Origin of the sequence: Bartonella sp. CL434QHHD (assembly GCF_042195145.1) — a bacterium.
Lineage (GTDB): Bacteria > Pseudomonadota > Alphaproteobacteria > Rhizobiales > Rhizobiaceae > Bartonella.
Map to the genome: position 1 here is coordinate 1 of NZ_JBHINT010000036.1, position 57,671 is coordinate 57,671.

Here is a 57,671-nt window from a genome sequence, read left to right on the forward strand (position 1 = left end):
TTTTTTTAAATAAAATAACCCAAACATTTCCAATAAAATATTGTAACAAAAAATCCTATTTCAAGACATTATTGGAAAAATCTGCCTTCATAAAAATAAAACATGAAAACAAAAGGAGTTCAAAGAGAGCATGGCGCCTTTAAAGTAAAATATAGCACCCCATTGCAATGCATGAAAATAGGAAGTTGCCTAAGAATGAGTTAATCTCAATAACGCTTGTTTTATGCTACTTTAATAAGGAAATTTTTCTGCACAGGTACGATTTATAAAGACATTGCTGTATAAAGAGAATCGCATGATCTGTAATTTGTAAAAAGAATCAAATTCCTGTAGAAGCATGCTAAGCTATCTATCTAGCTTTCTTTATTTAATATTGAAAAGTACTCTTATAAATCTATGTGGGATAACGAACAACAAAAAAACGATCCTGGACAGGACCCTGCTCTTGTCGTCAAACGCTTGCGGCCTGCGCGCCGACAGGTCTCTGCTCGTTGGCTTACGGGAACCATTCTGACAGGAATCACTTCCTGCATTCTTATGGGTATTGCACTTTTTACAGCTCTTGATGAACAACAGCGATTGGTAACACCGCCACAATGGTTTACGCAGGAAAACCTATCAGAATCACAAGACCCTGAGGCCAATGGGTATAAAGGTGATCGTATTTCCCCCACCCATGCACGGCAAAGCTTTGACAGAAAACGTCAATTTGAACTATCGATTCTACAAAAAAAAGGCGATGAAAAAGTCATTCAAACACAACATTTTGAATGGATTCGTATGGCTTTAGCCGAAAATCGCCCCCAGAAATATAGCTATCCAAAATTTGATTCTTTAAGCATTCTTGCCAGTGATTCGCAAAGTCAAAATATTGCACCACAAGAAGATTCTGGGCAGATTTACGGTGCAAAAATCGAAACAAAACTCACCTTACGCAGCTATGATTTTAAGGTAAATCAATTCGATTTTGATGACAGCGACACATTGACAGATGAAGAGGCACAACAAGAAGTGCAAAAAGCTGGATTTACTTTAGAAAAGAGCACCGAACTTCTTTCAGTTCTCACATTGATTGATCCTTTAAAGTTAGAAGATGCATCCTCCCCTTCCCAAGGCACAGAATCCCCTGAAGTTCGAATCGTTCAAGAAAATGTAACCGTTTCTCCTCAAAGCCACCGTATCGATCTGACGAAAAACTATGTTGAAGATATTATTCCTATTCGTAAAAAACAAACGATAGCCGATGCTTTCAAAAAAACCAGTTATACAAAAAAGCAAATTGACCAGGTTGTAAAAACGCTAGAAAAAATAAGCCTTTCCGATACTCTTAAAGAGGGAAGCCTTTTACGCATTGGTATCGTGACACAAGCTGGTGAAAAAGACCATCTCGTACGCGCAAGTATCTATCAAGGGATGCATCATGTTCTCACCATTGCCCTGAATGATAAAGGCCAATTCATTGAAAGCACAGAGCCTAAAATGTCTAAAGCGCTTAAAACGGCTTTTCAAAATGGTATTCCGCATTCTTACATCAATAGCGCGCAATTACCAACGGCTTATGATGCACTCTATAGTGCTTTGCTAAGCCATAATATATCACAATCTCTCTCTCATCGTCTTATTCGTCTGCTGGCCACCAATATTGACATGAAAAGTCCGATAACACCCAATGATCAGATCGAAATATTTTATGCCGTACCACAAAGCGATAAAGAAAACAAAAACGGCAAAAAGAACTTGAAAGCAAAGGAAGCATCCAAAAACACTGATCCAGAAATTCGTTATATTAGCGCAACTTTTGGAAATACAACTTATAAATATTACCGTTATCAATTAAAAGATGGAAGCGTTGATTATTATGATTCTGAAGGGAAGAGTTCAAAGCCTTTCTTGCTGCGCAAACCCACACCAAATGGGATTTTTGGCTCCCCCTTTGGTCCACGCAAACATCCTATTTTAGGCTATATTCGCATGCATACGGGTGTTGACTGGGTTGCTCCTAAAGGATCGCCCATTATTGCTGTAGGAGATGGTATTGTCACAAAAGTAGGCGTAACAGGCGGCTATGGAAATCACACGGAAATTCAACATGCCAATGGATATGTCAGCAGTTATTCACACCAAAGTCGTTATGCACCAGACATCAAACCAGGCGTGAAAGTACGACAAGGGCAAATTATTGGATATGTTGGATCAACAGGAATGGCAACCGGTCCCCATTGTCATTTTGAAATCATTGTCAATGGCGTCAAAGTTGATCCCATGCGCATTCGTATACCGGATAGCAAAGCCTTAACCAATCAAGACCTACAAACATTCCTACAAGAAAAAAACAATATTGATTCTTTGATCAACAGCCCGATAGCACCCTCCGAAGAGACTTAAAGCATGAAAGCATCGGCATTTTCACGACTCAAAACATCTAAAAATATGCTTTAGCGCTTACTTTTCTCAAAGAGATTTCCGCACTTTAAATATCTATTAAAGGATACGTCGAAATATGCCACCACCCAAGGTCGCATCACAATGATTAAAAATAAAACGCCCTCCCCTTTTCAGGTTTACGCACAATAGAAAAGTGAAAAATATGAACCCCAAAAAGGCTAACTCTTCTTGTTTATTTTATCAAAACGATAAAAATCCCTTTGTTTTCCATGCAATAAAGTCTTAAATCAAAGGTGAGTTTTTCTAAAGAACGAAGATTCTAAAATCCATATCATTCTATAAACAACCCGACTTCTTGTTGAATAGATTCCACTTGTTGAATGTATGCTGTTCATAGCCCTAAAGGACGGTGTTTCATGAACTTTATGAGCAAGTTTTACCTAAGAGAATATTCCTTACACACTTTTACAAAAACACCCCATATTTAAAGTTTTAACAGCCCTTACAAAAAATAACAAAACTTAAAAAAAACAATCTCTTCGCAAAGAAATAGAGCTTACGAATATAAGTATTATTATTGGCTTAAAGGAGCACTTATTCAAAATAAATTTAAAGGCTCACTTAAGCACTTCAAAGCTCTAAGACAAGGAGAACTTTGAAAGCCGATCATCGGAGTCAATAAAGCAAAAAAACAACGAGACCAAAAGATGAAGAAGCAAGGTTGCTTCTCTTAAAAGCAATTGACAATCTGATATGAATGGTGCTGTGTTCGCGCTACTGAAGCCGTATTTTTCCTTCTTCTTGTGAAAAGATGCCCTCCCCATACATTCACGATGAATGAAAGGCAGCTTACCACGAGCAAAGAGTTTAACCCTTTAAAAAAATCAGTCAGAGCTTTTTTTTGAACTATTCATGCTAAGTTTTGGCAAAGGAATAACAATCTTTGTGCCTCCTAAAGCAGAAGTTTCAAACAGAGGTTTTTCACCAAATTGCATACAGAGCTGTTCCACAACCACACGACCAAGTCCTGTTTTTTGTTTTAAAGTTTGGCTTTTCATTCCCACGCCATCATCTTCTACAATGAGCATCAATTGTCCATCTTTCTGGGGACCAAAGGAGATATAAATATGACCCGACCGTTGATCAGGAAAGGCATGTTTTAAGGAATTTGTCAGCAGTTCACCAAGGATAATTCCAAGTGTTGTCGCATCTCTTGAAGACAGGCGACAATCTTTAAAGTTGGTGTGAATGGTGATGTTTTCACGCAATTCAAAAGGAACTGCCAATTCGACATCATGCACAACAGAACTAAGAAACTCTGCCAATAAAGTCGTTTCCATATCATCACTTAAGCGCAAACGACGATGTGCTGTAGAAATTGTCTGAATACGATCACGTGCAGCACCTAGAACAGAACGTACCTCTTCATTTTTGCTCCGGTTTAACTGGAGCCCCAGCAAAGAAGACACCGTTCCAAGAGAATTGCCAATGCGATGGCTTGCATCCTGCAACAATATTTCAACCCGTTGGCGTTCTTTTTCAGCGTGATTACGTGCTCTTTCTAATTCTTGTGTTCGTTCTTTCACGCGGGCTTCCAGAGCGATATTTTCGCTATGAAGCAGCAATTGATACAATTTTAAAGAGCGCATATCACGATGAAAACGATTAATAACAAAATAGGCAGAAATAAAGGTACTTACAACGGAAACAATAGCCGCCAAAGTCAAAGCAGCCCGCATCAATGCGATACCCTCACGCTGTTTTTGTCGCACTACATCATCCCCATTAATAAAGCTTGTCATCAATTGAGCTAAACGTGCCACAGGAATCTTTGATACTTCCAAAGAGTCCGCATGAGAAGGTTGAGAAGGTTGTTCAGGAATCGCATCAAGAGCATGCATATGGGCATTCATAAAGGCTTTTCGTGCTTCAACCTCTTCTTTAAAAGCCGTAAACCATTTATACCACTGCGGATGCGCATAAACAATAAGTGCGATATAGTCGAGAATATTCCCCAACTCCCGCTCTGAATTTTCAAAACGTATTTTATCTTCCGCCTTGCGCGTTTTTGCATAGCTGCGATCAGCAACAGCCATATCAATCAAGCTAATAAGGACCAAATCAGCCTGTTCGCGCAATTCTGAACTTGTATTCAACTGTGCGATTTCTCGATCAACGGCATTTGAAAGCAACATAATAAAAACCGATGCCAAAAGAGCCATAACAAGAGAAACAACAATCGCACCCCACCGCCAGCGTGATATCGTTGCATCAGAAGAAGGCATTTGAGGCATCAAATTTGTTTTTGTTGTCATAGAATGTCCATTGGCGAACTTGAAAGTCGTCATTTTTCAGCACAAAGGAAGGCAACCTTATGGAACATAAAACCTAAAGCCCGTGAGAAAGTTTTATACAGGCTTTTCTTGTGTTCCTAAGGATACACGCCAAACTTCTGAATTTCCTCAGATACTGACTTTACTGTAATAGCTATAACGGGAATAAAAAAAACAAGGCTATCGATCATAATTATTATGCTTTTTTAGCCGTTAAATGAACACAATGTACTTCCAGCTGAGTAAGAATCAGGACCATAATCAGACTCACCATCCACCTTAAGAAGTTCTTGTAATCGATTACGCGCCCTGCTCACACGGCTTTTAATGGTTCCAACAGCACAACCACAAATAGTCGCAGCATCTTCATAAGAAAACCCCGATGCGCCAATGAGAATAATGGCTTCTCTTTGATCGGCAGAAAGCAAATTTAAGGCTTTTTTGAAATCTTGCAAATCAAGCGATCCATATTGAGCAGGATGAACAGCGACATTTTGAGTAAACACGCCATCGGTATCTTGAACTTCTCTTCCCTTTTTACGCATTTGACTATAAAATTCATTGCGCAAAATGGTAAAAAGCCAAGCTTTAAGATTAGTCCCCATCTCAAAACTATCTTGCTTAGCCCATGCCTTCATAACAGTATCTTGAACCAAATCTTCAGCTTTATCGTGCTTGCCACTTAAAGAAACAGCAAAAGCTCGTAAAGCCGGCAACACAGAAAGGAGTTCTTGTTTAAAGTTTTTCGCGCGCTTTGACATAAAGGATTCAAACCTTTTCCACATTGTTTAAGCCAAATTGCTCTGCGCGCTCCAACTTCTCTAAAAGCTCAAGCAAACACCGTGGCAGTGCCTCTTCTTGAATTTCCATGTAAAATTGACGTAACTTCCGTGCTATTTCGCTATTGACCCCGAGAAGATCATCTCCAACTGTAAATTGTGTGGTGAGATTTTTTTCATCACGGTCGTTCATTTTTCATCCCCCTAATCCATATAATATTGGTAGCACCGCGAAGAATTTTTTCGCCTTATAGTTGTAAATATAGCTGTCGGTAAAAAGTTCCATACAAATCAAGGAACTTTTTTATCGGTTGAGAATTTCAACCAACAAAGTGCTTGAAAGGTCAAAGGAGTTATAAATTATGTCATTATCAACGCGTATTGCCCCGCATCTTCCCTATCTTCGGCGTTTTGCCCGCTCTGTCACCGGTAGCCAATCCTCTGGCGATGCTTATGTGTCAGCGATGTTGGAAGCACTCATTGCCGACATCTCCATTTTTCCCAAAGCCTCCACTGACCGAATTGGTACCTATTGGCTTTTTTGCCATCTTTTTGACCAAACCACACCGAACATCCCAGAACCCCTGCCTCAATTTGGTCTTGAACAAAAAACCAGTGCCAAATTATCCTATCTCACGCCCCGTGCACGCCAAGCATTTTTGCTCATTGCCGTTGAAGGATTTCATGAACAAGAAGCCAGCGAAATCATGAATCTGGATACGAAAGAATTCCGCAAGCTTCTCAACCAAGCATCTATTGATATTTCTCAACAAATTGCCACTGAAGTCATGATTATTGAAGATGAACCTCTTATTGCACTTGATATTGAGCAAATGGTAGAAAGCCTAGGTCATCATGTTGTAGGAATAGCGCGCACGCGTGATGAAGCTGTCATTATGTATCATAAGAAAAAACCACGGTTGATTTTGGCTGATATTCAATTAGCCGATAACAGTTCAGGTATTGATGCGGTCAACGAGATTTTGAAAAATGACCGTATACCAGTGATTTTCATCACGGCTTTTCCCGAAAGGCTTCTCACTGGCGAGCGTCCAGAACCAACTTTTTTAGTGACCAAACCTTTTAACCCAGATATGGTGAAAGCGCTTATTTCCCAAGCTTTATTTTTTCAAGAGAATGCTTCTAAAGCGGCTTAGAACAGGGTAACATCTTAAAATTATGATTGTTACGCCTCTTTCAAAGCCTCCCATGGATAAATCTCATATGAGTGCGCTCATGCAAGCGATTCGTGGTGCGGATATTTGCGTTCTCTATCAGGCAACAAATCTGGTTTATTTATGGGCTGAAAACTTGCCCCACCATTTGCACAATAAATGGCGGGTTGGGTGTCGTGACAGCGACTTTTTTTCGCTTGACCTTGCAGACAATATGGAAACCATCAAACTGCAAGTTTTAGCCAGTGGCAAAATGCAAACTGTTGAAGCACGTTTTGAAGATACAAACAAACAAGAGATTTGGTACAAATTTTCTATTGATTGCCACCGCAATGATAACGAAGACATTATTGGTATTATCACCACCGGTGTCAATATTTCCGGCTTACGCCGCCGTGAACAAGTGCTTAAAATCCTTCTTCGCGAAGTCAGTCACCGTTCTAAAAATCTTCTAGCGATCATTCAAAGTATTGCCAGTCAAACCGCCCGCTATACTGAATCTCTTCAAGTTTTTTTACGAAAATTTCAAGGTCGTCTTCATTCTCTTTCTCATTCTCAAGATCTGATCACGGATTCCGATTGGCGTGGTGCTCAATTTCGCGAATTGGTCCAAACGCAGGCTTTAGGCTATTTAATGAAAGAAACAGAACGTTTTTCACTTGAAGGCGTCGATCCTTATCTTTTTCCCAATGCCGCTTTGCATATTGGTTTGGCTTTTCATGAACTGATTGTCAATTCTCTTTCTTTTGGAGCCCTTTCCCAAGAAAAGGGGAGCATCTGTGTACGCTGTGAAATCGAAACAAAACTGAATGGCAAAACGCAACTTATCATCACTTGGCATGAAAATTTTGAATCCGGCATCCCTCCCACAAACAATAAAAAAGCCTGTTTTGGTAGTGCCGTTCTCGAAAAAATCGTTCCCATTTCCGTGAATGGTTCAGCCTCCCTCAAATTGACACAAGAAGGAATTGTCTATTGCCTCTCTGTTCCTGATACTTATTTTGATATTTTTTCTTAAAAGAGCATTTTAAACAATGAACAAGAGAAGTTTCCCCTTTTTTAGTAAAATGTCTCATCTGTTTATTAAGCACAAAGATATTTTCCAACCTCTTTAAACCAACCTCTATAGTCCCCCAATAGTTCCCCAAAACCTTAACGAAAAACCTTAACGATGAGAACTGAAAGCTACATAAAATCCATTCCCGCTGTTAATCAACTTCCATCCCTCATATAACCGGCATATTTTAAAACAGAAACCAAAACGATAAAGAGCAAACCGTTTCAACTTTTACTATGCCAAATAAAAGCGAGCCTATTACCCATCTCTTTTTGTGTAATTTTCGCAATGCGCATACAATTTTATTTTGGCATAATATGCAATTTCAAGGAGTAAAGCTAACATCCATCATCATTCTTCAGCTTTACGGGCTTAAAGCCTCCACGAAAACGACAATTAATTGATGAAAATTGCATATTTTACGCTTTTATATATCGCATTCTATAATGGAGATATTCTCTTCAGGTACAATAGGACATTCTAAAACAGAATACACTTATGTCTTTCATTCACGCACTTTTTTAATATTTCCCAGCGCATCCACGCTCATTTCAAAACAGTATCTGTAAATAAGATATAATAGCCCCCGTAAAGTGAACCATCAAACCCGCCCCTTGTTACGCCATATCCTTCTTTACCTTCATGCCCCTTTTCACTTCATAAAAGTAGTAGCTGAGCATCATCATACCATTTGTCTTTCATGTTACAACAGCCATTGACCTTTGAGAGCGTCCATAAGAGGCATTTTAGGCTTTTTTTCAAATACTTCTCATTGATACAAAGCCCCCCTACACACCCCTTTATGACGTGCAAACCAATGACTTTGATTAATTTACTATAAAGGGGAAAACCCATCTCAAAGGGGAACTAAAAAACTTTGAAAGCGTTTAACAGTGAAGAAGCCCCTAGGCTGACAAATTGCAGTCCGCTCTGTCAACCTCTCATTTGGAAAATAATTGATGAATCCCCTTGTTTTTATCCTCTTATTAGTTTCATGTACAGATGATTTTAATAGTTGCTATTCGAACAATACAATGGTTAAAATCTATCCAACGGCTCAAGCTTGTGAACAAGCCATGGTACCGTCCACAAAAAAGTTTGCACTTTATGGACAACAAATTTTTGCCCAATGTATAAACGTACATGCAAATTTGCATCAACAAGAAGTAAACTTGATCTGGTCTGTAACAAACCATGGAAATTTTCTTCTTAAAAGCCAAAACGTAAAGGACAAGGTGTCTACAGTCCACAAAGAAGATATTTTACCAACATCGCTTCCTCTTTTGCATTCTTCTTCCACAAACCTCTTGCACAAAAAACTTTAAAAGCATAAACCCATCAGATCTCAAAAAAATAATCAATGAAAGACATGATGGATAATAAGCGAATGCAACCTTCAAAAGACCATCACACAGAGCAAAATTCTCTGCCTCAAGATCTCCCTTTAGACCCTGCCGTAGAACGAGTGAGAAAAAAACTTATGGGTTTAATGATTATTTCCGTTTTAATAACGCTTTTCCTTATTCTAACCGTACTGTTTTTAATTGTTTATAAAGTGATAACAACCGGATCAGCGCCAAAACAAACCGAGTTATCTTCCTCTCCCAGCAAAAACCCACACGTTATCCATCATACGCTCTCTCTACCGGAAAAAACACAGATTTTGTCGCAAAGCCTCTCAGAACACAATATTGTACTGAAAGTTTTAACCCCTGATGGACAAACAAAATTTATGATTTACAATTATCATACCGGTGCTCTAATCGCCGTTCTTTCTGTTGAAACAACAAAAGAGAGTTCGAAGATAATGCCTCATTAAGAAAACTAACATCAATAAGCGCTTAACATAGCATCCTTGAAGATTTAACATTTTCTGCAAGCCGACACTATCACACGCTTTGCCAACTCGTGGGTGTTGCCAACAGCCCTTGGCGCTAGAGAGAGTTCATAAGAGCCATTTTTATTCCTTTCTTATACAAATTTATCCACACGGGCTCTCCCCGTTTGCAACGTGCAAGCGAATGTTTTTTGTTGATTCAACATGGAACAAATTTGGACATGAGAGAATTCTAGGGGCTTAGGGGCTCTCACCTAATATTCAAAACAATGAATTATTATTATAAATCAATGTGATAAGTCTTAAATATACACCACACGGGCGACGGCGCGTTTTTTACTGTATCCCCTCACTTAAATCTTGGAAAAGAAGAAACCTTTCTGTCAACGCATTCCCATTTTTAAGAAAACTGACATCACTTGGGAAAAGCTAATAAACGTGCAAGAAATACCTCTTCTTGAGTGCAAAAATTCAACATATTAATTTATAGTGATGATTTATTTTGCATGTCAAACGAGAATCTCAAATACTATAAGATTCTCCCTTTCAAATCTGTTCGTAAGAAACTGAATCAAAATCATTTCTTTACATATCCCAGCAAGGAAATGGATGAATAAAAATACCTCTTATGAATGATCCGGTATCAAAAGAAGAACTGTTGCAACATTGAAAATTAAAGCAATAACGCCCAGCTTACATCTTTTATTAAGCAAAGATAGCCGATGAATTTCACATAATAGAATTCATGAACACCAACGCGAAATGGGCATAAATACATTGAACAATATTAAATATAAGTGTGAATTAAATAAAACAACGACATTGCGTTCTTCATAAAAGAACTGCCTCTTAAAATACACGGATGCGGTTTTCTCTGTATTCCCTTACTTAAATCCCAGCAAAGAGGCAATCTTTTCTGTCAACACCCTTTGTTAAGTCTCAATACTGCCCGTGAAAATCTAAAGAAAGCGCAAGAGGCTTCTTGAGTATATACAATTTACTATCATGATACCAATAACATCACCACAAGCGCTTATACAGCACCTTTCAGGTTTAAACATTTTCCTCTGCCTCAAGATTGACCACTCGAGCGACGACGTATCTTTCCCTGTATTCCCTTACTTAAATCCCAGCAAAGAGGCAATCTTTTCTGTCAACACCCTTTGTTAAGTCCCAATACTGCCCGTGAAAATCTAAAGAAAGCGCAAAAGGCTTCTTGAGTATATACAATTTACTATCATAATACCAATAACATCACCACAAGCGCTTATACAGCACCTTTCAGGTTTAAACATTTTCCTCTGCCTCAAGATTGACCACTCGGCGACGGCGTGGTTTTCTCTGTATCCCCTCACCTAATCCAGGCAAGGAAGAATCCTCTTTTGTTGCTGTTGATGCATCTCCATTGCTAGAGCTTTCTGCTGTTGTAAGTGAAAGCTCAAGAGATGATTCATCTTGAGTCCGTACAGTACGTCGACGGGGAGAACGACGTGTTTTTTTGACGGGTTCAACATTTTTCTCAGAAAGACTGTGCTCTTGATCTGTTTTTCCATCCGATAGAGCCTCTAAAGCGTTTTCACGCGCATCCCCATTTTGCGCTTTATCATATTGGCCATTGCCATTTTTTTGCGACGACATTTGTAATACATCTGTATCACCCTCAACAGTATCCTTTTTTTCACCATCAAGATTTATTTCACCGCATTCTTGCCCATTGTTTTCATCACGATTTTCGTTTTCATCACCACGATTTTCATCACGCCGAACCGATTGAGACATTTGCCCAGCTGCTGCTAAAATAATACGCAAATAGTGCTCGGCATGTTGTAAATAATTTTCCGACATAACACGATCGCCTGCACCTTGTGCATCACGCGCAAGGCTTATGTATTTATCAGCAATTTGCTGAGCATTCCCGCGAATTTTAACATCCGGACCGCTACTTTCATAATTGCGAGACAACGGATTAGGACCGCGACGATTATTATTGTTATTACCATTATTGTTATTATTGCGACCGCGTACCCGTCTATTTTGTTGTGGCCTCATCTTTATCCCTTTTTGGAGTGTTTGTCTTATTGTGTGTCTTAATTGACGCTTCCTCATTACATTATCTTTTGATAATGCTGATCATTTTTAACATACGATTATCAAGCTATCCGCGTTTATTTCACTCAAACGAACCCTACTGATATTGATAAAAGCATATATTTTCTTGAAAATCACAAAACAGCAGGGAAATCGTAAATCAAAAATTCCCTTTTTCTCTGTCAAACAGCAGAAATCTAATGATGTTCACGTAAAATGCCAAGTGTTTTTTTTAAAATAAACCATATTTCACTAAAAAAATAATTATCTTGTGGAAAACAAAAAGGAAAACACACACACAACATACCTGACAAAGAAAAAATTCCTGCCAGAGAATATTAGAAGCTTCCTTTTTTGCTCTAAAACCACAGCTCTTAAAAACGCCGATATTCTCTACCCCTCGTGCATTTAAACCACAAGCACTTCCATCCCAACGAGTCACTGCGCGAACCTCTTTATTTTATAAATATAGCCTCTCTTCATCGCTAAAGCAACCCCTTGCGAGCGATAATCCACGATCGCTTCACAAAACCTCTTGATTTTTATAGATAGATTAACACGAAGTATTATTCAAGCCCTATAATCACCAAGAGATCAATCTTCTTTTCCAAATAAGCTAACGATACTATCAATTTCTATTTTAACCCATAGAGTTTTTAAGTTAATCACAGTTTTTATTTATAACAAATTGAGCTTAAAAATAAAATATTTAAATACAAAAAAATATTAAATTATGAAAAACCCGACCAATATATCAAACTTTTTTTAAAAAATCAGTTTCTTCTCAACAAAATACCCTCCTCAAAGCCTATCAATAAGAATGGCCTAACGCATTTCCTCACTTATCTTTTCTGATAAAGTATTTTCTGATAAAGAAAACTAGAATTATAAAACAAGCACATTTGTAAACCCAGCACAGCGTTTTACGCATGAAGAAGCCTTGAATGTTTATAAAAGGAAGTTTTTTTACTCATTTTAGTCATGTCTATTGACTTACCCCCTCAAAGAACGAAGATTCTCGAGTCACACTGGTCTGTCAACAATGAAAATTCTTATAAAATTCGTACAGTGAATTGGTTTATAATGATAATTCATATTTGTTGTGTTGAGTAAGAAAACTTAATACCGTAGGATTTTTCATTTTCTATCTGTTTGCTGTTGAATCAATCTCTTTTTCTTGCATGTTACACGTGGGAAAACCTGCGTGGAGTAAAAACAATAAAAAAGACTTAAAGTACCTCTTATGAACCGTCTCTAAGGCTAAAGGGCTGTCGAGAGGCACCATTGGGAGCAAGCAAAGTGTGAGATAGTACCGGCTTACTCTTTTTCAAACCATAAAGATGAACATACTCTATAAATTTTATATATTTCATGAGGATTATACCATTCACTAAAACCATTATGAAATGGATTTCCCACACTCGTTATTTCCCTTTAAAAAGCGCAACAAATCCTTCTGAAACTCCACCACGCCCCCTTAAACATTTTAAGGCGGCATCCATACCTTATGTCGCCACACCTTAAATAAGAAGTGCGATATAACAAGATAAATAAATCAGGTGGCTATTGATCTTGAGGCAGATAGTCATTTAAGAGGCTTTTATTTTTTTATAAAAATTCGCTTCCTTTTAACTTTCCGTATAAAAACTTAAAAGTAATTGCGCCTTTTGCCTGTTTTATTTTCTTTTTCATTGAGAAAACAGTCTCGTAAGAGAAAATAATTTCCATCCCCAGGACGGACCATCGTCAAACATTGTTTTTTAGCACTATCAGAAAGCTTATCCCACATTTCACGAATAGCAAAATAGGCCTCACTTTCCAAATTAAGACAATGCTGATAAACTTCTCTTTTCATATCGGGCATAACGGAAGCAGAAATTTCCTTGCAATATACGCGCAGATCAAAAACAGGAATAACCAATTCAACGGGTGCTTGTTGTGTTACTTTTTTATGAGAAGAAAAATAACTAACCACCTTAGCAACAACAAAACACAAAAACACTATACAAAAAAGTATTATGCAAACAAAAGCAATCTTGCGATATAATCTTTTGAAATAAGCCTTTTGTCTTGCTCGGATTCTTTTTTCCATAAAGATTGTACCCTTTAACATCCCAAGAGAAGCTTTTACAGCAAAAAATGATAGAAGTATTTGTGTACACAATACAGGTTATAGCAACAAACGATCAAGACTCTTATGTCAAAAGCCCCTCTTTTTTTATCGTATAATTTTTATCGTATAAAATTCTTGTAAAATACTTTTCTCATGCCCTTTATGAAAAAATAGGGCTGATGATTTTCTTTCACCACCTTAAAAGACGAAGATTCTTCATCCATGCGGCTTTATAAACAATTCGTCTTCTTTAAGATACATCACATTGATTTATAAAGAGTATTTATTGTTTTGCATGTTGAATGAGAGACCCGAACACCATAGGATTCTTTCATTTCAAACCTGTTTATGTTAAATCAACCAAAACCATGTCGCTTACAAGTTACAAGCGGAGCTAGCATGTGGATTAAAAACTGTATAAGAAAGGCATATGCCTCTTATGAAGCGTCTCACGAACCAAGGCTGTCGTAATATTGGGAGCGAGCAAATACAATGATGGTGCGGGCTTGCCTCTGCATAAGCGTAAAGATGGGAGTGCTCAATGGATTTACCGTTATTCACCACACAAACACTTCATATATAAAATCTTACACGCCTTCTATTACCGCCCCCTCAAAAAGCAGTCGCTAAAACAAGATAAGAGATTATTAATGTAAAACTCCAAACAAAGAAAAGAATGGACTTGATAATCGAGATCAACAAATACTGTTAAATCAACGCTTCCATTTTTGATGATGTCACACCTATGCTTTATAGCACCCCTATCACACTTCATAATACCGAAAAATTTTCTCTGCCCTACGCACTATGCGCATCAGAACCAATCAAATAAAACAGAAATGCGCTATCTCCCTACTTTTTTGTTTTTGATTAAATAGCAAGATATAGCTGTAATTCTTTAAAGAGCTTCATACCATAGATTCATTTTATACATAATATCATCAACAGAATGTTTGTATGTGCTGCAGGAAGAATCCCCAGAACGCTCCATATGACCACTGGATGAAGAGCTGTTACAGGATTCTACAAGAAATGCCAGTGACATTGGAGATAACGCATCCTCGCTATCAGAATAATAAGCTGATAAAAAAGTGTAATCTTGTGAAGGAAGTGTCCCCGAATTTACTTGTGATGGAGCGGCAACAAAAAGAGAATTAAAGGTTCTAGGACCAATGACAATATCACCATTCGCTTGCTGCATAATACTTCTTGCAGAGTATATATGATTTGTATTGATTGCCCCCAGCGAAGCCCATTCATCCTGCCATAAATATGCATAATAAAGATCCATAACTTGTTCATGTTGAACAACGTTGTCAGCAGACATGGCTGTATCAAAGAGTGAGTTAGGAACATAATAAAAATTTATATCTGGAATAATTTCATATAGCCAGTACGTTTCATCAGGATTATTAGCAATCTGTTGCCGCGCCATTCTGTAAACTGCATCCATATTTGCAGTTGTAGACACAAATGCTGAAGTCTGTTGAGCAATAGAGTGCCCAGTTACATGATGTATGATATCCTGATCATCCCCCCAAGGGGCAAAACCTCCTCCAAAGAATATAACAGATGGAGAGCGATCATCTATACGGAAAACCATATGGGGAGGATCAATAGCATATGACAGATTTACATCTGAAAAGAAAAAAAATAAAACTGTCACTAAAAATACTGAGAATGCTCTTTGAAACATTTTTATACCTTTGATATACACTCCATATTTTATACCTGTAACCTCTTGAAGCGTTACAGATATAAAAAGGGAGAAAAACCCCTATTGATCTTATTTTAAAGTGATGGCTAAAACCCTTTTTGCTGGCACATGACCCGCTTCAAAAATAACCATTACTTTTCTGTTCAAAATGACTGCGGTTTTTGCCAAATCCAAAATACTTTTTCCAACAATGTTATCACAGCCCCAAATACCTTTTTGAATGTCTGAAGTAGGGCTGATACCGTATCTGAGCTCTAGGCGACATTGTGCTCCTGCGCTAACGACTTGAACCGAATTGAGATAACCGTTTTGTTCATAAACTCCAGCATGAGAAACACCTGTTGTTAATGCTATCATCACCAAAACAATGGATATTTTTTTCAAAAAACTTTTCATAATTTACCTCTTTTAAATTTATTGCAACGGACATGAAATGCATCCCCATGCAATCTAATGGATATTTTTAGCCTCCTCGCCTCCTTAAAGACGAGAATTTTGACCAGCTTTAGCCCGTGATAAGGCTGCCTCATCTCAGTCTATTCTGACCCCTACCCCGCTGTTGCACGATTTATTTTACAGGCTCTACAGCAAAGCCTTCCCTTATTGGTGCCGCGTGAATGATGACTTATTCACACAACAAAACATCGCATGCACAAGCTCTATCATTGGCAATACTACCACTGAAAATGTCTGCCATTGTTAATGTACGTGCATTCTACGGATTCAAAATGTGTCTATGATTTATTGCCTATCGCAAGCGGCATACTGTCAACAAAGACAATTAAGACAAGTATTTACAGCCTCACTACGCTTAAAATCTTTCTAACACCAAACGCTAGAATGAAATTGCCATCTAAGCTCAAACGACGATTGATGCAAAATTACTCAGTTTAAAATAGAAAAAACTGTAGTTGAATATCTTAAGATAGATCCTCAATACCGATCACTCATGAATTCTGTAAAACATGAACGATTATACTCTGAGTAAAAACTGTAAATCAGAAAACTGCTAGGGTTAAAATAACCTTAGTGTAGAAGATTGACCATTTTCCAAGCATCACTTATTTAAGTCACAACGAATACAGATAATACGCTTAATTATCACGCACTCTCAGCCCTCGAATAACATTGATTGGATAGTTACTTCTGTAACAAATATCAACGAATTGCGATGTACTGTAAGCTCTATAGGCCAGCTCAACAATCTCAGGACTTTGAATATGAAATGTTCTTCCTGTAATTTGTGACATTTCTGGCTCTTCTGTAGGCCTCGTTTCCAAAACAGAGAGAATATTTACCCCTTGCAAATTTTTATATGGAATGACAGAAATATTATTGATGATTTGTGATCGAACCATTGTTCCGCCGATATCTGAACAATCATCTGAAATAGTCCTCAAACGTGCAGAAGCTGGTCCAGTAAGACACAAAGCTAAAAATATTAAAATCAATTTTTTCATTATAGAATACCTCTTTTTCATTTTTGGTTGATCAAAAAAATAAATGCTCTATGGACAGGCAAATAACTATCCTGTTCACAACTATCTATCTCACTGCTTTAAAGGAGCTAAATCCCATAGAGACACAAATCGAGATGGTTAATCACCCATCGTTTTACTTTTATCCGCTTCTTCAGCGTCTTGTTTGTGTTTCACATCTTCAAGATCTTTGATAATCGTTTTCAATTGTTGTTCTAAAATATCCAAACGCTGTGTAAGTTGGAGAATATTTTGAGTCTGTATTTTATCAAAACATTGGAGATCTTGACGTGTTTGCTTCAACAGAGCATTCAAAGGAGCATGTCCCATTCTTCCGCTAGCATAAAGAACCACACGAATACATTCCGGATCATCAATATCAGCAATAGAAAATGGAAAAAGTGCCATTATATCCCCCTTTTTGATAAGCTAAACGCGTATTAAGCATTTGAATATCTTTTTCCGTTGTACGGCTCTTGCATTCTTCAAGACAATCTCAGACAATCTCAGACAATCTCAGACAATCTCAGAAAACCTCAGAAAACCTCAGAAAACCTCAGAAAACCTCAGAAAACCTCAGAAAACCTCAGAAAACCTCAGAAAACCTCAGAAAACCTCAGAAAACCTCAGAAAACCTCAGAAAACCTCAGAAAACCTCAGAAAACCTCAGAAAACCTCAGAAAACCTCAGAAAACCTCAGAAAACCTCAGAAAACCTCAGAAAACCTCAGAAAACCTCAGAAAACCTCAGAAAACCTCAGAAAACCTCAGAAAACCTCAGAAAACCTCAGAAAACCTCAGAAAACCTCAGAAAACCTCAGAAAACCTCAGAAAACCTCAGAAAACCTCAGAAAACCTCAGAAAACCTCAGAAAACCTCAGAAAACCTCAGAAAACCTCAGAAAACCTCAGAAAACCTCAGAAAACCTCAGAAAACCTCAGAAAACCTCAGAAAACCTCAGAAAACCTCAGAAAACCTCAGAAAACCTCAGAAAACCTCAGAAAACCTCAGAAAACCTCAGAAAACCTCAGAAAACCTCAGAAAACCTCAGAAAACCTCAGAAAACCTCAGAAAACCTCAGAAAACCTCAGAAAACCTCAGAAAACCTCAGAAAACCTCAGAAAACCTCAGAAAACCTCAGAAAACCTCAGAAAACCTCAGAAAACCTCAGAAAACCTCAGAAAACCTCAGAAAACCTCAGAAAACCTCAGAAAACCTCAGAAAACCTCAGAAAACCTCAGAAAACCTCAGAAAACCTCAGAAAACCTCAGAAAACCTCAGAAAACCTCAGAAAACCTCAGAAAACCTCAGAAAACCTCAGAAAACCTCAGAAAACCTCAGAAAACCTCAGAAAACCTCAGAAAACCTCAGAAAACCTCAGAAAACCTCAGAAAACCTCAGAAAACCTCAGAAAACCTCAGAAAACCTCAGAAAACCTCAGAAAACCTCAGAAAACCTCAGAAAACCATATGAAAAGCTTTTGAAAAAAATTTCCTCATCAAAAATTTTTACAAGGTATTTTTTTAGATTATATTCTGTTTTCCACCTAAAATGTTGATTTTATCACCTGAAACCAAAGAGAAATGCATGTCACCTTGCACGCTGTGTCAGCTTTCCCCAAAAGGACAAAGCCCACACCGGTCTTTAAATAATGGCAATCAATAAACAATGGTTTGTAAACAATCTGGCTTCTTATCTAACAGATTTGACTTGGCTTCCCCCTGCAAATGCATCCTTGTAATGTATCCCCTGTCCAGAGTTATTCTACAAAAAAAGCTGTTTTAAGAATACGCACAGACGAAAGGCATCCCATGCATAAAATTTTAACCGCATCTCAAACAATATTATTTTACAACACAACGGGATAAACTATTGTCTTATAGATTTTCTCGTATCACTCTCATCCCGTTTCAAGAAGTTGCCTGATAAGCACAAAATGCCATCTCAGAGGGTTCAATGCCTCACCATGTACTACAACGCATCGCCAACCTGCTGCTCTTGCCAACAGTGCACCCATTTTGAAAACAAAGAGCCCTTTTTTCCTACACGCTTTGCCAAAAAAGAAAGCGCTCCATTTTGCCTTTTCTCGCTTTAAATAAACATATCCGTTGACCTCTTTCCACCACCTAAAAGGACGAAGATTTTAGCCCACATCGGTTTGTAAACAATCCAACTCTTCTGAAAGGATTCCGTCTGCTGCTCACTTATATGATTCACTTGCATAATACTTAACCAAGCAAATCCTTCTCTAAACAATTGCTAATGTATTAAATACTTTAAGCTATCTTACTGATATAACCACCTTCAATAATAGTGTTTTAATGACGGTGTTTTACGGTATAATAGGATAAATTTTACCCATGGTTTTTTTGTCATCGCACAGCAGCGCTTTAAACCCAGCACTTGAAATAATGGATCACGACACCACAAGAGAGAGGCATTTGGGATAAAATCTTTATTCCTCAGTAAAAAACGCCATGAATAAAGAAGGTTTTTTTGTTCTCCCTCTACCTTCAATAATCACTGTCTTGATCCTCTAAAGAACAATAGGCAAACTGACCGTTACACATCCAACAAAGGCAGCACAAAAAATAAAATAATAAAGAGAATTGAGTTTTTTTCTAAAGCGCCTCAAAACTTTCTACACAATATATTCAATAAGACTTTTTTTCATAACAAACATTTTAGCATTTTTATCTTTCTCTCACACAGCTTTCATTCTCAGGCTTTGACGGCATAAACCACCGCCATATTGACGGGGCGTGTTTCATCCCCCCCTGTTTTTTGCAACAAGACCTTATGTTCATGCTCTCCCGCAGCCTTCGTTAACCGATCTTTATTGTAAACTTGAGCCAGATTTTTATAATATTCACCGTGATTCATATCCCAAACTAGCTTGTCAAACATTGGATAACTATGCTGGTGGTTACCTGTTGAATCTGTTTTTCCCTCATGGGTATGGGATTGAAAAGACTCTTCTTGTCGGCTTCCCAAGCGACGTCCTCTATCAATTTCTTTTCCACTATCGAGCCCCCGTAAAAACATTCCACGCAAATCGGGAACATTGAATGTTGTTCTCCCGTCTCCTTTTCCCCATGTTTCTCCCAGAACAGCAAAGAGATTGGCATAGTTCCTTCGCGAATATTCTTTACCATCACACAGTAACCATCCAGAGGGTATTTTTTCTGTAGCAAAAGTCCCGATAAATCCAGAAGAAAACGTTTCCGGTAAAGGAGGAAAGGGCGGAATTTCAGGAAGTTTTATAGTAGGATTGGTTAAAAACCAGCCATCAGCATTTTTTCCGGCAATATCACGCGTATAGACGACTTCATAAAGCCCCCCTTTTTGAATTTCCCCGCCCTTTAAAGGCATAATACCCTCTGGCGTTGCCATATAAGTTGGTCTTGGCGGCAATTGATTTAAAGAAATATTTGTTATTCCTCTGTTGACGCCTTGTGCTTTAAAGCGCACAACAATGCCATCCATATAAGTCTCAAAAAAAGACTTTGTTGCCAAACGAAGTGATGTCCTCTCGTTCTTCACATCGACAGTAAACTGTGTTTCAATCACGCCCCCATTATCCAACAAATATTCTTTGATGCGTTGCATCATAGCGCGAGCACTATCATTGACTGTGCTTGGCGGTTGCCCTTCTGCCCAGTTTATATTCTCGTCGACATAAGCATTTTCTGATGCAACAATTGACCAATCATAAATCGAACTCATAGAAGATACTCTTTATTCAAAAAGGGAAAACGAGCAAAAAATGAAGAAAAGAAAGCCGCAATTTTATTTTTAGATGCCGGCATTTTCTCCATTTTCATTTTTTCCATTTTCAGGCCTATTTTGTCATAATCAACATGCAATAATTTTGTTTTCGCATTGACATAAACAGCTTCAGGGTTCACACGCAACACGTCTTGCGCCATAACGCCCTGATAACGTTGTGGATTTCCCTTATAATTAAAGGTATAAAGTGGATATCCCTTTTTCTGCCCCACAGGGATAATATTTTCTTTTGCTCTCACATCACAAAGCCCTAAAATTCCTCCGACCAATCCAAGCACTTGCTGCGCATCACGCAATGGATCTTTTGTCACAGAAGGCATTGTCGTGGATTTTCCTGAAGTCGTTCCGTAATTTCCAGCAGCCTGTGTCCCTACCTGTAACAAGCTTTGCAATCGGTTCCAATCTTGATTATCTTTTTCTGACCATTTTTGGCGTTCAGCATCTAAGACATTTTGGCGGTTTATATCTTGAATCATGCCCCCTTTCAAAGCATTGCTTTGCACGTTACTCTGTCCTTGATAATAGCTATTTGCCGCATTAACTTGATCATTCTGAGAGCGATCAATCATCTGGTTTGCATTCATCATATTGTTAATATCTTGATTATATTGCTGTGCTGCAGCATTTGTTGCCAAGGCGCCTAACTCATCGGCCAGCACACCAGTATGAGCCCCAGAGCCATAACGTCCTGCCCCAGACATCGATTGATTAATTGCATCGGACGTTTTATTCAGAGCATTTTGCAATGCAGTATTAAATTTACTATTGCTTCCAATCCAGCTTCCCTTAGCCATACCGGAAAGATTTGTAGCGCTGTTGGTTGGTGCATTCAACCATTGCGTTACCGTTGGATTGTTATAGAGCCCTGCTGCTTGTTGTAAACCGGTCAGCGCATTTTTTGTCATATTGCTAAGACCAGCGACTCTGTCTCCCTGATAAACGTTTCCGCCAATTCCTTTATTATAAAGTCCAAGTGCATCAGCACTGGCTTGTTTAAGAATATCAGCCGCCCAAGCAGGTGGAGCATTTGTTTGTGTTGTTGTCTGCACTTGAGGTGTGGTTTTTCTACTCATGGGTTCAGAACCTTTCTATATTGAATAAGATTACGAGAATATCCGTGATGAGCGAGCTTTTTCGCCCATCCAGTTCTTCCAAACATGTGCATTTCTTCAGCATTAATTGTTCGCGCCCATTTTTCGACTTCATCAATCAATTTGACCAATTTCAGCCCTCCCTCTCCAGCAAGATCAGAGAGAACGACGCATTTTTTTCCCGTATGGGTTATTTCAACTTTGGTAATTGCAAAAGCACTAAATTGGATTTTATTTTTTAAGACCAGCCACAATTGTGCTTGTCCTGTAGCGATTTCTTCAGCAATTTTTTCCAGACAAACATCATCCGGAAAGCGCTGAACATATTTTTTCAATGCAGCATTGAGAGCCTCTTGATAGGGAGCTATTTTTTCCCATGGCCACTGCTCTGTCAGATGAGCAGAATATAAATCTTGACTCTCTTGTATCATAATTTTAGCTCTTTTAGCTTTGTCACTCATCTCCCCTCAAATAACATTCCGTCTACGCATTTCACGCATTCCATGCCCCCCCGCACAATAAAAGAAAAAAAGCCCCATTATCCCTTTGTCACAACAAAGAGGGAACTTTTTTCTTTATAAAAATAAACCATGGTGCAGCCTATTTTCCTTTATCGCAGAAAAGCATGAAACATAACGCACCACCTTGTTCTTCATATTATAAAGACACAGCTTATCGCATTGTGCCTTTGTTTATAAAGGTTTGGGAAGCCTATGGGGCATTTGTTCTTTAATAATAGAGGCTTGAGCCTATCGCATGATATTACAAAAGGGCATGCCTATCGCATGCCGGCCCGCGTCAATTCCACATCAAATCCAGTGACATGAGTCCAATTCACCCCTTCAGGAATACGCAATTTAAAACGATAAAACCGTGCCCTTGCACGACAGTGAATTTGTCCAGTATTATAAGAGGGCTGTTTTTCTGGCAACCAAACAGTTTCCTCTTCAAGAGATTGTCGAAAGCGCATTCCCACAGACAAATAAAACTTTCCACTATTGACTTGAGGCATAATATTTTTCACCCGTGTTATCATGCCATTTGTCTGCCCCATTTCTTGTGATGTCACGACACAAGCCATAGGACCCCCAGAAAACGAACCCAGTCTCCCCTGTTGATCAAATGCCCCCAGAATAGGCGATTCATTTTTCCAAGCTTTACTATCGAGAGAAAAGGACAAATCGTCAATATTCTTAGTCACAAAATCAAGACCTTCTAGGGTTGTTCCTGCTAAGAAAATAGGCAATATCATTTTGATATCGACGAGAGCTTTTGTCCATTTTTGCAATCCCCAATCATAAATGAGCAAGATACGTTTATGAAGGTTCTCATCAGAATCAACCATCCAATAAACACGATTATACACCCCATCGATAGCAGCAGACAGAGTGTACAGATTATCCTGCCTTGATTTTGCGGTCATCGTTCGATCGACTTTTTCGAACCCAATGGGTATAATCTGTCCCTCATTTGTTATTTGATAAAACCCGCCCTCATCGGCAAAGAATGCTAAATCGCCTCTACAAACAATTGATTCAGCATTTTTTGCGCCTCGTTTATCGTGGATTTTTTGGAAACTAAAAATAATCTTAGAGCCAGGGATAAAAGAACCAGCATAGATTGCAGAACGCATAAAGATAATTGGATTTGTTGTCTCCGTTGCCCCTTGGACGAATCCGCCATCAGGAAAATCTTGATAATCACAACTTTTTTTTCCCACGGTCCAAAATTCAGCATCATTTAATCCAGACCAATGAACCCGTCTTGGATACTCAGTTAATTTCATCAAACAAACGAAATCTCCCCAGATTCGAACAATCCCTGCCTGTGGTGGATTTCCTCCTAAATTTCTAAATGTTTTATCATGATTAATATCAATCACTTGTGGTTTATCATTGGCATTCACAGCAATGATAAAATCACCAAACAAAGCAAAAGACCACGGAGCATCAACATTAGCCAGATAAGATTTTCCTTTTTGGCTAATATCTTTCCAGTTCATTGTTGTATTATCAAGTAAGTAGATTTTATCTCTTGTCCCGACAATAATAGAAACCCCATTTTTTGTTTTAACCGCAAGAGTGCCTAAGATTGGCTCCGGACAAGGCTCTGATAAAGGTTCAAAACTTGGCATAGGGATATAGGAGCCATCCGCCGGGAGCACATTAACAAGTTCATCGGTAAAAATTCCATTGATATCCGCCACATCGGGTCGATAATCAGCGATTGGGAAAAAAGCCATCAAGACCCCCATAAAATCTTTGAAGAGCCCAGTGCCATTCAAAACACCAAGGCTTATTGATAAAAAACCACAAAAGCCCTTAAAACTCTAAAGGCATAAAATTCAACAAAATAAACAACCTTAGATTGTTTACAGCACCAAAAAAAACGATACCATAAATAATGGCCACCCCAACGCCATCCACCAGCGCCAAACCAAAATCAACTGCCCGCAAATCACCCCCCCCCCACAATGACGGGGGAAAGAGCCATCAAAAGCCCCCCCATAAAATCTTTGAAGAGCCCAGTGCCATTCAAAATACCAAGGCTTATGGATAAAAAACCACAAAAGCCCTTAAAACTCTAAAGGCATAAAATTCAACAAAATAAACAACCTTAGATTGTTTAACGCACCAAAAAAAACGATACCATAAATAATGGCCACCCCAACGCCATCCACCAGCGCCAAACCAAAATCAACTGCCCGCAATCACCCCCCCCCCACAATGACGGGGGAAAGAGCCATCAAGACCCCCATAAAATCTTTGAAGAGCCCAGTGCCATTCAAAACACCAAGGCTTATTGATATAAAACCACAAAAGCCCTTAAAACTCTAAAGGCATAAAATTGAACAAAATAAACAACCTTAGATTGTTTAACGCACCAAAAAACACGATACCATAAATAATGGCCACCCCAACGCCATCCACCAGCGCCAAACCAAAATCAACTGCCCGCAATCACATCAACCCCCACAATGACGGGGGAAAGAGCCATCAAGAGCCCCCCCATAAAATCTTTGAAAAGCTCAGTGCCATTCAAAATACCAAGGCTTATGGATAAAAAACCACAAAAGCCCTAAAAACTCTAAAGGCATAAAATTCAACAAAATAAACAACCTCAAGTTGTTTAACGCACCAAAAAAAAACGATACCATAAATAATGGCCACCCCAACGCCATCCACCAGCCCTTCACCATCAACACCCAACGCGCAAATCCAGCCATAAGTGACAAACCAGCCATCAGTGCCAAACCAACCTTCAACGCCAGCCATAAACGATTTGAAATGAACTTTTTAAAAACGCATTGGGCGAATCTTTGAAGAACCTTTTCGGCGCGATGTTTCAATGCGCAAAGCTTGAAGCTGTTCTTGAAAATCTCTGAAAGAAACGGCGGCATATTCAGGATCTTTAAGGATATTTTTATAAAGTTCATATTTTGCCCGTGCTTTAATAAGATCAAAAGCATAAATCAACCAAGGGTTATCATCCTCTTTCAGCTGTTCATCAGCAAAATGAACAGGAGCATAAGAAAGCTGTACAGTTTCCACATGTTCTGGTGTTGGAAAGAGTCCTATTTTTTGATCAAGGTACGTATAAAAGAATGGCGTTCCTAGCGCAGGATGCATACCATATTGTTGATGCAACACTTCCAAGGGCTTAAAGAACAACTTTGTTGGTGTTGCATTCTTTGTTACTAAAAAGACGCCCTCCAAACTCTTTTCTGCTTCAATAAAAACCCCCTCTTCTTGCCCATACCATGTTTTACCACTCTGTGTTTTAAACGTCCTTTCTCTTTTTTCATTAAAGAAAAAGGGTTCGCGTTCACACAAACGCAAAGCCGTAAAAATTGAATCTTGAATTTGCAGGGAATATTCCGCTGTTGTATCATCAATTTCATCTTGAATAAGCGCGACCATATAAGCAAAAGTTTTAGAATGGTCTGAATGTGTAAGGTTTAGATTTTGGGGATCAGTGGATAAAGTGGTCATAAGCCTGTCCTTGTTTCTGGAAGCATTTTAAATTTTTCCCCCAACAGATCCCTCTTGTTGGGGGAAGAGAGCAAACATTCGCTTTAAGCGGGTGCTCCATAAGTTGGGATGACAATAGTGCCAAAATCCTGAGCCCCTTGCGTACTTCCTGGCAAGGTAAAGCAAGTTTTTTTCATACCAATAATGGTTTTTGCCGCAACCCCGAATTCTCTTTCATAGTCGAAGAGTTCTTCCACCAATTTATAGCGTGTCGCCCCTCGATCTTTACCAAAAGCAATCACAGCACTCTGCGCACCAAGCAGAACAGCCCGCCGCACATTTGGCACAGCTTTATTAGCGGTTCCAGCTTCGACCCCTTCAGTAATATGTTCAGCTTCGCGCAAAACCACACCATTATACATGCCCAAAGACCCATCATAGAGCGGATTTTTGATACGACTTCCACTATAGATTGCCTTAGTAATATCGAGCCATTGCCCCGCATCAGTATTGGTTCGCAATTGTGTCACTTGGGTTGGATGAAGATAAAGCACATAAACATTTTCCCCATCGATCCGCACGGGTCTAATTTTAGGATTTGCCAATTTAGCCCGTTCAACCGCTTTATCAATCAAGCTGAGATCAAAAACATCGTCTTCTTTTAAGTCTTCATCTTTTGCTTTATCGTTAGGACGTACCACGCGTTTATTGGTTGGTGCCGTTGGCGCATTAAACCCATAATGAACAGGTTTAAGGGTAATCGTGCGTCCTTCAAAGTTAATTGTTTTTGCGGTATAACCACACACTTGAATGAAGAACATCATACTCAGACGATCTGCATACCAATCAACCAAACCATTTTTTGCCTCGGTGCGCAAATCATGGAGAATTCGTTGTTGATCAATCGTTCCCTCATTTTTGACACGCACGGCATGAACGAGTTCATTAATTGCCAAGCGATCATTGAGAAACTGTAAAGCTTCTTCATTGCCTTCCAATGTCTGCCCTTCGCTCACCCCATCGCCTAGCAACTGCACACGCAAATTAAAGCTAATAGCATCCCCACTTGCTTTTGTGGTTTCATCTTTTAATTGTACGATACTGTTTGAATCATTTCCAATCAACGGTGCAATTGGAAGTGCTTTTGAGACTTCTTGGTTTAGTAATTTAGACCATGTGCGCACTGCCATTGGGTCATTAAGTCCGATATAAGTTACAGTCATTTTGTCCTCTAAAAGTTTTATTGACATAAAAAACCCGGCAAAGCGCCGGTTGTTAAAACACCACATTTCATTTCAAATGGTGAATAGGTTGTTTGTGAGTTTTATCTAATTTCTGTTAGCGTCTGCCTCCCCCTTATAAGAGCTCTCCTCACCACATCCGTGCTGTGAGAAATCCCCCCGCATTCTCCTGCGCCAAAAGCCTCTTAACGTTCCCGCAAAAAACACTCCCCCGCATTCTCCTGCGCCAAAAGCCTCTTAACATTCCCGCAAAAAACACTCCCCCGCATTCTCCTGCGCCAAAAGCCTCTTAACGTTCCCGCAAAAAACACTCCCCCGCATTCTCCTGCGCTAAAAGCCTCTTAACATTCCCGCAAAAAACACTCCCCCGCATTCTTCTGCGCCAAAAGCCTCTTAACGTTCCCGCAAAAAACACTCCCCCGCATTCTTCTGCGCTAAAAGCCTCTTAACATTCCCGCAAAAAACACTCCCCCGCATTCTTCTGCGCCAAAAGCCTCTTAACGTTCCCGCAAAAAACACTCCCCCGCATTCTTCTGCGCCAAAAGCCTCTTAACGTTCCCGAAAAAAACACCTGCCACATTCTTGTTTTTAAAATTCTCTTCCCCCCATTAAACGATTAAAAGCGGCTTTATTTTTAGGATCAGAAACCCAAGCGCTAAACTCTGCTTCTGACATTTTATCAAGCATATCCAAAGAAATCGGCCCATTTGGCGTCAAGCCGTTATAAGCAGCAAGAGTACGTGCAGAATTGTGTCTTTCCTGTAAATTTTCACCCATGTTATTGGGAACATTTGTGTAGCCAATTTTTTGTGCAATAGAGTAAATCACTTCAGCCGGATTTTGATTTTTTTGCGCACAATCGCGCAAGATCTGCTTCAATTCATCACCAATCAACGCATCAATATTTTTGGGATCTGCCATCTCAGGATAGAGCAAAGCACAAGCTGCCAATTGTTTAGCCCGTGTTTCATAAATAAAATCAGCTGCTTGATCAAAATCATGATGCTTTTGTTTAACACTTGCAACAGACTGCTGAAAAAACGCATGCAACTGTTCTGCTTCGCGAGCCAGAGAAGGCTGTTGTTTTTCATGTACAAGCCCTTGTTTTTGGAGTGTTTTTCCCAACCATTGCATATAGCCCATAAAGTCTTTTTGCGGATCTGGCGCAGCATCTTCGCCCCCTTGAACCTCTTTTCCAGCCTCTTGCGAAGAGTCCTGTTGTTGAAGCATTTGCCCTTGAAAATTATCTTCAAGAGTTTTTTCTTCTCTTCCAATTTCACCATTTTCTCCCTCTTGTGTTGAGACCAGAAAATCTTGTTTCAATTGGTTTTGTTCTGCCGGCGTTAAGTGTTCTTGATCCATGACATTAGCCTTCTCTTTTTTTTAACAATAAAATAAAATTTTTCAGATAAAACAGCCCCATAAGCACTTATCCCCTCAATGCTCTCTCATCATTTAGCATCACCATTCCCCACCATGTTCACCCCACATGACGGGCAAGACTCCCTCTCTACCTTGCGTTCCCCCAACAACACTGCCCTATAAAACAGGTCTTTTAAGAAAAGGGAGCCCATGCACTACGAAAATCGATAAGCAATTTATGATATATGGCGTTTATCAGAAGTCACGCATGACAAAGTGTCCTATTGTTGAGCCTTTGCTGTCTGCAACATCTGCATTATCTGCTCTGTCCCCACATTATCCCCCATCTGCGCTGAGGCATTTTGCTCTTCTTGAAAAGAGTTTTGCGCCTTTATCGCAATTTTATGAATAAGTGAAGCCGGTAAAGGCGAATAGCGTAAGAGATCGAGCATAATCTCAGGCGTTGTAAAATTTTGCATCAAAGGCAGCAATTGCATGATCAGTGCAAAAGTACGCTCTTTTTCATTAAGACTTGTTGGTGCATCATCCACGACAATATCATATTCCAAGCTTGTCACCATTTCGCGTGTCAGCGGCACATACTGGGCATTTTCATCACCAGCAATACGCACCAACCGCCCATCGGACAGATAATTTTGAATAAGATAGAGAATAATTTTTCCCTGTCGTTGCCGATATCGACGCAACCCATCAAAAAAGGAAGCCAAAAGATTAAGTGACGATTGTCGCCGTTGTTGTTCAAGAATGCCAGGCTGATTGACAGCTCGCGTCCCAATAAATTCAGAAGACAACCCCGTCACCTGTTCGAGAGCGCTCTTTGCTTCATTAAACAATTGGAAAAACCCTTGCGGAAATTGTGCCATGGGTTTAGGCTGGATTCTTCCCCCAGACACCGCCCCACTTTTCAACCAAGTAATACTATCGGCTCTAGCCCAACTCTCGAGGGCTTGTCGATCATCATCAAAAGCATCGCGCTCTGCCATAATTCCGCCTTTTGATTGGCTATTGAGCAAATGCATCACTTGACTAAAATATTTGTTTGCCCACCGTTGCGGATCTTTTGTAGGGCGCACAATTCCATAAAATTGCCGGCTTAACTTATCAAAAGTACCGGTAATACACTCCCATCCCAATTGATTGGGTGGAACCAAAGGCTTATCAGGCGCTTCAAGCAGCTTTCTACCTAAAAATGCCCGTTTGACAATTTTTCTGTTCAACCTTGTTGCTTGAACATGAGGAAAGGTTTTGCTTAAATTTTGGAAATCCTGCTCTGAATAATCGACAAACTTTCCACTTAGAGGCTCGAGAACTTTATAAACCACCTCGCGTTCAAACCAGCGACATTCTACCAATGTCACCATTTTAGGACGTTGATAACCACTCCCCTCTTCTCCTTGATACCCCCTCTCGGACTGATAACTTTGTGTCATCCCATCGCTGGTTGAATGTAAAAAACTCTGATGTTTAACCCAATCAGCATTAAGGTCACTCCAATGAACATGGGGAAACATTTCCTGCGCCACAGCAAGGGGTTTTTCATCAATATACCATAAGCGTTGTGCATCAATGAGATTAGGCTTGACAGCACTAGCATCCCACACCATTTTCATCGGGTCTAAACGTGCAATGATTGGTTTTCCTTGCGGATCTTGTTCATAATCAAGGCGTGTATCTGTCCAGCCCATTCCGCAAATAATTGCATCTTGGAAGGCATCGGAATCTTCGTATTCCCCATCAGCTTCATCACGAAACCACTCAGCCGCCCCTGTTAAAATCTGGTTTGCAAAGGCAGCTCCTTCTTGTCGTGGAATAAATTGCACTTGCCTTTTATTATTGCGCTCAGCCCCAATCACGGCATTAATTAAAGGCGCAATACGGTTAAAAGTCATAACCGGTCTGTTTTGTTCGTGTAAGACAGCCAAGTCTTGCTCATTCCATTGCCGTCCATTATAAAAATCGTAATCTTCTTGGGCATTTTTTCGCCATTTTTCGACATGATCAATATCATCCTGATACCAACCCACGAGTTTTTTAAAGAGAGCTTGATTTTCAAGCGTTTCGATTTGATTAAAAGAAGAATCTGTAGAACTATTCATTAAAAAGCCATCCATGAAGTTTGAGAATGGTGAAACGAGCGATAAGGTTTTTTTCGCGCTCTAGCATTTGGCTGTTCATAAGCCACACACATCAGTCCAAAGGCATCGGCCCCATGGCTTGCCCAATCATGTTCAGCGCCTAGTCCGATATTGCGCTGTTCGTCGCGCTTTTCATGATACCAAGCAAGCGCTTTTCTGCCCGCACATGTCGTTTCACGATTAAACCATAGTGCAGGAAACAACCGCCTTACGGCTTCGATACGCATTTTCACAGCGCCTGTTCCTTGGTTAGGAATTATTTTGGTTTGAAAACCGGCTTGTTGAAGGGCACTTTCAAAACTCACATTATAGACACGATCTTTTGTTGCGCCATCATGAGGCAAAACCATAAGAGCCTTTTCATATCCCCTTTGAAAGACCCACCCCACATGTTCTGAGAGAGGTTGACCTTGGGCTTCATAATAATCGAGCACTCGGATTTCCCGTCCAACAAACTGCGCGACCCACAATGCGGTAGCATCAGCCTTTGCGCCTGTTCCCCCGATATCCCAAAAGATTCTCACCTGCATCAAAGGATCACGTGGAACAGTGGTAATCCGCCCTTCCATTTCGGCTTCGAGAAGACATTTCTGATAATAAGCCCCTTGGACAGCTTGGAGATATTCGCCTTCCCAAATATGGTTGTACTGCTCTGGTCTTTGCTGCAAATCGTCCATTCGATCACGATTGAGTTTTTCAGGAAATTGCGGATTATCACGCCAATTGATTTCCACCCCTTTGATATGAGGATTATCGACATTTCGGAAACGTTTTTCCACGGCTGCATTTTCATGGCACGGGTTCCATGTGACCCATAATTCTGCATTCCAATCTTTTCCTTCTTCGCGCAAAGTTGGAATAAGTGTTTGCCAAGCAGTCTCAGTCACGGGCTCTGCTTCATCGACCCAACAAAGGAAAACGCGCCCCATTGATTTAATACTTGCGATATTGCGATCAAGCCCAGCAAACACATAGACAATCCGTCCATCTTTTGACTTAATATATTTATCACCGATTTCATAATAGTCTTGTAAAAAAGGATAAGCTTCGATAGCGCGTTTAATTTCTTCCAAAGAACTTTCATTAAGAGAATTTTGAAATTGCCGTGCACAAAGAATAATCCCGCGTTCTCCAGCCATTCCATGGCGATATCCCACAACAGCCGACATCAAAGCAAAAGAACGTGTTTTTCCAGAGCCCCGTCCTCCCCAAGCGGCTCGCACATCGGCATTTCCAGTAAAGACAGGAATAAGCTTTGGAATAAGAGCCACTTGAGCCGTATTCTGCTCAATTTTTTGAGAAATTTTCTGAACAGTTGTCATTATAAATTTTCATATTTTAGCAATAATTGCGCTTCACTCTTTTGCTTATCCCAAGTTTAATTATCCCAGAGCAATTGAAGGAAAAGAGTAATTGAGCGAAAAGAGCAATTGAACGAAAAACGCCCTTCTCAAAAGCAGCGCTTTACCTTCCTTCATCCTAATATTCAATAAATTTCACTTTTTTTGCATGAGATCCCCTTGACCACACCTATGCGCCCCAAAGTCCCTATCCCCCCAAAGATCATTATCTCCAAGGGGTCCCTATTTCCCCCCATCACCGCCCCTCAAACACCGCGCCTGTCATCCCCCAACCACAAGCACGGTATCCCCCACCCAAATCATAGCCTCAGCACATAGCTCTCGGGCATATCCAAAGCCCAATATCCTCCAATATCATGCCCTCTCAAGCATCACCAATCCTCACACTTGTCTATCCCCCAAGATACCCCCACCAAAACACATGTATCCCGCAAGCATAACACTTCTCTCAAGTTTCATGCCCTCACCTATCAAAACACTGTTCCATATCCACCACACAAATACCCTGCACCAAATCCCCTCCAGCACACGGGCCCTTACGGCATCATTCACCAAAGCCCCTTCCCAGTATCACGAGCGCCCACAAGCACGATAGCCTCCGCTTCAATTCCCTCAAGATAGGCAATCACCAAAGCAGCCCCCTTCCAAGACATCACCCCACATCACCCACCTCAGCCTAACATTTTTCAATATCACAAGCCTCAGTTATCGAAGTATCACACTTCTCCGGTTCGCTATTTTTTGCATTCACTGGTACAATCTCAATACGCGAAACTGTTTTTGATATCTCCACACCTTCAATAACGAGAAAAGACCAAACCTTCACAAAAATCCAAAACAGTAGATAACAACCACGCCCCCTAAGCATTGTACCTCTCGAGTATCACCTCTTCAGCACACGCCCCTCTGTCATCGCCCATAAAATCCGGCGTCTCCACGTAGGAAGCCCAAATATCTCCCACCAAAATATTCTGCTCTCCAGTAAATGCCCAAACATCACAGCGCCTTCTTCAAGCCTCAGTTATCGAAGTATCACACTTCTCCGGTTCGCTATTTTTTGCATTCACTGGTACAATCTCAATACGCGAAACTGTTTTTGATATCTCCACACCTTCAATAACGAGAAAAGACCAAACCTTCACAAAAATCCAAAACAGTAGATAACAACCACGCCCCCTAAGCATTGTACCTCTCGAGTATCACCTCTTCAGCACACGCCCCTCTGTCATCGCCCATAAAATCCGGCGTCTCCACGTAGGAAGCCCAAATATCTCCCACCAAAATATTCTGCTCTCCAGTAAATGCCCAAACATCACAGCGCCTTCTTCAAGCCTCAGTTATCGAAGTATCACACTTCTCCGGTTCGCTATTTTTTGCATTCACTGGTACAATCTCAATACGCGAAACTGTTTTAGATATCTCCACACCTTCAATAACGAGAAAAGACCAAACCTTCACAAAAATCCAAAACAGTAGATAACAACCACGCCCCCTAAGCATTGTACCTCTCGAGTATCACCTCTTCAGCACACGCCCCTCTGTCATCGCCCATAAAATCCGGCGTCTCCACGTAGGAAGCCCAAATATCTCCCACCAAAATATTCTGCTCTCCAGTAAATGCCCAAACATCACAGCGCCTTCTTCAAGCCTCAGTTATCGAAGTATCACACTTCTCCGGTTCGCTATTTTTTGCATTCACTGGTACAATCTCAATACGCGAAACTGTTTTAACCTGCCCTTCTCCAGCCCCCTGAAGAGGCAACACTTTTGCCAGCAGCGAAAAAAACGGTACGGGATTATTGAGAGCATGATACTGAAGATAAGACACCAGCCCATCTTCACCATAGTGATATCCAGCCTGCTCCGCCGCTGTCAAAAGAGCTTCATTAAATCGCTTTGTTGTTTTATTTAAAGCCCCTTTTTTCCGCCCTCTTCGACGTAAGGGAAGACAATGTTCATCTACCATCATCATGTTCCTTCCAACTAAAGAGAAACCAAAACCTCAAACACAAAAAATGACATAAAAATCAGCAACAAAATTTGCCAAGCATTCAACAATTAAAAAATGGGACACACCCAAAAAGATAAGAGCCCACATAAAGCCCAAATCCTCCGCATAATTTTACAGATTCACATTTTTACGCTTTTACATCATTACAGAACGCAGCCAAATGAAACGCTCAAATCACTACCCCGCACCGTTCTGTAAACACGGGTGTGTCAACAAGCTGATTTCTCGTCTATCAGATTTCCCTGCTGATTATTTCATATGGCTATCCCACACTTCAAAGCATGGTGTTTCATCAAACACGCCAGATAAGCTCTGATCTACAATTCGGCTTCAAAAAGCAAATTTTCCTCTGCTGAATAAAGCTTCCACCCCGCACCGGTTTTAAACTATCATCCAACCTCTTACCCAATAAATTCCCCTACTAACATCAGATTACTTACCCTACTAACATCAGATTACCGCCCCCAAACATCCCTATTTTACAGTATAACAGACTAAAAAATATTTTAATTTTCTTGCCAATCTTCTGAAATTACTTTACTAATGAGGCAATTTTGGTCGTCTACGCAACAACCAAGAGGGGTTAAAAGCCCTAAGTTCAGTACATAAAAATCGATACCACTTTGTGGGTATCTCCCGGATTCCGGGAGCTTTTGCTATGTCCAGGTGCTTGTCAGCACTAAAAGCAAAAGGCTGACTGAACTCAGTACTTTTAACTCCCGGAATACTCATGCGAGGGCGCTCGCAACCGGAGGGGAGCTTGAAGTGCAAACTAAAAATTCACATTTTAATGACATTTCAATAGGTAAAAGAATCCGTTATAGACGACTTTCAATGGGACTTTCTCAAAAGGAGTTAGGAAGCTATTTAGGTGTCAGTTTTCAACAAATCCAGAAATATGAAAAAGGTTTAAATCGTGTAAGCGCGGGGTGTTTGCTCGAAATTGCTAAAAAACTAGAGGTTCCTATGAACTTTTTTTATGCGGACCTTTTAACAGAAGATATTCCCACAAAAGAACATGCCTTACACCACGATCAAGACACATACAGCGAAAAAGAACACGCCCTTTTAAAAAACTTTAGAGAGCTCCAGCCGAAAAAACAAAAAGCAATCTTGTGGTTGATTTCTGATTAGACAAAAGCGCACCCATCAACATCCCAATATATCCAACATCTTTAAAATATAAGCTTCAGATCACGACACTTCAAAGAAGGCAATTTTATCAGACAAGACAGATAAGCCCTGCCCTAAAATATTCCCTCACACACCTTTCTCCAGTCAACGCGATTTATACCCCTCTTCATCCCAGCTTTCCCCACTCCATTCACAAATGCGTCCCCTAGTTCTCCGACCACATTCCATGCCAAGACAAAAACATACAACGCATAAATCTTTCACTTCACTTTTACGGATTCACATTTTTACGCTTTTCCATCTTTACAAAAGGCAGCAAATGAAACTGTTCTCCCAGCGTCTTATATACTGCTCTGTCAAGAATCCGACATCTTGTAGCAGTTTCCTCCTACCAATCACTCAGACAGATCAGCATACCATACCCCTCAAACAACGGATTCAACAAGCAAGGCTTTTCTGAATATTCTTACACTCGTCCCTCTCCAACACAAAGAGCGAAAGCTCCCACAAATACCGAACAATTCCGCTTCGAAGCAAATACCCCACCCAAAAGACAAAGCTTCACACACACACCAAAAAGCTTCTCCCACAGTGCCAATTTTCACATGCTTCATCCTAGCTTTCCACTTCATTTGCAGACTTGCTCCCCAGTCCTTTCCCACATTCCATGCCAAGACAAAAGCATACAACACATAAATTCTTCACTTCATTTTTACGGATTCACGTTTTTACGCTTTTCCATCTTTACAGAAAGCAGCCAAACGAAATTTCCAAACCAGCCCACCACTCAATAAACAAGAGTCTGTTAACAATCCCACTTTTTATCGAGCACATTGCATTTGGGCAACCACCTCTCACCACCCCTCAAAGAATGCTGTTTCACCAGACACGGACAGATAACCCCTACCCTCCAATATCCAGACACTCTCACAAAAAGCACCGTATAAATTGATGTACTTGAAGGTCTCTCAACGGCATATATTTGCCTCTAATGCCCCATCTCCCCCTACCTCAAATGACAATATTTTACAGCATAAGGCATAAGGCATAAGAATATAATGAGATAATTTTTAAGATACAAAAAAATGCTCTCATTTTCCAAATCTTTTAATTGTTCTTGCCAATCCCTTGAAATTACTTTATCACTCAAAAGGTGCCTTGATCGTCTACGCAGCGATCAATAGGGAGTTGAAGCCCGAAAACTCAAACGTTAATTTACCCCACGTTGTGGGTATCCCGGAGTTCCGGGAGTTTTTGCTATGTCCAAGTGCCATGAGCACTAAAAGCAAAAGGCTGATTTGAGTTCAGTGCTTTCAAACTCCCGGAATACTCATGCGAGGGCGCTCGCAACCGGAGGGGAGCTTGAAGTGCAAACTAAAAATTCACATTTTAATGACATTTCAATAGGTAAAAGAATCCGTTATAGACGACTTTCAATGGGACTTTCTCAAAAGGAGTTAGGAAGCCATTTAGGTGTCAGTTTTCAACAAATCCAGAAATATGAAAAAGGTTTAAATCGTGTAAGCGCGGGGTGTTTGCTCGAAATTGCTAAAAAACGAGAGGTTCCTATGAACTTTTTTTATGCGGACCTTTTAACAGCAGATATTCCCACAAAAGAACATGCCTTACACCACGATCAAGACACATACAGCGAAAAAGAATACGCACTTTTGAAAAACTTTAGAGAGCTCCAGCCGAAAAAACAAAAAGCAATCTTGTGGTTGATTTCTGATTAGACAAAAGCACACCCATCAACATCCCTCGCCAATATTCCCCTCTGCCTAAAGCCTTGCCGCCTGATACCACCACATCTCAAAAAACGGTTTAGGCACCGGTTTACGACATCATAGGATAACAAACTTTAAAATAGGATAAAAACACCAAAACCTTGGAAAAACATCCCCACCCCTCTCACAGAATCTTATCAAAAGATCTCTTCTGATTTAAACGCACAATTCCGATTGTATCATTATGATACCTTTTTACATTTACCTTGTCAAGTTTTTATATTTTTCTTTTGATATTTTTGTGTTTTTCTTTAAGGGAGCCACATCCCTCAAAACACTTTTCCTGCAAAATGCCCCTCATACAAAACACAATGTCTAAAACAACAAGAGCTAAAATAGGATTTTTCCTAAATAGGTATCCCTCTAAATGGGCTTCCCTCTAATAGGATTTCCCCTCTAAATAGGATTTCATTGTATTGCTCATTCACCCGCTTACTAAAAAACACCTCTCAATGCTTCTCACACCCATTTCACGGATATCCCCCATACAAATATAGATGCAACTATAATTGTTAAGTTCCGCATAGAATATAAACGCCCACCACGATTTTTCTCTCTTCACATCTCTTTACACATCAGCTCTGCAATCTGTTCACAGCCATTCCCCACACACTCTTCTCCAGAAAACGCACTTCAACAGCACTCTTCATCCCAACTTTCTCCTCCATTCACGAAGACACTTCCCCCCAATCCTTCTCACCACATTCCATGCCATGATAAAAGCCCACACAAAGCACAAATCCTCCGCTTCATTTTACAGATTCACATTTTTACGCTTTTACATCTTCACAGAACGCAGCCAAGGAAAGGTTCACCACCCCGCACCACTCTATAAACAATAGTCTGTAAACGAACCCAGCTTTTTGCCTAGTACCCCCCTTACAGTCTTCAGACGCCCTCCTCAAACGACAGCACTTCGTCAGGCTTGACAAATCAAGCCCTATCTCCTTAAAAACCGCCATCCTTCACGCATCTCTTTGCACCAACGCCTTACCCACACTCTCCCCCTATCCATGCGCACACTCTCTTCATCCTCCATTCCCCCTTTTTCTCTCCCATCACACACTCACAACTTAACACCCCTCTTCATCCCAACTTTCTCCTCCATTCACGAAGACACTTCCCCCAATCCTTCTCACCACTCCATACAATAACAATATATTGATTTATAATGATAATTTAGCATTATTTATATTGATTGAGAGTTCCGAATATCGTAAGATTCTCTCATTTCAAGTCCCTCCCATGTTGAATCAATCAAAATCATTCGCTTCCACGTTAAAAGCGAGGAGAGCCCGTGTAAAACTATTAAGAAAGGAGTAAAAATGGCTCTTATGAACCTTTCCAAGAGCTGTCACAACATTAGGGGCTAGCAAATATAATGATAATACCCAGCTTGCTTCTTCATAAGTGTAAAGATAGGGGTGCTCAATGGATTTATCATTATACCATGACAAAAAACACGCACAATATATAAATCCACAAATCCCTCACTTCACTCTTACAGATTCACATTTTTACGCTTTTACACATTTACAAAACGCAGCCAAAGGAAACTCCCAAACCACCACGCGACAATTTGATAAAAACAAAACACCTTTCCAACAATCTCAAACAACAGATTTCTGTAAAGAGTTCATATGAATTTGATTGTTTAGATCTGACTATTAGATTGGCATATAGAGCCGTAGAACAGAAAGTAATTTTCTATAAGACAGAAACGATAAAAGCGCTATATAACTGAGACAGAACATGAAGGATTGCAAACAGATAAAACGACATCTTTCTTCGTTACAACACTGAAATTGTAAACGAGACGACGAATAATTGTCGTCTGAATATGCAATTTTCATATCTGCAAATTTTTATTGATTAATTTAATCCCAACACTTCCCCTGAAACACATTTCTTCATTATCTACTTCTTTGAGACAAACCGGCAAAGGGGTTTCATCTATTATAAGTGCGAATATAATAACGCGTTACTCCAACCTCATCATAAGAAACCATAGACAAGATACCTGTCTTTATTGGCATTATTTGATAAGTCAAGATTACACCATTTTGCTGTTTGTTTGGTTGATCTGTATAGATCACGTTATATCCATTCCGTCGCAAGAGATCAATAAATACAGGAGTAAAGTTGTCTTCTGTTTTATTTTTTTTCACAATAAGTGTTGTTGTAGCGGGCGGTAAAGGTTTTTTAAGATTACGAACAAAATCGTTAGCAATTAATTTTATATCATCTTGCGTAATATTTGGACTAACATAACTTGATGAATAATTATTGATAGATGCACAACCAGCCACCAAGACAAGAGGCAACGGAAATAAATATTTTGACATCTTAACTCCCCTATTAATTGTATTCTCTTCTGAGAAGCTCCTACACCAGAAATAAGAGCATCCTTTCAAAGAATAGCCTTAACAACATACTGCTTTACTATCAAGCATTAGTTAATCACTTTCTCGCTTGTTTAAAAAAACGACCACCATCTCTCATAGTACTCAAAGCTTATGTTTAAGACACAAAATATATATGTTAAAAGTACGAAAAAACACATGTAAAGCATATAGTATATGTATACTTACTTTCATGGTGTGTTGCATTACATAAACCAACGCACAGCACCCTTCATTTCCCCTCCATTCACGAAGACACTTCCCCCAATCCTCGCACCAAATTCCACGCCCCTAAAAGCCCAAAGTGACAAAAAACACGCACAATATATGAACCCATAAATCCTCCACTTCACTTTTACAGATTCACATTTTTACGCTTCTCCACATTTACAGAACAAAGCCAAGGAAAGGTTCACCACCCCGTACCACTCTATAAACAACGGTCTGTAAAGAATTCAAATGCTTGCCTAGCAAGTTTCCACCACTGACCACTCATTCGTTTCAGATCACCCCCTTCAAAAAGCGGTGTTTTTACCTCATGAATAAGATAATGAGCGAACCGTCTTTAAAAAAAAGAAACGGCATGGAGATATCAAATATATCAATGGTCGTCATCGACTGTCGTGTTAAGAGGTGTTAACTCTTTATTTTTCTTAATTTTTACAACGCCAATAATTCCCGTGGAAATAATTAATGCGGACATCGCTAAAAAAGAGCTTAACAATCCCACGAGTGCCAAAAGTCCAGCAATAAAGCCAGACATTGCTTCCGCAGAGTTTGCTAAAGTTGAAAAGGTTCCAAAACTCTTACCAAAATCTTCACGACGAGAATATAATTGAATAGCTGAGACTAAACCAATATCCACAAAGGCACCAATAAATCCTAAAACAAATGCTAACACGAGAAGGAATTTTAAATAAATTTCTGCAGCTAAGGGCATAACAAACAGAATAACCCCATAAAGAAGCCAAAATATCATGAGCTTCAACGAAGTAATATTTAATATAATTTTACTATATAACAAACCACCAACAATAGTTCCAACAGCCATGAGAGAAAAAATATAACTCACAAAGCTTTCCTCTCCCCCCACAAAAAGAACAAAAGCTGGAATTAAAAATCTTAAAATTGCACCCGTAAAGAGAATAGCAAACGACGATCCAACGAGCGTAATAAATAAATTATTATTTTCTGTAGAAATATATTTAAGATATGAAGCTGTTTCTCGATAAATTTTTATAAAATTGAATGATTTATTCTCGCTTGAATTTAAATTCATGAGATTAAATAACATGATAATAGATATAAAATAGGTAAAAAAATCAAAAATGAGTACTGCCGATTTATTTGCTAAAAAAAGCAGTATGGAACAAACCAAAGGGCCAATGACGGCTGCCGTTTCCATGATAATTTGAGCAATGCTATTGGCCTTTGTAAGATCTTTTATTGAAAACATTCTGGGAATAGCAGCTTGAAAACTTGGTTGGAAAATACTTCTTCCTATCGTTGTACATATTGCTGCAAAAATAAGAACAATGATATGTGCCGTACCTGTTATATAAGTTATAAAAACAAACAATGAAGCTAATAATCTAACAACTTCACTTAAGATCATATTTTTCTTCAAAGAAAAATTATCCGCTAACCAACCTCCTATAGGGCCAAAAAAGAGAAAAGGGATAAATCGAAAAAAATACACAAGACCTGTAAAAAAGGTGTTATCTGTTAATTCTAAGACCAGTAAAATAAAAACAACTTCATAAGCATAATCACCAACTTTGGAAATAAAGAGAGAGCAAAAAAGAGCTAATGGACTCTTTTTTAAAAACAAATTCATATCAACCATCCGATATTAAACTTTTCTACACTTAAAGTTACACTTCCTTCGATACAATTGGTGATATGAACTTCAGAAGAGTCTTTTATTCTAATAAATCGCTTAATAAGTTAAGTGAAAGTTTTTAAAGAAATACTCTCTTGATATAAGCATTTACTCTAATATCAAGTAATATATTAATTTTTCTTGCTTATTTGCTTTAAAAAAAGAAAGAATGTAAAAATTATGAGATCAAAATCTGCTATATTAGTACACTGACTTCCAGCCCACGTCTCAAAGAATGAAAATTCCCAACCAGCACTAATCTACAATCCCACGTCAAAAAGCAGCTTTCCCCACAAAATAAAGCTTACACCCACCCACTCCTCAAACGACAGCACTTCGTCAGGCTCGACAAATCAAACCCTATCTTCTTAAGCCGCCATCCTTCACACATCTCTTTGCAACACCCGCCTTACCCACACTCTCCTCTTATCCATGCGGACTCTCTTCATCCTCCATTCCCCCTTTTTCTCTCCCATCACACACTTAACAACTGAACACCCCTCTTCCTCTAAACGTCTCCCTCCATTCACGAAGACACTTCCCCCCAATCCTCGCACCACATTCCACGCCCCCAAAAGCCCAAAGTGACCAAAAACACGCACAATATATAAATCCACAAATATATAAATCCATAAGTCCTCCGTTTCACTTTTACGGATATACGTTTTTACGTTTTTACATCTTTACAGAACGAAACCAACGAAAGGTTTACCACCCCGCACCGCTCTATAAACAATAGTCTATAAACGAACCCAGCTTTTTGCCTAGTACCCTTACAGTCTTCAGACACCCCCCCTCAAACGACAACACTTCATCAGGCTCAACAAATCAAGCCCTGCCCTCAAATATTCTAGCTCTTCACTCCCCCTAAAAGAGCAGTGTTTTACAGCATAATAGAATAGAAAATTCTTGATTGTTCTTGCCAATTTTCTGAAACTACTTTATTACTTAAAGGGTGAGTTTGGTCGTATACGCGACGATCAATAGGGAACTGAAAGCCCGAAACCTCGATACATAAGAATGAACCCACTTTTGTGGGTGTCCCGGGATTCCGGGAGATTTTGCTATGTCCAGGTGCGATGAGCACTAAAAGCAAAATGCTGATTCGAGGTCAGTGCTTTCAGGCTCCCGGAATACCAATGCGAGGGCGCTCGCAACCGGAGGGGGTGCTTGAAGTGCCAACCAAAAATCCATATTTTGCACTTTTTTAAAAAGTACCCAATCTTATAGTCTTTGATATTATTTTAATTTTTCTTGCCAATTTTCTGAAATTGCCTTATGAATTGACCTGTGTTTTTGATCGTATACGCAGCGGTCAAATAGGGAGCTGAAAGCCCGAAACCTCGATACATAAGAATGAACCCACTTTTGCGGATATCCCGGAATTCCGGGAGTTTTTGCTATGTCCAGGTGCTTCCCAGCACTAAAAGCAAAAAAACTGATTCGAGTTCAGTACTTTTAGACTCCCGGAATATTAATGCGAGGGCGCTCGCAACCGGAGGGGGGGCTTGAAGTGCCAACTAAAAATCCACATTTTATCGACATTCTGATAGGCAAAAGAATCCATCACAGACGCATTGCAATGGGAGTTTCCCAAAAAGAATTAGGATGCCATTTAAGCGTCAGTTTCCAACAAATCCAAAAATACGAAAAAGGCTTAAACCGTGTAAGTGCCAAATGTTTACTGGAAATCGCCCAAAAACTAGAGGTTCCCGTAAACTTTTTTTATGCAGACATTGCCACAAAAGAAGATCTTTCAACAAAAGAAACTCTCTTACACCACAATCAAGAAACCTATAGCGAAAAAGAACAGGCACTTTTAAAAAACTTTAGAGAACTTCAGCCGAAAAAACAAAAAGCAATCTTGTGGTTGATTTCTGATTAAGCAAAAGCGCAACGATCAACATTATTCCATTCATATTCCCCTTAAGTCGAATTCAAACCAGCTCCCCTCAAAGAGCAATATTTTACGGCGGATAAACGGCATTTCTCTTTAACGCTTTTACGCACAAAGCAATAAAGCAATCCCGCTTGTGACTTCACTTATAACATTGTAAGAAAATAGCTTTCACGACAAACAGAAGTAAAAGAATCCTACGATATTCGAGAACGCTCATTTAACATGCAAAAACACCGACCACTCCCTTTGCTTTGCAATAAAACACCGCTGTTTCATCGTGAATTTTTCTAAATCAGCACGCTTCAAAGAGCGGTGTTATCGCATAATAGGATTATCACCGCCCTTTATAGCGTGAATTTTTCCACACTTAATCTTCAGGCAAAAATTCCAACCGATCTCCTTGTTTTGTAATTTTCACCGTTGTCTCATCATGAATTTTTCCAAATAAGATATTTTCCGCCAGTGGGTCTTGAATTTCTTTTTGGATAATCCGTTTAAGCGGACGCGCACCATAGAGCGGATCATAGCCCTTATCGGCAAGAAATTTTCTCACCTCTGGCTCGATTTGCAAAGTTATTTTGCGTTCATTGAGCAAATTTTGCAAATGTTCTATCTGAATATCGACGATCGCTTCCATATCGTGACGTTGCAGCCTTTGAAAGAGAATAATCTCATCAATACGGTTTAAAAACTCAGGACGGAAAGCCGCTTTAACGACATTCATGACATCATTTTTTGCCTGCTCAACGGTTTGCCCTTCAGGCAAAGCAGTTAAAAACTCAGCACCAAGATTAGAAGTCATAATCAGCAAGGTATTGCGAAAATCGACGGTACGTCCTTGACTATCGGTCAAACGTCCCTCATCCAACACTTGCAACAAGAGATTAAAAATATCAGGGTGTGCTTTTTCAATTTCGTCGAATAGAATGACCTGGTAAGGTCTTCTACGTACAGCTTCGGTCAGCACCCCACCCTCTTCATATCCAACATATCCAGGTGGCGCCCCAATCAGCCGCGCCCCAGCATGCTTTTCCATATATTCCGACATATCGATGCGCAACATGGCATTGGAGTCTTGGAAAAGAAAAGCGGCAAGTGCTTTGGTTAATTCGGTTTTTCCCACACCGGTAGGACCCAAAAACATGAAAGAGCCAAGCGGGCGATTGGGATCTTGCAACCCTGCGCGCGCACGGCGTACAGCGCGAGAAACAGCTTGAACAGCCTCTCCCTGCCCAATCACACGTTTGCTAATTTCATCTTCCATACGCAACAGCGCCTCCCGTTCTGCCTCCAGCATTCGATCAACAGGAATACCGGTCCAGCGTGAAACAATCCGCGCCACATGTTCAGCAGTAACCGTCTCTTCAACGAGATGATTTTGTTGATCATCATTTTCCGCAATGCTCAATTGTTTTTCGAGTTCAGGGATAACGCTATAAGCGAGCTCTCCAGCGCGTTGGAATTGTCCATCACGTTGTGCAATAGCCAAAGCATTACGAGCTTCTTCGAGTTGTTTTTTCAAATCAGCAGCATGCCCTAATTTTTGTTTCTCAGCCTGCCAAGCACTTGTCATCTCAGCGGACTGTTGTTCCAATGTTTTGAGTTCCTCCTGCACATTTTCCAAACGTTCTTTTGCTGTTGGCTCGACATCTGTTTTCAAAGCTTCCCGTTCGATCTTCAACTGTAAAATACGCCGATCAACAGCATCGAGTTCTTCCGGCTTTGAATCGACCTGCATGCGCAACCGTGCCGCCGCTTCATCGATAAGGTCAATAGCTTTATCCGGCAAGAAGCGATCCGTAATATAGCGGTTAGACAAACGCGCCGCCGCAATCAAAGCACTATCAGCCAAGCGCACTTTGTGATGTTGTTCATATTTTTCCTTAATACCGCGCAAAATAGAGATAGTATCCTCCAAAGAGGGTTCCGGTACAAAGACAGGCTGGAAGCGTCGTGCAAGAGCAGCATCTTTTTCGACATATTTTCGATATTCATCGAGCGTAGTAGCCCCCACACAATGGAGTTCTCCGCGTGCAAGAGCAGGTTTTAACAAGTTGGAAGCATCCATAGGACCGTCAGATTTTCCAGCCCCAACGAGATTATGCAATTCATCGATAAACAAAATGATCTGCCCATTTTCAGCTTGCACCTCTGCCAACACCGCTTTGAGGCGCTCTTCGAATTCCCCACGATATTTTGCACCAGCGATAAGCGCTCCCATATCCAACGCATGAAGCTGTTTATCCCGCAAAGTTTCAGGCACATCGCCATTAACAATGCGCAATGCCAACCCTTCCACGATAGCTGTTTTCCCCACCCCTGGTTCACCGATAAGCACAGGATTATTTTTGGTCCGCCGTGAAAGCACCTGAATAGTGCGGCGGATTTCCTCTTCCCGCCCAATCACAGGGTCGAGTTTTCCTTCACGGGCATCTTTTGTGAGATCACGGGCATATTTTTGCAAAGCATCATATTGGCTTTCGGCATGGGGGCTTGTTGCTGTTTTTCCCTTCCGCAAATCATTAATAGCCTCATTAAGCGCCTGCGCTGTCAACCCTCCGTTTGTAAGAATATCAGCAGTTTTTGCGGTCTTTTCCATGATCAGCGCTTGCAACACACGCTCAACGGTCACAAATTGATCACCGGCTTTTTTCGCCAAATCTTCCGCCATGTTAAAGACTTTTGCCAACGGCTGAGAGAGATAGAGCTGTCCATTCCCCCCTTGCACTTTAGGCAAAGCATCAAGTGCTTCGTTAAGCGCCTTTCGAATAAGAGTAAGATCACCACCCGCTTTTTGGATCAGTGATGCTGCCAATCCTTGAGAATCGTCTAACAACACTTTCAACAGATGCTCCGGCAAAAACTGCTGATGATCAGAAGCAAGGGCACCACTTTGTGCTGATTGTAAAAAACCCTGCACGCGTTCGCTATATTTTTCCAAATTCATTTTTTTTCCTTAAATCTCAAGCCACCACCGCACTTTAAATTCCCCCAACATTCCACAAAAGAGACATCTTCAAAGGACAGCCCACCCCCCACAAAACACCGCAAATGATGCCGCATGAAGAAGAACCGTAGTGCTAAAAAGAATATGGGTTTTTACACGCCTCATAGCAAGAGGGAGAAAAAAATACGCTATCAATTTAAACAAAAACCGCAACTCCCCTATACGCCCCACCAGCCCAGCCTCCCCACCAGCCCAGCCTCCCCACCAACCCAACCCCAACCGGCCTAGCCCCACTATTACAGTCTCTTCACCCCCAATGCTCCCATCGATGTCAGACAAAAGCCCACCATGACAAAAACACGCACAACACATAGCCCCCCACTCCTTTTTCACAAACACATTTTTACGCTTTTACATCTTTACAGAACGAAGCCAACGAAAGGCTTACCACCCCACACTGCTTTGTAAACACTGTTCTGTAAAAGAACCCAGCTTTTTGCCTAGTACCCCCCTTACAGTCTTCAGACTCCCCTCCTCAAACGACAGCACTTCATCAGGCTCAACAAATCAAGCTCTATCTCCTTAAATCACCATTCCTTCACGCATCTCTTTGCACCACCGCCTTACCAACACTCTTCTCCTATCCATGCGCACTCTCTCCATTCTCCCTTCCCGTTTTTCTCTCCCGTCACACACTCACAACTTAACAGCACTCTTCCTCCCAACTTCCATTCACAGACTCTTTCCCTCATTTATCTCGCCACATTTCTCACCATGACAAAAACACACACAACACATAGCCCCCCACTCCTTTCTCACAAACACATTTTTACGCTTTTACATCTTTACAGAACGAAGCCAACGAAAGGTTCACCACCCCACACCGCTCGATAAACACTGTTCTGTAAATAATTCAAATACTTGTCTAGCAAGTTTCCACCACTGACCACGCATTCGTTTCAGATCACCTTCCATTCCTCCCACACTCTTCTCCAACCAACGCACTCAACAACACTCTTCATTTCTCTTCCAGTCTGGCACCTCCCCCAATCCTCTCACTACATTCTATGTCAGACAAAAGCCCAACGTAACCAAAACACGCACAATATATAAATCCACAAATCCTCCGCTTCACTTTTACGGATATACATTTTTACGCTTTTACATCTTTACAGAACGAAGCCAACGAAAGGTTCACCACCCCACACCGCTTTGTAAACACTGTTCTGTAAACAATCCAACGTCTTATCTCAAAGGCCCCCTACTGATCACTTTGTATAGTTATCACCCACCCCACAAACGAAACTGTTTCATTAGACTAGACAGATAAGTCCAGCCTAAAACATTTATCACACACTCTAAAAAACGCCTAAATGTGAATATTGATATGCTGATATCACACCCCTCCAAATAGCGCCGTTTTATGGCATAACAGAATAGAAAATTTTTGATTGTTCTTGCCAATCTTCTGAAATTACTTTATCACTTAAAGTGTCATTTTGATCGTCTACGCAGCGATCAACAGGGAAAACAGGCCCTAAACCCTAGCGTACAATTGAGCCTACTCTTGTGGGTTTCCCGGAATTCCGGGAGTTTTTTGCTATGTCCAGGTGCGTTTCCGCACTAAAAGCAAAAAGCTGACTAGGGTTCAGTACTTGTTGCTCCCGGAATACCAATGCGAGGGCGCTCGCAACCGGAGGGGGTGTAAAGTTCCAACCAAAAATCCAAATTTTATCGACATTCTGATTAAGCAAAAGACGCGATTTATAATCCATATTTCGCACTTTTTTAAAAAGTACCCAATTTTATAGTCTTTGAGATTATTTTCATTTCTCTTGCCAATCTTCTGAAATTACTTTATTGATAAGCACGTGTTTTTGATCGTCCACGCAACGACCAAAGGGAACTGAAAGCCCTAAACCTAACGTACAATTGAGCCCACTTTTGTGGGTATCCCGGAATTCCGGGAGATTTTGCTATGTCCAGGTGCGTTTCCGCACTAAAAGCAAAAAACTGACTAGAGCTCAGTATTTTGACTCCCGGAATACCAATGCGAGGGCGCTCGCAACCGGAGGGGGGGCTTGAAGTGCCAACTAAAAATCAAAATTTTATCGACATTCTGATTAAGCAAAAGACGCGATTTATAATCCATATTTCGCACTTTTTAAAAAGTACCCAATTTTATAGTCTTTGAGATTATTTTCATTTCTCTTGCCAATCTTCTGAAATTACTTTATTGATAAGCACGTGTTTTTGATCGTCCACGCAACGATCAATAGGGAACTAAAAGCCCTAAATCCGAGCGTACAATTGAGCCTACTTTTGTGGGTATCCCGGAATTCCGGGAGTTTTTGCTATGTCCAGGTGCTTTAAGCACTAAAAGCAAAAAAACTGACTCGGATTCAGTACTTTTAGACTCCCGGAATACCAATGCGAGGGCGCTCGCAACCGGAGGGGGGCTTGAAGTGCAAACCAAAAATCCAAATTTTATCGACATTCTGATAGGCAAAAGAATCCGCCACAGACGCATTTCAATGAGCCTTTCCCAAAAAGAATTAGGAAGCCATTTAGGTGTCAGTTTTCAACAAATCCAAAAATACGAAAAAGGCTTCAATCGTGTAAGCGCAGGATGTTTACTCAAAATCGCCCAAAAACTGGAAGTTCCTATAAGCTTTTTTTATGCAGACATTGCTACAAAAGAAGATATCTCAACAAAAGAAAATACCCCACTCCGTGATCAAGAAACCTATAGCGAAAAAGAACACACTCTTTTGAAAAACTTTAGAGACCTCCAGCCAAAAAAACAAAAAGCAATCTTGTGGTTGATTTCTGATTAGGAAAAAGAGCAACAATTAACATACCCCTCTGCCTAAAGTTTCCCATACCTGATATCACCATACCTCCAAGAGTGATGTTTTATGGCATATAAGATAATTCACACTATAGCTTGTTTTCTGTTTCCATTATTGCGTCAAGCCAAGCTGATTGAGGATTAGCAGCTGAGTTTTTAAGTTTGACTATTCGTAGCAAAGCGGAGTTAAACAAAAATGACATTATCGCTCAAAACCATGCCCCCTATTGAGTTTACGAGACGGTAGAACAGTGTCAAGAAAACAAAGCCCCGAAAAAAAACAAAAATATGAGCGGTTAAGTAAAAATTAAAAATTGAATCTATAACGTTGAAAAAGCTGCTCTATGTTGGATTATCTCCACGTCCTCTAAACCTCAGAAAAATGATTTAAAACATTTGTTTCGTTGATGAGCCAATCATTGAGATCGAACAATAGACAAAGAACGGTTCACCAATATCCTGATAGCCAATAAACAGAATAATCCACTCAATCCAGAAAGAAGGAACAATTTTCCAGCCGAAGTGTGACCTAAAACAAACGCTCCAACAAACGGCGCCACCAACATAGCTAAATTTTGTATAGACTGCACCCAGCCGGAAGCCAATCCAATCTGTTCATTGAAATTGCTTACCAGATAAACATTAGAAGATATGGAAAAGTAAGCACTAACCATTCCAATAAGGAAAAAACAGAGCAACAAAGTCTCAATACGGAGTAAATCAAAGTAAAAAAAGCACACTGAGATCATGACAAAACCAATCATTGTTGACATTGCCGGCATTAACAACTCCGATATTTTGCCTGTAAGGGGTTTATGCTTTGATTGTTTCACACGCCAAAACCCATAGAGAAAATTACCAATCGCTGAAGCAGATACCAGCATTCCAAGAGTCTGTTTATTCATTTTCATTGTGCTGAGAATAACGGGCAACTGATTATTCACCATAAAGACCATGGAAAAATACACAAACACCACCGCCACATAGGCATACCAAGCTGTCCCATAAAGCCTCTGCTGTGCTTGCGTGGTATTCGCTTTTTTTATTCTTAGCGACGAGACAGGTTGTGCACAAAGACAACAAAACACGATAAAGCCTAGCAATGTCAAAAATCCAGAAAATAATAAAGTATAGGTATCTGATAAAAGTACAGACAGAGCACTCCCCAAAGCAGGTCCTATCATCTTTGCTGCGCTATTGATCATGTTAAGCACAGAATAGTAACGAGTCCGTCCGTGTTCAGGCACAGAATTTGCACTAAGAACGGAAATTGCAGGCATGGCTAGACTGTTGAATGTCGCTCGAATAACTGCCAGTATAATAAATCCTTGCAGACTCGTCGCCAGCAATAAACCGACAGTACATAGCGCCCGTAACAGCAGTGACGCCCGCAACCAATGGATCATAGAACGGTGACTTACCAACATTCCAATTGGCTTCGACAGAACGATACCAGGGAATAATGTTGCCGCTCCAATAAAAGCGACATCATATTGATTAGCTTTCCAAGTGAACACAGATACGGTCAAAATCACGATATAATCAATCCAGCCCCCAAATGACACCATACCATTACCCAGCAAAAGCACCAACAAGCGATTTTTTATTGCCCCACCTCTTTGCACCAAAACACACTCCCCTCTTTTTTCGTTAGCAATACTGATTAGATGATCAATTTTTCCTCACACCCTAAAAGCACCAACAACTTTCACGCAACAAAGCACCAACAAGCGATTTTTTATTGCCCCATCTCTTTGCACCAAAACACGCCCCCCTCTTTTTCCTTAGCAATACTGATTGAACTATCAATTTTTTCTCACACCCTAAAAGCACCAACAACTTTCACGCAACAAAGCACCAACAAGCGATTTTTTATTGCCCCACCTCTTTGCACCAAAACACGCCCCCCTCTTTTTCGTTAGCAATACTGATTAGATGACCAATTTTTCCTCACACCCTAAAAGCACCAACAACTTTCACGCAACAAAGCACCAACAAGCGATTTTTTATTGCCCCACCTCTTTGCACCAAAACACGCACCCCTTCTTTTTCGTTAGCAATACTGATTAGATGATCAATTTTTTCTCACACCCTAAAAGCACCAACAACTTTCACGCAACAAAGCACCAACAAGCGATTTTTTATTGCCCCACCTCTTTGCACCAAAACACGCACCCCTTCTTTTTCCTTAGCAATACTGATTAGATGATCAATTTTTTCTCACACCCTAAAAGCATCAACGACCTTCCTGCAACAAAGCACTATCGACCTTCCTGTAACAAGGCAATTTATAATTATCCATGGAAACCACTGGGGATAAGTCTTAGATATGTATTAAAACTTCCATCGTTGATTGAACTTAATCTGCGTCTTTGCGAATGACGACAATAACCAAGCCGTTAATCCAGCTCTTGAATCCATTGATATAGGATAATCCCGCGCGCCTTCCTTTAGCTCCCACACAAAAAAACGCTCTGAGCGTCCTCTTCTCAAGAGGAAGCCCCCTTTATTCTTCTTCATCACTTTTCTGTGGAGGAGGCGGTAAAATATAAGAGCCTGAAAGCCAACGATTAAGATCAATGGCTCGGCACCGTGTGGAACAAAAAGGATATGAAGATTTTTGTGACATTTGACCACAAATAGGACAAGGATGCGGAGGACGGGTCTCTTTTTGCAAATTTAGCTCTTTTTGTTCTTGGCGCACCTTTGTCTTCTGCTCGTTCATTAACTTTTCTTCTGTTCCTTTTTTTTCATTTTTTTTCTCTTTTTGTTGCTTTTCACCTTGCATTGAACTTGCCTTACAGTTTTTCTAATGCGTTTCTTCAGCCCAGTGAGTGAAAAGTGGATAGTGATAAGCGATCAAGAGATCGGCTGTTTCAGCCAAAGGCAATCCCACAACATTAGAATAAGATCCCCTGATATAGACAACAAAAGCACCGGCTTTTCCTTGGATAGCGTAGCCACCCGCTTTCCCTTGCCATTCTCCTGAAGCAAGGTAAGCCTTCATCATGGCAGAGGTTAAGCGTCTAAAACGGACACGACTTTCAACCAATTTTACGGTTATTTTTCCATGTTCATTGAGCGCACAAATAGCGCCATAGACCTTATGCGAACGCCCAGAAAGGTATCGTAAACATTCATAAGCCTCATCCTCGCTTTCTGGTTTGGGGAGAATGGTCCGCCCCACAGCCACCACCGTATCAGCCGCTAAGATAATCATTTTCTGTCCAGGTAATTTTTCTTGACCATTCTGCAACTCGTCTTGACCACTCTGACTGTACCAGCGCAAAATCTCTTGGGCTTTCAGCGCTTTTTCTTTTGCCAAACGTTTGGCAAGCTTTGCAGGATGTTCTTTTAATTTTGGTGTTTCATCAATATCACTTGCATAAACCTGCTGCGGATCAATCCCTATTTGTGCCAAGAGCGCTAAACGCCTTGGCGAAGCGGAGGCAAGCACCAAATGAATTTCTTCTGTAAGAGTATCTGCCAAACGTTTTTCCCCCCACTCTCTTATATTTCTCATTTCCACCCCTTCACAATTGACTTCCCTCTCACCCCCCTTTTACGCACCCCCTTTTAAGCGCCCCCCTTTAAGCACCATTAATCTCCTTATCCTTTTTTTGCATTGATTTTACAGTTTTTCAAGGACCTTCAAATACTTCCCTTTTTTCACTCATGAAAAGCAAACTAAAAAACTGTTAAAAAATAATAGAAATAATATGATAGCTTTTAGAAAAAAGCACAAGCCACCCACGAGGCTACTTATAGCGATATGTAATACGCCCTTTTGTCAAATCATAAGGTGTCATTTCCACCATGATTTTATCACCGGCCAACACCCGTATACGATTTTTCCGCATTCTACCAGCGGTATGGGCAATAATTTCATGATCATTTTCCAGTTTCACACGAAACATCGCGTTAGGTAAGAGTTCAGTAACGATACCAGAAAATTCTAAAACTTCTTCTTTTGACATAAACAAACATTTCCTTTACAGTGCACATATTTTGTTAAGCTGCGCGTTATTTCCAGCGTTCATACCCTATTTTCTTAAGTTTGTGAATAAAAATTCCACAAAAAGGGAAAGGTTTTTCAAGTTTACTCTCTCATGTTCTCAAAAAACATCACCTCACACCTTAAGAATCAAAACTTTCTCTCCACCAATTTTACCCGCTAATTTCCTTCAATTTTTATGATGATTTTGGTTTCAGTATGACAAGAAATTACGCTAATTTTTCCCCTAAAGCATTTTCCCAATACCTCTGACTAATCCCTCCACAACTTACAAACAATCCTCCTCCCTCCAACTTTTCCTCACCTTCCGCCTTCCACACCTTAAACATGCGCCCTTCAGATAAACACCACTCCCCACACCAAAAGCCCCCTCCTTTTTTCAAAACCTTGTCCATTCTTCACACACCATTCACAACATGCTTCACCGCCCCCCTACACACTCTATGTATTCCCGTACACCCTTGCCCCATTTTCCTTCTCTCCACACATTTCCTCTAAGCCACTCCTTTCATTTATGTTGCTCTCCCTACCTTCGAAAACACGATCCCCATACATTGCGTATCATTAACCACAACGCCCCTAACAACATAAAGCCTTTCCTTTTTTGCACATTTCCGTTTTCACGCTTTTACAGATTCACAGAATAAAGCCAAATGAAACTTCCACCCCACGCCGCTCTATAAACAATAGTATTAACCCAGCTTCTTGCCTAGCCAATCTCCCCCAAGCACTTCAGATCACCCACCCACGGACTTCAGATCCCCCTCAAATGACACCACTTCATCAAGTACCATAAAAGCAAAGCGCTATCTCCTTCACACCATCCTTCACGCATCCCTTCGCACCACCGCCTCTTACCCCCTCTAGTCTGTTCATTCCTATTCCGCCCCCACACTCTCTTCTCCCTTCAATCTCCCTCCGCTTCATCCCAGCTTACCACTCCATTCACAGAAACTCTTTCCCCATTTATCTCACCACATTCCATGCCATGCCAAAAGCATACACAAAGCACAAATCCTCTACTCCTTTTTCACGAATATACGTTTTCACGCTTTTACAGATTCACAGAATAAAGCCAAATGAAACTTCCACCCCACGCCACTCTATAAACAATAGTATTAACCCAGCTTCTTGCCTAGCCAATCTCCCCCAAGCACTTCAGATCACCCACCCTCAAACGAGCTTATTTCATCAAACGCGACAAAAAAATCCAGCCTAAAATATTCATCACACTCTAAAAAAACACGTTGATAAATTGATATGCCGGATATCACCACCCCTATAAGCTCCCCTTCTAATCATGATTTCGGAGCCGCGTGAGAGGGACAAAACAAGCCGTTAAGTTCTTGGGTCAAGGACGCCGTTAGGCGCCATGTAATGGTCTCCTTGACCTTAAGAACCTAGGATTGTTAGTCCCCTCATTAAACGCGGGTCTGATCTCATGATTTTGGTGAGCGTTCCGGAGAGTTTGAGAGGCGGAAAGCCTCTCATTAAAAAATAAAGTTTATAAATAAAAACTATTTTTATTTGCCAATCTTCTGAAATTACTTTATCACTTAAAGTGTAAGTTTGGTCGTATACGCAACGACCAATAGGGAGCTAAAAGCCCGAAAGCTTAATACATAAATTTATCCCGCATTGCGAGTATCCCGGAATTCCGGGAGATTTTGCTATGTCCAGGTGCGTTTCCGCACTAAAAGCAAAAAGCTGATTTAGGTTCAGTATTTTTGACTCCCGGAATACCAATGCGAGGGCGCTCGCAACCGGAGGGGGGCTTGAAGTGCAAACTAAAAATCCAAATTTTATCGATATTTTGATAGCAAAAAAACGCGATTTATAATCCATATTTCGCACTTTTTTAAAAAGTACCCAATCTTATAGTCTTTGAGATTATTTTGATTTTTCTTGCCAATCTCCTGAAATTACTTTATTGATAAGCACGTGTTTTTGATCGTCCACGCAACGATCAAATAGGGAGCTAAAAGCCCGAAAGCTTAATACATAAATTTATCCCGCATTGCGGGTATCCCGGAATTCCGGGAGATTTTGCTATGTCCAGGTGCGTTTCCGCACTAAAAGCAAAAAGCTGATTAAGCTCAGTACTTTTAGACTCCCGGAATACCAATGCGAGGGCGCTCGCAACCGGAGGGGGGCTTGAAGTGCAAACCAAAAATCCAAATTTTATCGACATTTTGATAGGCAAAAGAATTCGTCAAAGAAGAATTGCCATGAGGCTTTCTCAAAAAGCATTAGGAAACTATTTAGGCGTCAGTTTCCAACAAATCCAAAAATATGAAAAAGGCTTCAATCGTGTAAGCGCAGGGTGTTTACTCAAAATCGCCCAAAAACTACAAGTTCCCATGAGCTTTTTTTATGCAGACATTGTGACAAAAGAAGATGTCTCAGTAGAAAAAAATGCCTCACACTATGATCAAGAAACATACAGCGAAAAAGAACATTCACTTTTGAAAAATTTTAGAGAGCTCCAGCCGAAAAAACAAAAAGCAATCTTGTGGTTGATTTCTGATTAAGCAAAAGCGCACACAAAGCATAAATCCTCCGCATCATTTTACATTTTACGGATCAACGTTTTGATGCTTCTCCACATTTACAGAAAGCAGCCAAATGAAACTTTCAAATTCCCCTCGCACCACTTTGTAAACATAGGTTTGTCAACAATACAGCTTCTTGCCTAGCCAATCTCCCCCAAGCACTTCAGATCACAACACCACAAAGGATAATGTTGCATCAAACGCGACAGATACGTCCTATTTTAAAATATTCTTGCCCCTTTGTTACCCTAAAGTAAGATCACACAAAGCACCGGTCAATCTCACTTCAAAAGCAACTTTCCCCACCCCCACACCCTCTCTCCTCTCCCATCAACACAACCCGCCTCTTCATCCCAACTCCCCCTTCCCTTCATAAACTCTTCATCCTCACACCCTCTCTCCTCAACACCCCCACCTCTTCACCCCCCAACACCCTCTCTCCTCTCCCATCAACACAACCCACCTCTTCACCCCCACACCCTCCTCTCTCGTCAACACCCCCGCCTCTTCATCCCCCCCAATCTTCTCTCCACATTCCATACCATGATAAAATCATACACCACGCATAAAGTCCCAGCTTCCTTTTTTACATATTTCCGTTTTTACGCTTTTACGTATTTACAGAAAGCAGAAAATCTGTAAAAAATGCATTACACAATAACGTATTCAACAACTGTCATTAAAATCTCGCCTCCCTTTTCATCTAAATCCCCCCTATTTTCACTTAAATCATAGATATAAACTGCCCTATTATTTGTATTGACCAGCATAAAATTTTTTGACAAATTCTAGCGATCAAAAGGGGTTGTAAGAAGCATTTTACGACTTTTAAAAGAATTTTTATTTACATCCAGTGCTTTTTGTAACGTAGAAGAGTACATTTAATTAATTGACTATAAGAAAGTTTGAGATGAGAGAAGCTTTTCGTTTTTCTCATTCAACATTCGCAACGATAACTTATACTTATAAGTCAATATTTTTTCGTAATATAAAACGCACCAAAAGGAATAGACTTGCGTTGCATATTCACACGCTTATTTTAAAGAAAGATCTCTCAACGCTCGTCACACCCATTTTGCAAAACGCCGCCCGTAAAGGAATGGTTAAAGCCCCCATGAAGTGTATAAAATCCTTTCAGCCCCCTTATCTTTACGCTTATGGAGAAACAAGTTTACGCTTATGGAAGAACGAGGCTGGCATCATCACAAAAACTCTGCCAGCTCCCAATGTTGCAGACAGCCTTCGGTTCAAGAGACTCTTCATTAAAGGCATGCCTTTCTTGTACAGTTTTGCCCCACATGCCCCCCCGCTTATGATGTACAAGCAAGTAATTTTAATTGATTTAATATAAGAGAACTGGTGATGAGAAATTTTTATTATATTCAGCGAAGTGCTTTATGTTAAGAATGGTTATTTATCATTATAAATCAATATATTAATAAAAAAAGAGGCATCATCAAGACGCTTACCTTTTTCTCAAAAAAGGCTTCACACTGAAAGAAAACATCTAAAAGTTAGATAAAAAAAAAGGTTTGCCTCTAATAAACAAACCTCTGCAGAAAATTATTCACATAACTTTCAAAATTTTAAATTAATCCCTCTAGAAGCAATAAAAACACTTTAGAAGCACCAAAATGAATACAAAAACTTATTTAACACAATGTTACGAAAAATCAAGAACAAAAATTTTTTATCGTTAATGCTCTAAAAAAACGAGGCTTCTTAACCCACGTGGCTCAGCAGTCCGGGGCTTCTCTACAAACGCCTCCAAGCCAATCAATCCCTTCATCTCTCTCAAAAGACAGCATAAAAGGTGCACAGTACAAGTCTTCGCTAAAAAAAAATATCAATCGCCAGCGCTCATAAAAGCCAGCGTTAGTATAAAAGATCAGATTATCGAACAATCTTGCTAAAATGTCTTCCCAATAAATAAAAAAGAAGCGGATTTTTAAATATTCCGCCTCTTTAACAATAAAAATTACGATGAGGGATTATTAAACAAATTCGAAACTATGAAGGGAACCAACTTGATAACAACTCATACCTTACAGGATCATCGGCACATTGCCCACCACCACATTCCAGTATGGTAGAAATCAAATTTGCCGCAATCAAAAATACAAATAAGAAACTTGCTGCTTTACTCAAGACTGGAAAAGGAGAAAATTCTTTGAACTTGTGTGCCAATTCGCCTAAAATCATGACAAATGAGACAGCAAAGATACAAAGGACAGAAATAATGAAAGCCCAAGTATAAA

At 40.2% G+C, this 57,671-nt stretch carries 53 protein-coding genes (1 of these 53 running past the window's edge); 11 read left to right on the forward strand and 42 right to left on the reverse strand.

Going from position 1 to position 57,671, the window contains the following annotated elements:
* Nucleotides 1-396 precede the first annotated feature (396 nt).
* Entirely contained in the window at nucleotides 397-2,385 is a 1,989-nt protein-coding gene (locus ACFILN_RS06255; RefSeq protein ID WP_273791323.1) for a M23 family metallopeptidase, read from the forward strand.
* Between the two features lie 884 nt (nucleotides 2,386-3,269).
* Here the strand turns inward: ACFILN_RS06255 and ACFILN_RS06260 are convergent.
* From ACFILN_RS06260 to ACFILN_RS06270, 3 genes are all read right to left on the reverse strand, one after another.
* Nucleotides 3,270-4,700, reverse strand: coding sequence for a sensor histidine kinase (locus tag ACFILN_RS06260; protein ID WP_375631403.1), 1,431 nt, complete (start codon nucleotides 4,698-4,700; stop codon nucleotides 3,270-3,272).
* 224 nt (nucleotides 4,701-4,924) lie between these two features.
* Entirely contained in the window at nucleotides 4,925-5,479 is a 555-nt protein-coding gene (locus ACFILN_RS06265) for an RNA polymerase sigma factor (protein WP_375631404.1), read from the reverse strand.
* 7 nt (nucleotides 5,480-5,486) lie between these two features.
* Nucleotides 5,487-5,690, reverse strand: a complete 204-nt coding sequence (locus ACFILN_RS06270) for a NepR family anti-sigma factor (protein ID WP_015856821.1) — start codon at nucleotides 5,688-5,690, stop codon at nucleotides 5,487-5,489.
* A 169-nt stretch (nucleotides 5,691-5,859) separates the two neighbouring features.
* Between ACFILN_RS06270 and ACFILN_RS06275 the strand changes: the two genes are divergently transcribed.
* The 4 genes from ACFILN_RS06275 to ACFILN_RS06290 all read left to right on the forward strand — a co-directional run bounded on the left by ACFILN_RS06275 (nucleotide 5,860) and on the right by ACFILN_RS06290 (nucleotide 9,548).
* Complete coding sequence (locus ACFILN_RS06275) at nucleotides 5,860-6,654, forward strand: response regulator (protein WP_273791319.1); 795 nt, start codon at nucleotides 5,860-5,862, stop codon at nucleotides 6,652-6,654.
* A 22-nt stretch (nucleotides 6,655-6,676) separates the two neighbouring features.
* Entirely contained in the window at nucleotides 6,677-7,690 is a 1,014-nt protein-coding gene (locus ACFILN_RS06280) for a sensor histidine kinase (protein WP_375631405.1), read from the forward strand.
* Between the two features lie 998 nt (nucleotides 7,691-8,688).
* Nucleotides 8,689-9,054: a hypothetical protein gene (locus ACFILN_RS06285; protein ID WP_273791326.1), complete on the forward strand. Its 366-nt coding sequence runs from the start codon at nucleotides 8,689-8,691 to the stop codon at nucleotides 9,052-9,054.
* Nucleotides 9,055-9,101: 47 nt separating this feature from the next.
* Nucleotides 9,102-9,548, forward strand: coding sequence for a hypothetical protein (locus ACFILN_RS06290; RefSeq protein ID WP_375657829.1), 447 nt, complete (start codon nucleotides 9,102-9,104; stop codon nucleotides 9,546-9,548).
* Nucleotides 9,549-10,853: 1,305 nt separating this feature from the next.
* On the opposite strand, the gene ACFILN_RS06295 is transcribed toward ACFILN_RS06290, so the two are convergent.
* From ACFILN_RS06295 to ACFILN_RS06320, 6 genes are all read right to left on the reverse strand, one after another.
* Complete coding sequence (locus ACFILN_RS06295) at nucleotides 10,854-11,615, reverse strand: DUF4167 domain-containing protein (RefSeq protein WP_375671091.1); 762 nt, start codon at nucleotides 11,613-11,615, stop codon at nucleotides 10,854-10,856.
* 1,687 nt (nucleotides 11,616-13,302) lie between these two features.
* Nucleotides 13,303-13,746, reverse strand: a complete 444-nt coding sequence (locus ACFILN_RS06300) for a hypothetical protein (RefSeq protein WP_273791315.1) — start codon at nucleotides 13,744-13,746, stop codon at nucleotides 13,303-13,305.
* Nucleotides 13,747-14,665: 919 nt separating this feature from the next.
* On the reverse strand, nucleotides 14,666-15,463 hold the full coding sequence (locus ACFILN_RS06305) for a hypothetical protein (protein ID WP_375631408.1): 798 nt from the start codon (nucleotides 15,461-15,463) through the stop codon (nucleotides 14,666-14,668).
* Between the two features lie 90 nt (nucleotides 15,464-15,553).
* Nucleotides 15,554-15,880: a hypothetical protein gene (locus ACFILN_RS06310; RefSeq protein WP_273791313.1), complete on the reverse strand. Its 327-nt coding sequence runs from the start codon at nucleotides 15,878-15,880 to the stop codon at nucleotides 15,554-15,556.
* 698 nt (nucleotides 15,881-16,578) lie between these two features.
* Nucleotides 16,579-16,944: a hypothetical protein gene (locus tag ACFILN_RS06315; protein WP_273791312.1), complete on the reverse strand. Its 366-nt coding sequence runs from the start codon at nucleotides 16,942-16,944 to the stop codon at nucleotides 16,579-16,581.
* Nucleotides 16,945-17,082: 138 nt separating this feature from the next.
* Nucleotides 17,083-17,370, reverse strand: a complete 288-nt coding sequence (locus ACFILN_RS06320; protein ID WP_273791311.1) for a hypothetical protein — start codon at nucleotides 17,368-17,370, stop codon at nucleotides 17,083-17,085.
* 40 nt (nucleotides 17,371-17,410) lie between these two features.
* Between ACFILN_RS06320 and ACFILN_RS06325 the strand changes: the two genes are divergently transcribed.
* Entirely contained in the window at nucleotides 17,411-18,445 is a 1,035-nt protein-coding gene (locus ACFILN_RS06325; RefSeq protein ID WP_375671093.1) for a hypothetical protein, read from the forward strand.
* Nucleotides 18,446-19,682: 1,237 nt separating this feature from the next.
* Here ACFILN_RS06325 and ACFILN_RS06330 read toward each other — a convergent pair.
* The 17 genes from ACFILN_RS06330 to ACFILN_RS06410 all read right to left on the reverse strand — a co-directional run bounded on the left by ACFILN_RS06330 (nucleotide 19,683) and on the right by ACFILN_RS06410 (nucleotide 33,901).
* Nucleotides 19,683-20,687 (reverse strand): phage tail protein, encoded by a 1,005-nt coding sequence (locus tag ACFILN_RS06330; protein WP_375671095.1) that lies wholly within the window; start codon nucleotides 20,685-20,687, stop codon nucleotides 19,683-19,685.
* Complete coding sequence (locus ACFILN_RS06335; protein WP_273791309.1) at nucleotides 20,684-21,823, reverse strand: tail fiber domain-containing protein; 1,140 nt, start codon at nucleotides 21,821-21,823, stop codon at nucleotides 20,684-20,686. Before ACFILN_RS06335 ends, ACFILN_RS06330 begins: the two co-directional genes overlap by 4 nt.
* Complete coding sequence (locus ACFILN_RS06340) at nucleotides 21,820-22,272, reverse strand: hypothetical protein (RefSeq protein WP_375654313.1); 453 nt, start codon at nucleotides 22,270-22,272, stop codon at nucleotides 21,820-21,822. Before ACFILN_RS06340 ends, ACFILN_RS06335 begins: the two co-directional genes overlap by 4 nt.
* A 347-nt stretch (nucleotides 22,273-22,619) precedes the next feature.
* Nucleotides 22,620-24,083, reverse strand: coding sequence for a hypothetical protein (locus tag ACFILN_RS06345; RefSeq protein ID WP_375659827.1), 1,464 nt, complete (start codon nucleotides 24,081-24,083; stop codon nucleotides 22,620-22,622).
* 79 nt (nucleotides 24,084-24,162) lie between these two features.
* Complete coding sequence (locus ACFILN_RS06350) at nucleotides 24,163-24,297, reverse strand: hypothetical protein (protein WP_375671097.1); 135 nt, start codon at nucleotides 24,295-24,297, stop codon at nucleotides 24,163-24,165.
* Between the two features lie 119 nt (nucleotides 24,298-24,416).
* Nucleotides 24,417-24,551 carry a hypothetical protein gene (locus ACFILN_RS06355; protein WP_273791306.1) on the reverse strand — a complete coding sequence of 45 codons (135 nt, stop codon included), beginning with the start codon at nucleotides 24,549-24,551 and terminating at the stop codon, nucleotides 24,417-24,419.
* Nucleotides 24,552-24,666: 115 nt separating this feature from the next.
* Nucleotides 24,667-24,801 carry a hypothetical protein gene (locus ACFILN_RS06360; RefSeq protein ID WP_375671099.1) on the reverse strand — a complete coding sequence of 45 codons (135 nt, stop codon included), beginning with the start codon at nucleotides 24,799-24,801 and terminating at the stop codon, nucleotides 24,667-24,669.
* A 93-nt stretch (nucleotides 24,802-24,894) separates the two neighbouring features.
* Nucleotides 24,895-25,116, reverse strand: coding sequence for a hypothetical protein (locus ACFILN_RS06365; protein WP_375658163.1), 222 nt, complete (start codon nucleotides 25,114-25,116; stop codon nucleotides 24,895-24,897).
* 21 nt (nucleotides 25,117-25,137) lie between these two features.
* The gene (locus ACFILN_RS06370) at nucleotides 25,138-25,833 is read right to left on the reverse strand and encodes a hypothetical protein (protein WP_375667372.1); all 696 of its coding nucleotides are present in this window, start codon (nucleotides 25,831-25,833) and stop codon (nucleotides 25,138-25,140) included.
* 83 nt (nucleotides 25,834-25,916) lie between these two features.
* Nucleotides 25,917-27,035 (reverse strand): N4-gp56 family major capsid protein, encoded by a 1,119-nt coding sequence (locus ACFILN_RS06375; protein ID WP_273791303.1) that lies wholly within the window; start codon nucleotides 27,033-27,035, stop codon nucleotides 25,917-25,919.
* Nucleotides 27,036-27,641: 606 nt separating this feature from the next.
* On the reverse strand, nucleotides 27,642-28,415 hold the full coding sequence (locus ACFILN_RS06380; protein WP_375671100.1) for a hypothetical protein: 774 nt from the start codon (nucleotides 28,413-28,415) through the stop codon (nucleotides 27,642-27,644).
* A gap of 281 nt (nucleotides 28,416-28,696) precedes the next feature.
* A complete protein-coding gene (locus ACFILN_RS06385; protein ID WP_375631416.1) occupies nucleotides 28,697-30,547 on the reverse strand; it encodes a portal protein in 1,851 nt (616 codons plus the stop codon).
* A complete protein-coding gene (locus tag ACFILN_RS06390; protein WP_273791300.1) occupies nucleotides 30,532-31,893 on the reverse strand; it encodes a PBSX family phage terminase large subunit in 1,362 nt (453 codons plus the stop codon). The genes ACFILN_RS06385 and ACFILN_RS06390 overlap by 16 nt, the downstream gene beginning before the upstream one ends.
* A gap of 715 nt (nucleotides 31,894-32,608) precedes the next feature.
* Nucleotides 32,609-32,758, reverse strand: coding sequence for a hypothetical protein (locus tag ACFILN_RS06395; RefSeq protein WP_375643514.1), 150 nt, complete (start codon nucleotides 32,756-32,758; stop codon nucleotides 32,609-32,611).
* Between the two features lie 184 nt (nucleotides 32,759-32,942).
* Nucleotides 32,943-33,074 carry a hypothetical protein gene (locus tag ACFILN_RS06400; protein ID WP_375667971.1) on the reverse strand — a complete coding sequence of 44 codons (132 nt, stop codon included), beginning with the start codon at nucleotides 33,072-33,074 and terminating at the stop codon, nucleotides 32,943-32,945.
* A 184-nt stretch (nucleotides 33,075-33,258) separates the two neighbouring features.
* On the reverse strand, nucleotides 33,259-33,390 hold the full coding sequence (locus tag ACFILN_RS06405; protein ID WP_375667971.1) for a hypothetical protein: 132 nt from the start codon (nucleotides 33,388-33,390) through the stop codon (nucleotides 33,259-33,261).
* A gap of 184 nt (nucleotides 33,391-33,574) precedes the next feature.
* Nucleotides 33,575-33,901, reverse strand: coding sequence for a hypothetical protein (locus ACFILN_RS06410; RefSeq protein WP_273791298.1), 327 nt, complete (start codon nucleotides 33,899-33,901; stop codon nucleotides 33,575-33,577).
* Between the two features lie 807 nt (nucleotides 33,902-34,708).
* Between ACFILN_RS06410 and ACFILN_RS06415 the strand changes: the two genes are divergently transcribed.
* The gene (locus ACFILN_RS06415; RefSeq protein WP_375659835.1) at nucleotides 34,709-35,077 is read left to right on the forward strand and encodes a helix-turn-helix domain-containing protein; all 369 of its coding nucleotides are present in this window, start codon (nucleotides 34,709-34,711) and stop codon (nucleotides 35,075-35,077) included.
* A 425-nt stretch (nucleotides 35,078-35,502) separates the two neighbouring features.
* Here ACFILN_RS06415 and ACFILN_RS06420 read toward each other — a convergent pair whose 3' ends face one another.
* Nucleotides 35,503-35,769 carry a hypothetical protein gene (locus tag ACFILN_RS06420; RefSeq protein ID WP_375671102.1) on the reverse strand — a complete coding sequence of 89 codons (267 nt, stop codon included), beginning with the start codon at nucleotides 35,767-35,769 and terminating at the stop codon, nucleotides 35,503-35,505.
* 675 nt (nucleotides 35,770-36,444) lie between these two features.
* Here ACFILN_RS06420 and ACFILN_RS06425 point away from each other — a divergent pair.
* The gene (locus tag ACFILN_RS06425; protein ID WP_375658171.1) at nucleotides 36,445-36,813 is read left to right on the forward strand and encodes a helix-turn-helix domain-containing protein; all 369 of its coding nucleotides are present in this window, start codon (nucleotides 36,445-36,447) and stop codon (nucleotides 36,811-36,813) included.
* Between the two features lie 2,000 nt (nucleotides 36,814-38,813).
* On the opposite strand, the gene ACFILN_RS06430 is transcribed toward ACFILN_RS06425, so the two are convergent.
* From ACFILN_RS06430 to ACFILN_RS06440, 3 genes are all read right to left on the reverse strand, one after another.
* Nucleotides 38,814-39,209 (reverse strand): hypothetical protein, encoded by a 396-nt coding sequence (locus ACFILN_RS06430; protein WP_375671104.1) that lies wholly within the window; start codon nucleotides 39,207-39,209, stop codon nucleotides 38,814-38,816.
* A 658-nt stretch (nucleotides 39,210-39,867) separates the two neighbouring features.
* Nucleotides 39,868-41,103, reverse strand: coding sequence for an MFS transporter (locus ACFILN_RS06435; protein WP_375646295.1), 1,236 nt, complete (start codon nucleotides 41,101-41,103; stop codon nucleotides 39,868-39,870).
* A 428-nt stretch (nucleotides 41,104-41,531) separates the two neighbouring features.
* Nucleotides 41,532-41,765, reverse strand: coding sequence for a hypothetical protein (locus ACFILN_RS06440; protein ID WP_375658166.1), 234 nt, complete (start codon nucleotides 41,763-41,765; stop codon nucleotides 41,532-41,534).
* A gap of 896 nt (nucleotides 41,766-42,661) precedes the next feature.
* Between ACFILN_RS06440 and ACFILN_RS06445 the strand changes: the two genes are divergently transcribed.
* Complete coding sequence (locus ACFILN_RS06445) at nucleotides 42,662-43,033, forward strand: helix-turn-helix domain-containing protein (RefSeq protein WP_375667384.1); 372 nt, start codon at nucleotides 42,662-42,664, stop codon at nucleotides 43,031-43,033.
* A 382-nt stretch (nucleotides 43,034-43,415) separates the two neighbouring features.
* On the opposite strand, the gene clpB is transcribed toward ACFILN_RS06445, so the two are convergent.
* From clpB to ACFILN_RS06465, 4 genes are all read right to left on the reverse strand, one after another.
* Complete coding sequence (gene clpB / locus ACFILN_RS06450; protein WP_375631423.1) at nucleotides 43,416-45,995, reverse strand: ATP-dependent chaperone ClpB; 2,580 nt, start codon at nucleotides 45,993-45,995, stop codon at nucleotides 43,416-43,418.
* A 69-nt stretch (nucleotides 45,996-46,064) separates the two neighbouring features.
* Nucleotides 46,065-46,367, reverse strand: coding sequence for a hypothetical protein (locus ACFILN_RS06455; protein ID WP_375631424.1), 303 nt, complete (start codon nucleotides 46,365-46,367; stop codon nucleotides 46,065-46,067).
* Between the two features lie 251 nt (nucleotides 46,368-46,618).
* Nucleotides 46,619-46,747 (reverse strand): hypothetical protein, encoded by a 129-nt coding sequence (locus ACFILN_RS06460; RefSeq protein ID WP_375658169.1) that lies wholly within the window; start codon nucleotides 46,745-46,747, stop codon nucleotides 46,619-46,621.
* Between the two features lie 118 nt (nucleotides 46,748-46,865).
* Nucleotides 46,866-47,000, reverse strand: coding sequence for a hypothetical protein (locus tag ACFILN_RS06465; RefSeq protein ID WP_375666977.1), 135 nt, complete (start codon nucleotides 46,998-47,000; stop codon nucleotides 46,866-46,868).
* A gap of 1,460 nt (nucleotides 47,001-48,460) precedes the next feature.
* Between ACFILN_RS06465 and ACFILN_RS06470 the strand changes: the two genes are divergently transcribed.
* Complete coding sequence (locus ACFILN_RS06470) at nucleotides 48,461-48,832, forward strand: helix-turn-helix domain-containing protein (RefSeq protein WP_375631426.1); 372 nt, start codon at nucleotides 48,461-48,463, stop codon at nucleotides 48,830-48,832.
* A gap of 430 nt (nucleotides 48,833-49,262) precedes the next feature.
* Here ACFILN_RS06470 and ACFILN_RS06475 read toward each other — a convergent pair whose 3' ends face one another.
* The 6 genes from ACFILN_RS06475 to ACFILN_RS06500 form a co-directional block, all read right to left on the reverse strand.
* The gene (locus tag ACFILN_RS06475) at nucleotides 49,263-50,471 is read right to left on the reverse strand and encodes an MFS transporter (RefSeq protein WP_375671121.1); all 1,209 of its coding nucleotides are present in this window, start codon (nucleotides 50,469-50,471) and stop codon (nucleotides 49,263-49,265) included.
* 881 nt (nucleotides 50,472-51,352) lie between these two features.
* Nucleotides 51,353-51,634 carry a DNA gyrase inhibitor YacG gene (gene yacG / locus ACFILN_RS06480; protein ID WP_273790829.1) on the reverse strand — a complete coding sequence of 94 codons (282 nt, stop codon included), beginning with the start codon at nucleotides 51,632-51,634 and terminating at the stop codon, nucleotides 51,353-51,355.
* 21 nt (nucleotides 51,635-51,655) lie between these two features.
* A complete protein-coding gene (locus tag ACFILN_RS06485) occupies nucleotides 51,656-52,369 on the reverse strand; it encodes a Maf family nucleotide pyrophosphatase (protein WP_375657827.1) in 714 nt (237 codons plus the stop codon).
* Nucleotides 52,370-52,604: 235 nt separating this feature from the next.
* On the reverse strand, nucleotides 52,605-52,823 hold the full coding sequence (gene infA, locus ACFILN_RS06490) for a translation initiation factor IF-1 (protein ID WP_004857577.1): 219 nt from the start codon (nucleotides 52,821-52,823) through the stop codon (nucleotides 52,605-52,607).
* A gap of 247 nt (nucleotides 52,824-53,070) precedes the next feature.
* Entirely contained in the window at nucleotides 53,071-53,256 is a 186-nt protein-coding gene (locus ACFILN_RS06495) for a hypothetical protein (protein ID WP_375637696.1), read from the reverse strand.
* A 388-nt stretch (nucleotides 53,257-53,644) separates the two neighbouring features.
* Nucleotides 53,645-53,788 (reverse strand): hypothetical protein, encoded by a 144-nt coding sequence (locus ACFILN_RS06500; RefSeq protein WP_375631466.1) that lies wholly within the window; start codon nucleotides 53,786-53,788, stop codon nucleotides 53,645-53,647.
* Between the two features lie 1,232 nt (nucleotides 53,789-55,020).
* On the opposite strand from ACFILN_RS06500, the gene ACFILN_RS06505 reads away from it, so the two are divergent.
* Nucleotides 55,021-55,392 (forward strand): helix-turn-helix domain-containing protein, encoded by a 372-nt coding sequence (locus ACFILN_RS06505; protein WP_375637695.1) that lies wholly within the window; start codon nucleotides 55,021-55,023, stop codon nucleotides 55,390-55,392.
* Nucleotides 55,393-56,590: 1,198 nt separating this feature from the next.
* On the opposite strand, the gene ACFILN_RS06510 is transcribed toward ACFILN_RS06505, so the two are convergent.
* Both ACFILN_RS06510 and ACFILN_RS06515 read right to left on the reverse strand, forming a co-directional pair.
* The gene (locus tag ACFILN_RS06510; RefSeq protein ID WP_375637694.1) at nucleotides 56,591-56,713 is read right to left on the reverse strand and encodes a hypothetical protein; all 123 of its coding nucleotides are present in this window, start codon (nucleotides 56,711-56,713) and stop codon (nucleotides 56,591-56,593) included.
* 710 nt (nucleotides 56,714-57,423) lie between these two features.
* On the reverse strand, nucleotides 57,424-57,671 hold the 3' portion of the coding sequence (locus tag ACFILN_RS06515; RefSeq protein WP_375631463.1) for a disulfide bond formation protein B. 328 nt of this gene lie beyond the right edge of the window; only the last 248 of its 576 coding nucleotides appear in the window; the start codon falls outside the window, past its right edge; the stop codon is at nucleotides 57,424-57,426.

Bases quoted from the DNA above. Each gene is read 5' to 3' on its own strand.
- ACFILN_RS06295 (WP_375671091.1), bottom strand. From the start codon at position 11,615: ATGAGGCCACAACAAAATAGACGGGTACGCGGTCGCAATAATAACAAT.
- ACFILN_RS06430 (WP_375671104.1), bottom strand. From the start codon at position 39,209: ATGTCAAAATATTTATTTCCGTTGCCTCTTGTCTTGGTGGCTGGTTGT.
- ACFILN_RS06510 (WP_375637694.1), bottom strand. From the start codon at position 56,713: ATGTGGGGCAAAACTGTACAAGAAAGGCATGCCTTTAATGAAGAGTCT.
- ACFILN_RS06300 (WP_273791315.1), bottom strand. From the start codon at position 13,746: ATGGAAAAAAGAATCCGAGCAAGACAAAAGGCTTATTTCAAAAGATTA.
- ACFILN_RS06345 (WP_375659827.1), bottom strand. From the start codon at position 24,083: ATGGCTTTTTTCCCAATCGCTGATTATCGACCCGATGTGGCGGATATC.
- ACFILN_RS06485 (WP_375657827.1), bottom strand. From the start codon at position 52,369: ATGAGAAATATAAGAGAGTGGGGGGAAAAACGTTTGGCAGATACTCTT.
- yacG (WP_273790829.1), bottom strand. From the start codon at position 51,634: ATGCAAGGTGAAAAGCAACAAAAAGAGAAAAAAAATGAAAAAAAAGGA.
- clpB (WP_375631423.1), bottom strand. From the start codon at position 45,995: ATGAATTTGGAAAAATATAGCGAACGCGTGCAGGGTTTTTTACAATCA.
- ACFILN_RS06260 (WP_375631403.1), bottom strand. From the start codon at position 4,700: ATGACAACAAAAACAAATTTGATGCCTCAAATGCCTTCTTCTGATGCA.
- ACFILN_RS06385 (WP_375631416.1), bottom strand. From the start codon at position 30,547: ATGGATGGCTTTTTAATGAATAGTTCTACAGATTCTTCTTTTAATCAA.
- ACFILN_RS06340 (WP_375654313.1), bottom strand. From the start codon at position 22,272: ATGATACAAGAGAGTCAAGATTTATATTCTGCTCATCTGACAGAGCAG.
- ACFILN_RS06320 (WP_273791311.1), bottom strand. From the start codon at position 17,370: ATGGCACTTTTTCCATTTTCTATTGCTGATATTGATGATCCGGAATGT.
- ACFILN_RS06265 (WP_375631404.1), bottom strand. From the start codon at position 5,479: ATGTCAAAGCGCGCGAAAAACTTTAAACAAGAACTCCTTTCTGTGTTG.
- ACFILN_RS06390 (WP_273791300.1), bottom strand. From the start codon at position 31,893: ATGACAACTGTTCAGAAAATTTCTCAAAAAATTGAGCAGAATACGGCT.
- ACFILN_RS06275 (WP_273791319.1), top strand. From the start codon at position 5,860: ATGTCATTATCAACGCGTATTGCCCCGCATCTTCCCTATCTTCGGCGT.
- ACFILN_RS06435 (WP_375646295.1), bottom strand. From the start codon at position 41,103: ATGAATTTGTTTTTAAAAAAGAGTCCATTAGCTCTTTTTTGCTCTCTC.
- ACFILN_RS06375 (WP_273791303.1), bottom strand. From the start codon at position 27,035: ATGACTGTAACTTATATCGGACTTAATGACCCAATGGCAGTGCGCACA.
- infA (WP_004857577.1), bottom strand. From the start codon at position 52,823: ATGTCAAAAGAAGAAGTTTTAGAATTTTCTGGTATCGTTACTGAACTC.
- ACFILN_RS06305 (WP_375631408.1), bottom strand. From the start codon at position 15,463: ATGTTTCAAAGAGCATTCTCAGTATTTTTAGTGACAGTTTTATTTTTT.
- ACFILN_RS06380 (WP_375671100.1), bottom strand. From the start codon at position 28,415: ATGGATCAAGAACACTTAACGCCGGCAGAACAAAACCAATTGAAACAA.
- ACFILN_RS06370 (WP_375667372.1), bottom strand. From the start codon at position 25,833: ATGACCACTTTATCCACTGATCCCCAAAATCTAAACCTTACACATTCA.
- ACFILN_RS06285 (WP_273791326.1), top strand. From the start codon at position 8,689: ATGAATCCCCTTGTTTTTATCCTCTTATTAGTTTCATGTACAGATGAT.
- ACFILN_RS06335 (WP_273791309.1), bottom strand. From the start codon at position 21,823: ATGAGTAGAAAAACCACACCTCAAGTGCAGACAACAACACAAACAAAT.
- ACFILN_RS06455 (WP_375631424.1), bottom strand. From the start codon at position 46,367: ATGTGTTGTGCGTGTTTTTGTCATGGTGGGCTTTTGTCTGACATCGAT.
- ACFILN_RS06365 (WP_375658163.1), bottom strand. From the start codon at position 25,116: ATGGCTGGCGTTGAAGGTTGGTTTGGCACTGATGGCTGGTTTGTCACT.
- ACFILN_RS06410 (WP_273791298.1), bottom strand. From the start codon at position 33,901: ATGATGGTAGATGAACATTGTCTTCCCTTACGTCGAAGAGGGCGGAAA.
- ACFILN_RS06290 (WP_375657829.1), top strand. From the start codon at position 9,102: ATGGATAATAAGCGAATGCAACCTTCAAAAGACCATCACACAGAGCAA.
- ACFILN_RS06495 (WP_375637696.1), bottom strand. From the start codon at position 53,256: ATGGACAAGGTTTTGAAAAAAGGAGGGGGCTTTTGGTGTGGGGAGTGG.
- ACFILN_RS06255 (WP_273791323.1), top strand. From the start codon at position 397: ATGTGGGATAACGAACAACAAAAAAACGATCCTGGACAGGACCCTGCT.
- ACFILN_RS06315 (WP_273791312.1), bottom strand. From the start codon at position 16,944: ATGAAAAAATTGATTTTAATATTTTTAGCTTTGTGTCTTACTGGACCA.
- ACFILN_RS06500 (WP_375631466.1), bottom strand. From the start codon at position 53,788: ATGAAGCGGAGGGAGATTGAAGGGAGAAGAGAGTGTGGGGGCGGAATA.
- ACFILN_RS06270 (WP_015856821.1), bottom strand. From the start codon at position 5,690: ATGAACGACCGTGATGAAAAAAATCTCACCACACAATTTACAGTTGGA.
- ACFILN_RS06280 (WP_375631405.1), top strand. From the start codon at position 6,677: ATGATTGTTACGCCTCTTTCAAAGCCTCCCATGGATAAATCTCATATG.
- ACFILN_RS06460 (WP_375658169.1), bottom strand. From the start codon at position 46,747: ATGAGGGAAAGAGTCTGTGAATGGAAGTTGGGAGGAAGAGTGCTGTTA.
- ACFILN_RS06310 (WP_273791313.1), bottom strand. From the start codon at position 15,880: ATGAAAAGTTTTTTGAAAAAAATATCCATTGTTTTGGTGATGATAGCA.
- ACFILN_RS06330 (WP_375671095.1), bottom strand. From the start codon at position 20,687: ATGAGTTCGATTTATGATTGGTCAATTGTTGCATCAGAAAATGCTTAT.